This is a genomic window from Nocardia sp. NPDC005978, assembly GCF_040614455.1.
Taxonomy (GTDB): domain Bacteria; phylum Actinomycetota; class Actinomycetes; order Mycobacteriales; family Mycobacteriaceae; genus Nocardia.
The window spans coordinates 1-55,770 of sequence record NZ_JBEXUS010000044.1 but is presented as its reverse complement, the minus strand read 5'-3'; the positions used below and the strand labels follow the sequence as shown (position 1 = coordinate 55,770).

At 68.8% G+C, this 55,770-nt stretch carries 55 protein-coding genes and 1 riboswitch (1 of these 56 only partly in view); of the genes, 28 read left to right on the top strand and 27 right to left on the bottom strand.

From position 1 onward, the window contains the following. The 3 genes in view from ABZ319_RS21080 to ABZ319_RS21070 are tightly spaced (at most 54 nt apart) and all read right to left on the bottom strand, a layout consistent with a single transcriptional unit that may run on beyond the window. On the bottom strand, positions 1-477 hold the start of the coding sequence (locus ABZ319_RS21080; RefSeq protein WP_354988143.1) for an ATP-binding protein. Its footprint begins 990 nt before the window's first position; only the first 477 of its 1,467 coding nucleotides appear in the window; it begins with the start codon at positions 475-477; its stop codon lies beyond the left edge, outside the window. A gap of 7 nt (positions 478-484) precedes the next feature. After that, positions 485-2,158 (bottom strand): FAD-dependent oxidoreductase, encoded by a 1,674-nt coding sequence (locus ABZ319_RS21075; protein ID WP_354988142.1) that lies wholly within the window; start codon positions 2,156-2,158, stop codon positions 485-487. A gap of 54 nt (positions 2,159-2,212) precedes the next feature. Next, a complete protein-coding gene (locus ABZ319_RS21070) occupies positions 2,213-2,401 on the bottom strand; it encodes a hypothetical protein (RefSeq protein ID WP_354988141.1) in 189 nt (62 codons plus the stop codon). Between the two features lie 243 nt (positions 2,402-2,644). Between ABZ319_RS21070 and ABZ319_RS21065 the strand changes: the two genes are divergently transcribed. Further along, positions 2,645-3,094, top strand: a complete 450-nt coding sequence (locus ABZ319_RS21065; RefSeq protein WP_354988140.1) for an SRPBCC family protein — start codon at positions 2,645-2,647, stop codon at positions 3,092-3,094. 67 nt (positions 3,095-3,161) lie between these two features. Further along, positions 3,162-3,857 (top strand): SIMPL domain-containing protein, encoded by a 696-nt coding sequence (locus ABZ319_RS21060; RefSeq protein WP_354988139.1) that lies wholly within the window; start codon positions 3,162-3,164, stop codon positions 3,855-3,857. Positions 3,858-3,876: 19 nt separating this feature from the next. Here the strand turns inward: ABZ319_RS21060 and ABZ319_RS21055 are convergent, their stop codons facing one another. Beyond that, a complete protein-coding gene (locus tag ABZ319_RS21055) occupies positions 3,877-4,905 on the bottom strand; it encodes a beta-ketoacyl-ACP synthase III (RefSeq protein ID WP_354988138.1) in 1,029 nt (342 codons plus the stop codon). A gap of 280 nt (positions 4,906-5,185) precedes the next feature. On the opposite strand from ABZ319_RS21055, the gene ABZ319_RS21050 reads away from it, so the two are divergent. The 4 genes from ABZ319_RS21050 (at position 5,186) to ABZ319_RS21035 (ending at position 10,619) form a co-directional block, all read left to right on the top strand. Beyond that, positions 5,186-5,902: a phosphatidylserine decarboxylase gene (locus ABZ319_RS21050; RefSeq protein WP_354988155.1), complete on the top strand. Its 717-nt coding sequence runs from the start codon at positions 5,186-5,188 to the stop codon at positions 5,900-5,902. Next, positions 5,902-6,774, top strand: a complete 873-nt coding sequence (gene pssA, locus ABZ319_RS21045) for a CDP-diacylglycerol--serine O-phosphatidyltransferase (protein ID WP_354988137.1) — start codon at positions 5,902-5,904, stop codon at positions 6,772-6,774. The genes ABZ319_RS21050 and pssA overlap by 1 nt, the downstream gene beginning before the upstream one ends. 111 nt (positions 6,775-6,885) lie before the next feature. After that, the gene (locus ABZ319_RS21040; RefSeq protein ID WP_354988136.1) at positions 6,886-9,129 is read left to right on the top strand and encodes an AAA family ATPase; all 2,244 of its coding nucleotides are present in this window, start codon (positions 6,886-6,888) and stop codon (positions 9,127-9,129) included. A 158-nt stretch (positions 9,130-9,287) separates the two neighbouring features. Then, a complete protein-coding gene (locus ABZ319_RS21035; protein WP_354988135.1) occupies positions 9,288-10,619 on the top strand; it encodes a hypothetical protein in 1,332 nt (443 codons plus the stop codon). 13 nt (positions 10,620-10,632) lie between these two features. Here ABZ319_RS21035 and ABZ319_RS21030 read toward each other — a convergent pair whose 3' ends face one another. From ABZ319_RS21030 to ABZ319_RS21010, 5 genes are all read right to left on the bottom strand, one after another. Next, positions 10,633-11,934 carry a DUF5933 domain-containing protein gene (locus tag ABZ319_RS21030; protein WP_354988154.1) on the bottom strand — a complete coding sequence of 434 codons (1,302 nt, stop codon included), beginning with the start codon at positions 11,932-11,934 and terminating at the stop codon, positions 10,633-10,635. Between the two features lie 182 nt (positions 11,935-12,116). Further along, positions 12,117-13,262 carry a glutamate--cysteine ligase gene (locus ABZ319_RS21025; RefSeq protein ID WP_354988134.1) on the bottom strand — a complete coding sequence of 382 codons (1,146 nt, stop codon included), beginning with the start codon at positions 13,260-13,262 and terminating at the stop codon, positions 12,117-12,119. Positions 13,263-13,275: 13 nt separating this feature from the next. Continuing rightward, positions 13,276-13,974 carry a superoxide dismutase family protein gene (locus ABZ319_RS21020; RefSeq protein ID WP_354988133.1) on the bottom strand — a complete coding sequence of 233 codons (699 nt, stop codon included), beginning with the start codon at positions 13,972-13,974 and terminating at the stop codon, positions 13,276-13,278. Positions 13,975-14,133: 159 nt separating this feature from the next. After that, complete coding sequence (locus ABZ319_RS21015; protein ID WP_354988132.1) at positions 14,134-14,718, bottom strand: LytR C-terminal domain-containing protein; 585 nt, start codon at positions 14,716-14,718, stop codon at positions 14,134-14,136. A 112-nt stretch (positions 14,719-14,830) separates the two neighbouring features. After that, positions 14,831-15,184: a DUF3263 domain-containing protein gene (locus ABZ319_RS21010; RefSeq protein ID WP_354988131.1), complete on the bottom strand. Its 354-nt coding sequence runs from the start codon at positions 15,182-15,184 to the stop codon at positions 14,831-14,833. 229 nt (positions 15,185-15,413) lie between these two features. Between ABZ319_RS21010 and ABZ319_RS21005 the strand changes: the two genes are divergently transcribed. The 3 genes from ABZ319_RS21005 to ABZ319_RS20995 all read left to right on the top strand — a co-directional run bounded on the left by ABZ319_RS21005 (position 15,414) and on the right by ABZ319_RS20995 (position 17,878). After that, on the top strand, positions 15,414-16,004 hold the full coding sequence (locus ABZ319_RS21005) for a peptide deformylase (protein WP_354988130.1): 591 nt from the start codon (positions 15,414-15,416) through the stop codon (positions 16,002-16,004). Then, positions 15,994-16,980, top strand: coding sequence for a GNAT family N-acetyltransferase (locus tag ABZ319_RS21000; protein ID WP_354988129.1), 987 nt, complete (start codon positions 15,994-15,996; stop codon positions 16,978-16,980). The genes ABZ319_RS21005 and ABZ319_RS21000 overlap by 11 nt, the downstream gene beginning before the upstream one ends. A gap of 82 nt (positions 16,981-17,062) precedes the next feature. Beyond that, positions 17,063-17,878 carry an exodeoxyribonuclease III gene (locus tag ABZ319_RS20995; RefSeq protein ID WP_354988128.1) on the top strand — a complete coding sequence of 272 codons (816 nt, stop codon included), beginning with the start codon at positions 17,063-17,065 and terminating at the stop codon, positions 17,876-17,878. Between the two features lie 12 nt (positions 17,879-17,890). Here the strand turns inward: ABZ319_RS20995 and ABZ319_RS20990 are convergent, their stop codons facing one another. The 4 genes from ABZ319_RS20990 to ABZ319_RS20975 all read right to left on the bottom strand — a co-directional run bounded on the left by ABZ319_RS20990 (position 17,891) and on the right by ABZ319_RS20975 (position 23,833). Next, complete coding sequence (locus tag ABZ319_RS20990; RefSeq protein WP_354988127.1) at positions 17,891-18,529, bottom strand: hypothetical protein; 639 nt, start codon at positions 18,527-18,529, stop codon at positions 17,891-17,893. 255 nt (positions 18,530-18,784) lie between these two features. After that, complete coding sequence (locus tag ABZ319_RS20985; RefSeq protein ID WP_354988126.1) at positions 18,785-20,617, bottom strand: acyl-CoA dehydrogenase; 1,833 nt, start codon at positions 20,615-20,617, stop codon at positions 18,785-18,787. Between the two features lie 201 nt (positions 20,618-20,818). Continuing rightward, positions 20,819-21,772, bottom strand: a complete 954-nt coding sequence (locus ABZ319_RS20980) for an oxygenase MpaB family protein (RefSeq protein WP_354988125.1) — start codon at positions 21,770-21,772, stop codon at positions 20,819-20,821. 141 nt (positions 21,773-21,913) lie between these two features. Continuing rightward, positions 21,914-23,833 carry an acyl-CoA dehydrogenase family protein gene (locus ABZ319_RS20975; RefSeq protein WP_354988124.1) on the bottom strand — a complete coding sequence of 640 codons (1,920 nt, stop codon included), beginning with the start codon at positions 23,831-23,833 and terminating at the stop codon, positions 21,914-21,916. Positions 23,834-24,027: 194 nt separating this feature from the next. Here ABZ319_RS20975 and ABZ319_RS20970 point away from each other — a divergent pair, with 194 nt between their 5' ends. The 5 genes from ABZ319_RS20970 (at position 24,028) to ABZ319_RS20950 (ending at position 29,938) form a co-directional block, all read left to right on the top strand. Next, on the top strand, positions 24,028-24,654 hold the full coding sequence (locus ABZ319_RS20970; protein WP_354988123.1) for a TetR family transcriptional regulator: 627 nt from the start codon (positions 24,028-24,030) through the stop codon (positions 24,652-24,654). A 66-nt stretch (positions 24,655-24,720) separates the two neighbouring features. Continuing rightward, positions 24,721-25,929 carry a homogentisate 1,2-dioxygenase domain-containing protein gene (locus ABZ319_RS20965; RefSeq protein ID WP_354988122.1) on the top strand — a complete coding sequence of 403 codons (1,209 nt, stop codon included), beginning with the start codon at positions 24,721-24,723 and terminating at the stop codon, positions 25,927-25,929. Positions 25,930-25,999: 70 nt separating this feature from the next. Then, entirely contained in the window at positions 26,000-27,175 is a 1,176-nt protein-coding gene (gene fahA, locus ABZ319_RS20960) for a fumarylacetoacetase (RefSeq protein ID WP_354988121.1), read from the top strand. A gap of 102 nt (positions 27,176-27,277) precedes the next feature. Continuing rightward, complete coding sequence (locus ABZ319_RS20955) at positions 27,278-29,542, top strand: MMPL family transporter (RefSeq protein WP_354988120.1); 2,265 nt, start codon at positions 27,278-27,280, stop codon at positions 29,540-29,542. Between the two features lie 159 nt (positions 29,543-29,701). Further along, a complete protein-coding gene (locus ABZ319_RS20950; protein WP_354988119.1) occupies positions 29,702-29,938 on the top strand; it encodes a hypothetical protein in 237 nt (78 codons plus the stop codon). A 93-nt stretch (positions 29,939-30,031) separates the two neighbouring features. Here the strand turns inward: ABZ319_RS20950 and ABZ319_RS20945 are convergent, their stop codons facing one another. Further along, positions 30,032-30,706: a TetR/AcrR family transcriptional regulator gene (locus ABZ319_RS20945; protein WP_354988118.1), complete on the bottom strand. Its 675-nt coding sequence runs from the start codon at positions 30,704-30,706 to the stop codon at positions 30,032-30,034. Between the two features lie 218 nt (positions 30,707-30,924). Next, positions 30,925-31,047: riboswitch (TPP riboswitch) on the top strand. Between ABZ319_RS20945 and thiC the strand changes: the two genes are divergently transcribed. Continuing rightward, positions 31,043-32,701: a phosphomethylpyrimidine synthase ThiC gene (thiC, locus tag ABZ319_RS20940; protein ID WP_354988117.1), complete on the top strand. Its 1,659-nt coding sequence runs from the start codon at positions 31,043-31,045 to the stop codon at positions 32,699-32,701. (Overlaps the previous riboswitch by 5 nt.) A 92-nt stretch (positions 32,702-32,793) precedes the next feature. Here the strand turns inward: thiC and ABZ319_RS20935 are convergent, their stop codons facing one another. Continuing rightward, entirely contained in the window at positions 32,794-33,438 is a 645-nt protein-coding gene (locus ABZ319_RS20935) for a TetR/AcrR family transcriptional regulator (protein WP_354988116.1), read from the bottom strand. A gap of 88 nt (positions 33,439-33,526) precedes the next feature. Here ABZ319_RS20935 and ABZ319_RS20930 point away from each other — a divergent pair, with 88 nt between their 5' ends. Beyond that, on the top strand, positions 33,527-34,675 hold the full coding sequence (locus tag ABZ319_RS20930; protein ID WP_354988115.1) for an epoxide hydrolase family protein: 1,149 nt from the start codon (positions 33,527-33,529) through the stop codon (positions 34,673-34,675). 187 nt (positions 34,676-34,862) lie between these two features. Continuing rightward, a complete protein-coding gene (locus ABZ319_RS20925) occupies positions 34,863-35,486 on the top strand; it encodes an SDR family oxidoreductase (RefSeq protein ID WP_354988114.1) in 624 nt (207 codons plus the stop codon). Positions 35,487-35,592: 106 nt separating this feature from the next. Here the strand turns inward: ABZ319_RS20925 and ABZ319_RS20920 are convergent, their stop codons facing one another. Both ABZ319_RS20920 and ABZ319_RS20915 read right to left on the bottom strand, forming a co-directional pair. Continuing rightward, the gene (locus ABZ319_RS20920) at positions 35,593-36,741 is read right to left on the bottom strand and encodes a GTP-binding protein (protein WP_354988113.1); all 1,149 of its coding nucleotides are present in this window, start codon (positions 36,739-36,741) and stop codon (positions 35,593-35,595) included. 65 nt (positions 36,742-36,806) lie between these two features. After that, a complete protein-coding gene (locus ABZ319_RS20915; RefSeq protein ID WP_354988112.1) occupies positions 36,807-37,058 on the bottom strand; it encodes a hypothetical protein in 252 nt (83 codons plus the stop codon). Positions 37,059-37,420: 362 nt separating this feature from the next. Between ABZ319_RS20915 and ABZ319_RS20910 the strand changes: the two genes are divergently transcribed. Next, positions 37,421-38,419, top strand: coding sequence for a helix-turn-helix transcriptional regulator (locus ABZ319_RS20910; RefSeq protein ID WP_354988111.1), 999 nt, complete (start codon positions 37,421-37,423; stop codon positions 38,417-38,419). After that, positions 38,416-38,616 (top strand): DUF397 domain-containing protein, encoded by a 201-nt coding sequence (locus ABZ319_RS20905; RefSeq protein ID WP_354988110.1) that lies wholly within the window; start codon positions 38,416-38,418, stop codon positions 38,614-38,616. The genes ABZ319_RS20910 and ABZ319_RS20905 overlap by 4 nt, the downstream gene beginning before the upstream one ends. 52 nt (positions 38,617-38,668) lie before the next feature. On the opposite strand, the gene ABZ319_RS20900 is transcribed toward ABZ319_RS20905, so the two are convergent. Together ABZ319_RS20900 and ABZ319_RS20895 are read right to left on the bottom strand one after the other, a co-directional pair. Continuing rightward, complete coding sequence (locus ABZ319_RS20900; protein WP_354988109.1) at positions 38,669-39,445, bottom strand: MerR family transcriptional regulator; 777 nt, start codon at positions 39,443-39,445, stop codon at positions 38,669-38,671. 38 nt (positions 39,446-39,483) lie between these two features. Then, positions 39,484-40,320, bottom strand: a complete 837-nt coding sequence (locus ABZ319_RS20895; protein WP_354988108.1) for an alpha/beta hydrolase — start codon at positions 40,318-40,320, stop codon at positions 39,484-39,486. 196 nt (positions 40,321-40,516) lie between these two features. Here ABZ319_RS20895 and ABZ319_RS20890 point away from each other — a divergent pair, with 196 nt between their 5' ends. Next, positions 40,517-40,909, top strand: a complete 393-nt coding sequence (locus tag ABZ319_RS20890) for a nitroreductase/quinone reductase family protein (RefSeq protein WP_354988107.1) — start codon at positions 40,517-40,519, stop codon at positions 40,907-40,909. A 26-nt stretch (positions 40,910-40,935) separates the two neighbouring features. Here ABZ319_RS20890 and ABZ319_RS20885 read toward each other — a convergent pair whose 3' ends face one another. The 3 genes from ABZ319_RS20885 to ABZ319_RS20875 all read right to left on the bottom strand — a co-directional run bounded on the left by ABZ319_RS20885 (position 40,936) and on the right by ABZ319_RS20875 (position 42,758). Next, the gene (locus tag ABZ319_RS20885; RefSeq protein ID WP_354988106.1) at positions 40,936-41,697 is read right to left on the bottom strand and encodes a 1-acyl-sn-glycerol-3-phosphate acyltransferase; all 762 of its coding nucleotides are present in this window, start codon (positions 41,695-41,697) and stop codon (positions 40,936-40,938) included. Positions 41,698-41,782: 85 nt separating this feature from the next. Then, positions 41,783-42,082 (bottom strand): hypothetical protein, encoded by a 300-nt coding sequence (locus ABZ319_RS20880; protein WP_354988105.1) that lies wholly within the window; start codon positions 42,080-42,082, stop codon positions 41,783-41,785. 124 nt (positions 42,083-42,206) lie between these two features. Next, positions 42,207-42,758 carry a hypothetical protein gene (locus tag ABZ319_RS20875; protein ID WP_354988104.1) on the bottom strand — a complete coding sequence of 184 codons (552 nt, stop codon included), beginning with the start codon at positions 42,756-42,758 and terminating at the stop codon, positions 42,207-42,209. A 179-nt stretch (positions 42,759-42,937) separates the two neighbouring features. Between ABZ319_RS20875 and ABZ319_RS20870 the strand changes: the two genes are divergently transcribed. Together ABZ319_RS20870 and ABZ319_RS20865 are read left to right on the top strand one after the other, a co-directional pair. After that, positions 42,938-43,342, top strand: coding sequence for a DUF732 domain-containing protein (locus ABZ319_RS20870; RefSeq protein ID WP_354988103.1), 405 nt, complete (start codon positions 42,938-42,940; stop codon positions 43,340-43,342). Positions 43,343-43,508: 166 nt separating this feature from the next. Further along, positions 43,509-44,021 carry an Ltp family lipoprotein gene (locus ABZ319_RS20865; RefSeq protein ID WP_354988102.1) on the top strand — a complete coding sequence of 171 codons (513 nt, stop codon included), beginning with the start codon at positions 43,509-43,511 and terminating at the stop codon, positions 44,019-44,021. Between the two features lie 93 nt (positions 44,022-44,114). Here the strand turns inward: ABZ319_RS20865 and ABZ319_RS20860 are convergent, their stop codons facing one another. Further along, complete coding sequence (locus tag ABZ319_RS20860) at positions 44,115-45,302, bottom strand: epoxide hydrolase (protein WP_354988101.1); 1,188 nt, start codon at positions 45,300-45,302, stop codon at positions 44,115-44,117. A 214-nt stretch (positions 45,303-45,516) separates the two neighbouring features. On the opposite strand from ABZ319_RS20860, the gene ABZ319_RS20855 reads away from it, so the two are divergent. Further along, positions 45,517-46,011, top strand: coding sequence for a hypothetical protein (locus ABZ319_RS20855; protein WP_354988100.1), 495 nt, complete (start codon positions 45,517-45,519; stop codon positions 46,009-46,011). A 56-nt stretch (positions 46,012-46,067) separates the two neighbouring features. Here ABZ319_RS20855 and ABZ319_RS20850 read toward each other — a convergent pair whose 3' ends face one another. Beyond that, positions 46,068-47,339, bottom strand: coding sequence for a hypothetical protein (locus ABZ319_RS20850; RefSeq protein ID WP_354988099.1), 1,272 nt, complete (start codon positions 47,337-47,339; stop codon positions 46,068-46,070). Positions 47,340-47,482: 143 nt separating this feature from the next. Continuing rightward, positions 47,483-48,157, bottom strand: coding sequence for a helix-turn-helix domain-containing protein (locus tag ABZ319_RS20845; protein WP_354988098.1), 675 nt, complete (start codon positions 48,155-48,157; stop codon positions 47,483-47,485). Between the two features lie 133 nt (positions 48,158-48,290). Between ABZ319_RS20845 and ABZ319_RS20840 the strand changes: the two genes are divergently transcribed. Beyond that, positions 48,291-48,737, top strand: coding sequence for a hypothetical protein (locus tag ABZ319_RS20840; protein ID WP_354988097.1), 447 nt, complete (start codon positions 48,291-48,293; stop codon positions 48,735-48,737). Positions 48,738-48,837: 100 nt separating this feature from the next. Then, on the top strand, positions 48,838-49,395 hold the full coding sequence (locus ABZ319_RS20835; protein ID WP_354988096.1) for a hypothetical protein: 558 nt from the start codon (positions 48,838-48,840) through the stop codon (positions 49,393-49,395). Positions 49,396-49,577: 182 nt separating this feature from the next. Here the strand turns inward: ABZ319_RS20835 and ABZ319_RS20830 are convergent, their stop codons facing one another. After that, positions 49,578-50,030 (bottom strand): hypothetical protein, encoded by a 453-nt coding sequence (locus tag ABZ319_RS20830; RefSeq protein ID WP_354988095.1) that lies wholly within the window; start codon positions 50,028-50,030, stop codon positions 49,578-49,580. Positions 50,031-50,260: 230 nt separating this feature from the next. Between ABZ319_RS20830 and thiD the strand changes: the two genes are divergently transcribed. The 3 genes from thiD (at position 50,261) to ABZ319_RS20815 (ending at position 54,883) form a co-directional block, all read left to right on the top strand. Next, entirely contained in the window at positions 50,261-51,124 is an 864-nt protein-coding gene (gene thiD / locus ABZ319_RS20825; protein WP_354988094.1) for a bifunctional hydroxymethylpyrimidine kinase/phosphomethylpyrimidine kinase, read from the top strand. Positions 51,125-51,235: 111 nt separating this feature from the next. Then, entirely contained in the window at positions 51,236-52,477 is a 1,242-nt protein-coding gene (locus tag ABZ319_RS20820) for a bifunctional glycosyltransferase family 2/GtrA family protein (RefSeq protein ID WP_354988093.1), read from the top strand. Positions 52,478-52,795: 318 nt separating this feature from the next. Continuing rightward, positions 52,796-54,883, top strand: a complete 2,088-nt coding sequence (locus tag ABZ319_RS20815; protein ID WP_354988092.1) for a glycosyltransferase family 39 protein — start codon at positions 52,796-52,798, stop codon at positions 54,881-54,883. A gap of 57 nt (positions 54,884-54,940) precedes the next feature. Here ABZ319_RS20815 and ABZ319_RS20810 read toward each other — a convergent pair whose 3' ends face one another. Further along, positions 54,941-55,468 carry a hypothetical protein gene (locus ABZ319_RS20810; RefSeq protein ID WP_354988091.1) on the bottom strand — a complete coding sequence of 176 codons (528 nt, stop codon included), beginning with the start codon at positions 55,466-55,468 and terminating at the stop codon, positions 54,941-54,943. Positions 55,469-55,770: the final 302 nt, after the last annotated feature.

The window sequence follows — 55,770 nt, the reverse complement described above, 5'->3', positions numbered from 1 at the left end:
CGAGCCCAGGGCGAGCAGCCGTTCCCGTTGCCCGATGCGCTCATTGGCGTTGCGGTTGCCGAAGAACACTCCTTCGAGCAGGTGGACCGCCATCGGGAACCAGTCCTGCATCATGGCGGAGAAGATCCCGGCGTCGAGCACGAAGAACCGCGACGGCCGGGTGACGTAGAACGAGCCCGAGTAGTGCTGATCGACCTTGTCGCCCATGTACGCCATCCACGCGCCCGAGTAGACGCCGCGGTGGTCGGTGCGAACGAGTTCGATCTCCTCTCCGCCCGACATCTTGGTCAGCCGGACCTCACCGTCCATTAGCACGTAGAAACAGGTGCCCGGATCACCCTCGCGGAAGACCAGACCCGGTTCGAAGCGCTCGACCCGGCCGTCCCGGCACAGCCATGCCAGCTGTTCGTCGTTCAGCTTCTCGAACAGGAACAGTTCGCGTAGTTCGTTCGGATCGCAGATCAGATTCGTTCCCACGGCACTCCTACTGTTTCGCCAGGTAGCGGTGGACCAGCATGACGGCCATCGCGCCTTCGCCCACGGCCGAGGCCACCCGCTTGGCCGATTCCGAGCGGACGTCGCCCGCCACGAAGACCCCGGGCACGCTGGATTCCAGATGGTGCGGCGGGCGCGGCAGCTCCCAGCCCGCCGGGCGCGCGCCGTCGACCATGAGGTCGGGGCCGGCGAGCACGTAGCCCTTGTCGTCGCGGAAGACCACGCCGTCGAGCCAGTCCGTTTCCGGGGCCGCGCCGATGAACAGGAACAGCCGTTCCGCGTCCACCTTCTCCTCGGCCCCGGACGCGTTGTCCCGCACCACCAGGTGCTCGAGGTGATCGTCGCCGTGCGCGGAGACCACCTCGGTCCGGGCGCGCAGTTTGATGTTGGGGATCTGCTCGATCTGCTGGATCAGGTAGTGCGACATCGAATCCACCAGCGATTCCGCCCGCACCAGAATGTGCACCGTGCGCGCGTGCCGGGACAGGTACACCGCCGCCTGTCCCGCGGAGTTCGCGCCGCCGACGATGTAGACGTCCTTGTCCGCGCAGTCCGACGCCGCGGTCATGGCCGAGCCGTAATAGACGCCGCGACCGGTGAATTCGTCCACGCCGGGCGCCGGATGATGCCGGTAGTTCACGCCGGTGGCGATGAGCACGCTGTGCGCGGCGATGCTGCCGCCGTCGGCGAACTTCACCACGCGCGCCGAACCGCACGCCTCCAGCGAGACGACTTCGCGTGCGGTGATGAGCTCGGCGCCGAATTTCACCGCCTGCCGCCTGGCACGGTCGGCCAGCTGCGCGCCGGAGACGCCGTCCGGGAAGCCGAGGTAGTTCTCGATGCGCGAGCTCTGACCGGCTTGACCGCCGGTCGCGGTGCGCTCCACCAGCACCGTGCGCAGGCCCTCGGAGGCGCCGTACAGCGCGGCGCCCAGCCCGGCCGGTCCGCCGCCGACCACGATGAGGTCGTAGAAGTCGCCGGAAGGATCGATGTTCAGCCCGACCGCGGCGGCCAGTTCCGAGTCCGACGGCATCGCCAGGACCTTGCCGTCGGAGTTGATGATGAGCGGGCACTGATCCTCGGTGGCGTCCGCGGCGGCGAGCAGGCGCGCGCCCTCGGGCTCGTCGACCTGGTACCAGCGATACGGCAATTGGTTGCGGGCCAGGAACTCCCGGACCTGCGAGCAGCGGGCGGACCAGCGATGGCCCACGACCTTGGTTTCGGTGACCGGCCGGTGCTCGTCCCCGCGCCACGCCTCGAGCAGGGCGTCGATGACCGGGTAGAGCTTCTCCTCCGGCGGATCCCACGGCTTGAGCAGGTAGTGATCGAGGTCGACGACATTGATGGCCTCGATGGCCGCGTCGGTGTCCGCGTAGGCGGTCAGCAGCACGCGCCGGGCGTAGGGGTGCAGGTCCATGGCCTGCTCGAGGAATTCGACGCCGTTCATGTTCGGCATCCGGTAGTCGGCGATCAATACCGCGACCGGCTGGCCGCGCAGTTTCAGTTCCCGCAGTACCTCGAGGGCATCGGCGCCGGATTCCGCGCGCAGGATGCGATAGTCGGCGCCGTAGCGGCGGCGCAGATCGCGAACCACGGCCCGGGAAACGCCCGGATCGTCGTCCACGCTGAGGATGGCCGGTTTGGCGGCAGCTGGTGAGGTCACCTAACGATTATGCGGCGGGGTGGCAAATTGGCAGGTCGCGACGCCGCCACCGGCTCAGATGCGATGGTGTTGAACAATATCGAGCTCGCTCGGGGTGAGTAGACGTTCCAGCTGCTCCTCGAGGGCCCCGTTGGTCTTGGAGCGGCCCAGGCGGCCGTGGCGCTGCGGTGCGCCGGCGCGGGCTTCGGCGGGGAGGATCGGGACCGTCTTGGTCTTGCGGTGCAGGAGCGAGCGCAGTTTCACGGCCGATCACCTCACGTTTCCGTCGGAAGCAGGTGGCTGTGGTCTGTATTCAGGTCTATCCGACATTCTGCTCCGGCCATTACATTCGGCAGATCGGCAGCACCGGAATGTAATGCACTTGATCTTCAGTGTTCGGATCGCTGTTCGAATCCGCGATCTTGTTCGAAACCTGTTCGATTGCCGCGGGCCACATCGGCCGAACTAGGATGAGCGGTACTGATCGTCACACTCTCGGAGGCAGCGTTGCCGAACAAGTTGGAAGCCACCATCGATATCGCGGCAACGCCCGAGCAGGTGTGGAGCGTCATCTCGGATCTGAAGCGGATGCCCGAGTTCAGCCCGCAGTGCATTCGGATGCAGCCGCTGGGCAAGGTCAAGACCGGCACCTGGACCGTCAATCTGAACAAGGACGGCGCCAAGGTGTGGCCGACCACCTCGCGCATCGTGCGCTTCGAGCCGAATCGGGCGCTGGCGTTCCGCATGACCGAGAACCGCACGATCTGGAGCTACACCCTCGAGCCCACCGCCGAGGGCACCCGCGTGACCCAGCGCCGCGACGTGCCCAATGGCGTCACCTGGATCGTCCGCAAGGTCATCGACACCACCCTCGGCGGTGAAGCGTCGTTCGAGGCGGCCCTGGTCTCGGGCATGAACGAAACCCTCGGCAAGATCAAGAAGTCGGTCGAGAAGTAGTTCTCGATGCGCCCGGCCGCGTGTGTTTTCCCGACCGGCCGGGCCCGGGTGCCCTAGGTTCGGCCTCATGCGACGACGACTTCTGGGTATCTGCGGCGCGGCCACCGGTCTGGCGCTGGTGCTGACCGGCTGTGGCAGTTCGGGTTCCGACGGTGACCGCACGGTCACCGTGGTCGGGAACGGCAAGGTGCAGGGCGTGCCCGATGTGCTCAACGCCGATCTCGGGGCCGAGGTGTCCGCGGCCGATGTGTCCAGCGCCGTGGACGGGGTGAACGCCAAGGCCGCCGCCATGAGCGCGGCCATGGTCACCGCCGGGGCCAAGAAAGAGGACATTCAGACCAGCGAGCTGTCGGTGCAACCCACCTACGGCCCGGAGGGCCGGACCATCACCGGCTACAAGGCCACCAACAACGTGCACATCGCGGTCCGGGATCTGCCCAAGGCGTCGGCGATCCTGGACGCGGCGGTCAAGGCCGGCGGCAACGACACCCGCATCAGCTCGGTGGCCTTCGGCCTGGAGGACAACACCAAACTGCTGTCCGATGCCCGCGCCCGCGCCTTCGACGACGCCAAATCCCGCGCCCAGCAGTACGCGGACCTGGCCGGCGCGAAGCTGAAGGACGTCCGGACCATCAACGAGGGCGGCTCGGGCGGCGACTTCCCGGTCATGCGCGATGCCGCGCCCTCCGCCTCGGGTTTCAGTCTGGAACCGGGCCAGCAGACGGTGACGTTCACCGTCACCGTCGTCTGGGACCTCGGCTGACCCCGCGAAAGGGCAAGCGCTACTTCCAGTTCGGCATCGTCACGACCTGCGCCGCGTAGGACAGGCCCGCGCCGAAGGCGATGAGCAGGGCGGTGCCGCCGGGTTTGGCGTCGCCGTTGCGCAGCAGCGCTTCCATGGCCAGCGGAACCGAGGCGGCCGAGGTGTTGCCGGTCTCCTCGATGTCGTTGGCCAGCGCGCAGTGCTCGGGCAGTTTCAGCACCCGGGCCATGATCTCGATGATCCGGCCGTTGGCCTGGTGCGGGACCATCGCGTCCAGATCGTCCGGCGTCAGGCCCGCCCGCTCGATGGCGTCGCGGCACACCTTCTCCAAAGAGTGCGCGGCCCAGCGGAATACGGCCGTGCCCTCCATGGCGAGATACGGGCGCACGGCGTCGAGGCCCTGCTCGTCGATCTCGCGGAAGAATTCCATCCAGTCCTTGGTCTGGCGGATGGCGTGATGCTGGGTGCCGTCCGAACCCCAGACGGTCGGGCCGATGCCCGGTTCGTCGGAGGCGCCGACCACGACCGCGCCCGCGCCGTCGGCGAACAGGAACGCGGTGCTGCGATCGGCCGGATTGACGGCGTCGGTCAGCCTTTCGACGCCGATGACCAGCACGTTGCGCGCCGTGCCGCCCTTGACCAGATCCGAGGCCACCGCCAGCGCGTGGCAGAAGCCGGCGCAGCCCGCGGAGATGTCGAAGGCCGCGGCGGCCTCGAGTCCCAGCTCGGTGGCGATCTGCGGGGCGGCGGCCGGGGTGAGCAGCAGCCAGGTCGAGGTGGCGACGATGACGGCGTCGATCTCCCCGGCCGCTATCTCGGCGGCTTCGATGGCATCGCGGGCCGCCGCGCTGCTCATGCTGATGATCGTCTCGTCCTCGGACGCGAAGCGGCGGGTGCGGATGCCGGAGCGCGTCCGGATCCATTCGTCGCTGGAGTCGATCGGTCCGGCGACCTCTTCGTTGGTCACCACCCGGGCCGGGCGGTAGACGCCGAGGCCGAGTATCGCGGTGTGCTCTACCCCGCTGATCGAGGCAATTCGAGCAGCCATGGTGCTTCTCCTATGTACTGCGGGTCGATCATGACCTTCATCGGGCCCCCACCCGTGCGGAACGCCGTACACAGCCGGCGCGTAACTGAAACCGCAGACATGAGGCTCCCTCATATTAATCGTGAAAGACTCTCATGGGTGTGGGTTCGATCACAATTCGGACTAGGAGCTGCCCCGGTCACCCCCCGATCGCCCACGGAGGACACGAGTGGTGGACCACCTTCACGTAGTGTGTGAGCGCGGTGCTTTCCGCACCTACCCGCGCATGAAAGAGGAGCTTGTGGCCCGCCGTCCCACCCCGCCCGGCACTCCCGAAACCACCGGACTCGGCCATGTCGCCGATCTCGTCCGCCACGCCATCCCGCCGCTGCACCCGGCCGGTCTGCCCTTCGTGGCGGCCCCGCTGGCGGTAGCCGTGCTGGGTTTCCGGCGTAAGTGGGTGCGCCGCACGGGTCTGTTCGCCGCCGCCGCGACCGCCTCGTTCTTCCGGCACCCGCATCGCGTTCCGCCGAACCGGCCCGGTGTCGTGGTCGCGCCCGCCGACGGCGAGGTCGCACTGGTCGACACGGCCGTTCCCCCCGCGGAATTGAACCTCGGTGATCAGCCGCTGCCCCGGGTGAGCATCTTCCTGTCCGTGCTCGATGTGCACGTGCAGCGCGCGCCCATCGCCGGCAGCGTGGAGAACATCGTCTACAAGAAGGGCCAGTTCCTCTCGGCGGACCTGCCCGAGGCCAGCGATGCCAACGAGCGCAACAGCCTGGTGCTGGTGACCGAGGGCGGTCAGCGCCTGGCGGTCATCCAGATCGCCGGCCTGCTGGCGCGGCGCATCATCTGCGAGCCCAAGGTCGGCGACAAGCTCACCATCGGCGACACCTACGGTCTCATCCGGTTCGGTTCGCGCGTGGACACCTACTTCCCGGCCGGTACGAAACTGCTGGTGGTGCCGGGACAGCGGACCATCGGCGCGGAAACGGTGCTGGCCGAACTGGTTTCGTGATGGAACAACTCGCGCCTGCGCCGATCGAGCGCCGCCGCAATCGCACCGTGCGCCTGCTCCCGAGCATGGTGACCATTCTCGGGCTCTGCTCGGGACTGTCCGCGGTCAAGTTCGCCATGGAGAACAACCTCGCGTTCGCGCTGGCGCTGATCGGCGCGGCCGCGATCTTCGACATGCTGGACGGCCGCATCGCCCGCATGCTCGACGCGACCACCAAGATGGGCGCGGAGCTGGACTCGCTGTCCGACGCGATCGCCTTCGGCGTCGCGCCCGCGCTGGTGCTGTACGTGGCCTTCCTCGAGGCCGACAGCGTCGGCTGGATCGTCGCGCTCATGTTCGCGGTCTGCATGGTGCTGCGCCTGGCCCGGTTCAACACCCTGATGGACGACGACTCCCGGCCCGATTGGCAGCGGGAGTATTTCGTCGGTGTGCCCGCCCCCGCGGGCGCGCTGATCGCGCTGCTGCCCATCGCGCTGTCGGTGCAGTTCGGCGACGGCTGGTGGGACAGCTTCCCGGTGGTCGCGGTCTGGGTCGTGCTGACCGGCCTGCTGTGCGTGAGCACGCTCCCGACGCTGGCCATCAAGTCGGTGTCGGTGGCCCCGCGCACCGCGCCGCTGCTGCTGGTGCTGGTGGCCCTGGCCGCCGCGCTGCTGGTGACCTACCCGCTGATCCTGATGATGGCGCTGGTGGTGCTGTACCTCGGGCACATCCCGTTCGCCGTGCACTCCGCCCGCTGGGTGGCCGCGCGCCCGGAGACCTGGGATCACAAGCCCGCCGAACGCCGCGCGCAGCGCCGGGCACAGCGCCGCCGCCCGATCGCGAGCATGTCCTCGGCGCGCCTGCGCCTGCGCCGCCCCGGCGGAAAGTTGTAGTCCCGAACCCGTTCGGACGCCCACGGTTTCGTGCCCTGTGCAGGGCTCGAACCGTGGGCGTTCGGTTTTCCGGGGCCGACACCCGGCGGTGGCGCGCATATTTCCAGCACAATGGGTGCCGTGCCCGAACTCGCGCTGACCGCCCGGCTCAATTCCGCGCCCACCGACTCCCGGCGAGGCCTGGTCCGACTGCATCCGGAGGCGCTGGCCGCGCTGGGCCTGCGGGAGTGGGACGGCATCGCGCTGGTCGGGGCGCGGCGCACCGCGGCCGTGGTGGCGGTCGCGCCGGCCGGGACCGCGCCCGGCACCGCCCTGCTCGATGACGTGACACTGTCCAACGCGGGGGTGCGCGAGGACGCCACGGTGGTCGTCTCGCCCGTGACCGTCTACGGCGCCCGCCAGATCTCGGTGACGGGTTCGACGCTGGCGACCGCGAGCATCCCGGAGCCGACCCTGCGCCAGGCCCTGCTCGGCAAGGTGGTCACCGTCGGCGACACGGTCTCGCTGGCCCCGCGCGATCTGGGCCCGGGTACCAGCAATTCCGCTGCCACCCAAGCACTCTCGAAGCTGTTCGGTTATGCCTGGACCTCGGAGCTGCTGACCGTGACCGCCACCGATCCCGCCACCGGGCCGGTGAGCGTGCAGCCCAACAGCGCGGTGGTGTGGGGACCGGGTGTGGCGGCCACCGATTCCCCGCGCGCGCTCATGGGCGACGACCAGTCCCAGGCGCCCGACCGCCTCGATCGGCCCGCCGCCGGTCCGCGCGCGGCCTCCCCCGCGCCGGTGTCGGCGGTCGCGGTGGCGGATCTGGCGGGGGTGCAGGCCCAGGCCGCCAAGCTGACCGAATGGCTGAATCTGGCCCTGGACGAGCCGGAGCTGCTCCGGACGCTGGGCGCGTCCTCGCAGCTGGGTGTGCTGGTGACCGGCCCGGCCGGGGTCGGCAAAACCACGCTCGCGCGCGCGGTGACGGGTGCGCGGCGCCTGGTGGAACTGGACGGCCCCTCGGTCGGGGCGACCGAGAGCGGCACCCGGCTGCGCGAGGTCGGCATGGCGGTGAGCGAGATCTGTTCGGGCGCGGGCGGGGTGCTGCTCATCACCGACATCGACGCGCTGCTGCCGGCCGAGCCCGAACCGGTGGCCACCCTCATTCTCGATCAGCTGCGCGCGGCGGTGGCCGCGCCCGCGGTCGCGCTGCTGGCCACGACGGCGCATCCGGCCCGGGTCGACGCCCGGCTGCGGGCCCCGGATCTGTGCGATCGCGAGGTGTCGCTGCCGCTGCCGAACGCGGCGGTGCGCGCCGCGCTGCTGGAGCAGTTGCTGCGCCCGATTCCGGCGGGGGAGCTGAAGCCCGCGGAGATCGCCGCGCGCACACCCGGTTTCGTCGCCTCGGATCTGGCCGCGCTGGTGCGCGAGGCGGCGCTGCGGGCGGCCGCGCGGGCCAGCCGGGAGCAGTCCGAGCCGATGCTGCGGCAGGAGGATCTGACCGGGGCGCTGGAGGTCATCCGCCCGCTGTCGCGGTCCGGGACCGAGGAATTGGCCATCGGCAGTCTGGGTTTGGACGACGTCGGCGACATGGTGGAGACCAAGCAGGCGCTCACCGAGGCGGTGCTGTGGCCGCTGCGGCATCCCGATTCCTTCGCCCGGCTCGGCATCGAGCCGCCGCGCGGGGTGCTGCTGTACGGCCCGCCCGGCTGCGGCAAGACGTTCCTGGTGCGCGCGCTGGCCAGTACCGGTCAGTTGAGCGTGCACGTGGTCAAGGGCGCGGAGCTGATGGACAAGTGGGTCGGCTCCTCCGAGCGCGCGGTGCGGGAATTGTTCCAGCGCGCACGCGATTCCGCGCCTTCGCTGGTGTTCCTGGACGAGGTGGACGCGCTCGCCCCGCGGCGCGGGCAGAGCAGTGATTCGGGGGTGACCGACCGGGTGGTGGCGGCGCTGCTGACCGAGCTCGACGGGGTGGAGCCGCTGCGCGACGTGGTCGTGGTCGCCGCGACGAACCGCCCGGATCTCATCGATCCCGCGCTGACCCGGCCGGGCCGGCTGGAACGGCTGGTGTTCGTGCCGCCGCCCGATGCCGCGGCGCGGGCCGAAATCCTGCGCACGGCGGCCAAATCCGTGCCGCTGGCCGGGGAGGTCGATCTCAAGAAGCTGGCGGTGGAGCTGGAGGGCTACTCGGCGGCCGATTGCGCGGCGCTGTTGCGCGAGGCGGCGCTGTCGGCGATGCGCCGCGATGTGGACGCCTGCGATGTGACGGCTGCGGACATGGCCGCGGCGCGGGCGGCGGTGCGGCCGTCGCTCGATCCGGTTCAGGTGGAATCGCTGCGCGCGTTCGCGGCGCAGCGGGCGGCCTCCGGTTAAATTCGCGAGGTGCCCGGAATAGCGGCCGAATTGTCTGCCGGTCGTGCGGGAATTCGGCCCTCGGGGTTATTCGCGGGGCCGGAGAATCCGATCGGCAAACTAAATAGTTGGGGCGAGTCGGACCGATCGGTACGCCGTGTCACGGTATTTTCTCCCAGGTGAGACCGTATCAGGTAGCCACCGAGACGATCACGGTATTGGTCGCCACCACGGTCGCCGGCCTTTCACTCGCATTGCCGATCGACTTCGGCTGGACGTCGGAGTCTTCGGCGTTGCAACTGGATTTGATGGCCTACAGCCTGCCCAGAGCGGTAGGCGCCGGGGTGTTGGTCGGCATGATCGCCGCGGTGCTCATCACCACGCTCGGCAGCATCGTCACCGCGTGGGGTACCGCCCTCGCGGGGCTGGTGGTGCTGACCGCGAATCACCTCTACGGGCAGGCCGGGGAAGTCACCGCCTCCCTGTCCACGATGAACTTCATCGATTCGCTCGCGGGTGGTCTGGTCCTGGGCGCGCTCGGTTCGGCGGTGCTGCATCATCGTCTGCCCGCGTACGGCTGGACCTTGGGCGTATTGATCAGCGTGCTGCTCGGTTCGGTGAATCCGATGCCGTTCGCGGGCGAGGTGCTGGGCCGGAACTTCCCCAGCGCCTGGGAATCGCTGGATATGCCGCCGCTGTGGATGATCGAGGTGGCGCTGGTGCTGGTCGCCATCGGCACCCTGGCCAATCGCAATCGCGAACCCGCCGAACGGCCTTCGATCGAATTGCCGCTGGCGCCGGTGCTGGCGGCCGTGGTGCTGGTGCTGGTCACCGTGGCGAGCGCGGAATGGCTGTCGCGGCACGGGGACTCCCTCGCCTCGGTCGGGCTGGCGGTGGTCACCACCATGACCACCGCCGTCATCGCGGCCATGCTGCTGCCCGGCCGGGACGGCGAGATCGTGCTGGCGGCGGTGGCATTGAGCGCGGTGGGCTCGGCGGCGCTGGCCGCCGAACTGCCCGGGTGGGCCATCCCGACCGCGGTCGCGGTCGCGGTGCTGGGCATGTGGTACGGCAGCCGCAAGGGTTCGCTCATGATCCTGCTGCTGCTCCTGGTGGTGCTGGGGATGTTCACCGCGATCACCGCGGGCAGCCATCGCGCGTTCTTCACCGTCGGCGGCACCCTGGCGCTGTCCTGGCTGGTCGGGTACGGGCTGACCGCGGCGACACCGCGTTACGTGCCGAGCCGGGTGCTGGGCACGCTCGTGCTGTTCATCCCCTCGGCGGTGCTGGGCCTGCGCGACTATTCCGCGCGCGGTCACTACGCCATGCAGGATTCGAGTCAGGCGGTGGTGTGCACGGTGACCCCGCAGGACGCCTCGGTTCCCGCCTGGACCGGCGTGCTGGTCGCGATCGGCTGCATCGTCGGATTACAGGTGCTGCGCCGCGGCCGCCCGCTCACCGAGAAGCCGGAGTCCGCCGAGGGCGCAGCGGTTTCCACCGACGAGGAGTGAGCCCGCGCGCCGATCAGGCGCGCACTGCCGCCGGCGCGGCGGCGGGGACGGGTGTCTCGGCGAACCAGGCGCGGTAGAACGCCCAGACGTACGCGCCGAACACCCCGAGGATCACGATGCCCGCGGACACCGGGTTCTCGGCGATCGGCACCGACAGGTAGCGATAGGCGATCAGCAGGGCCGCGAACAGCGCCGCGCCGCCGCCGACCAGATTGATCCGGGTCCGGTCCCAGCCGCGTTCGGGCGCGCGCAGCGCCGATTCCACCGCGAGCAGCAGCACCGCACCCGCCACCAGATCGGCGCCGTAGTGGTAGCCGAAGCCGAGGGTCGCGCCGAGGGTGGCCAGCAGCCAGAAGGTGCCGCCCCAGCGCAGCCAGTTCGGGGCGCGCGAACCGTCGGCGTCGCGGCGGGAGTGGATGAAGATCGACAGCGCCCAGGCGGTGTGCAGCGAGGGCATGCAGTTGCGCGGGGTGATGGTGTCGAAGGGCAGCGCGCCCGGCGTGAAGTCGATGGGCGGCACCACATTCGGCCAGTAGTCGCCGAGGGAGAAGGCCTTGCCGTCGACGCCGTACACGAACATGGGCCCGACGACGGGGAAGATCACGTACACGATCGGGCCGACGAGCCCGATCACCAGGAACGTGCGCACCAGGTAGTGCGAGGGCCAGACGCCGGTGCGCTGTACCCGGCGCAGCTGCCAGATGGTCACGATCATGGCGGCGACCGGAAGTTCGATGTAGACCCAGTGCAGTACCGCGTAGAGCACGGGCCCGGCCCATTCCACGAACTGCCCGACCACCCAGGAGGGGTTGCCCAGCGCGTGGTCGACGAGCACCACGTGCTCGTCCAGCACGTCGGGTCCGGCGATCATGGTGAAGTACAGCCAGACCTCGGCGACCTTGCTGGACAACGTGAGCAGGATGCCCAGCGCCGCGGCGTGCAGGGCGTTGGCGCGCTCGACGCCGTGCCAGCGCCAGAACGCCAGCGCCACGATGGCGGTGAGCACGATCACGGGACCGTTGCCCAGGGCCAGCGGTCCGCCGGTGAGGGTGCGCACGGCCTGGTAGGCCAGATCGATGCCGAGGGCCGCGCCGAGCGCGATGCCGCGGCGCCGCCACGAGAGCCCGACCAGGGCCAGGCCGAGTCCGGCCCAGGGCACGGTCACCGAGCGCGGGGTGCCGACGTAGTCGTAGAGCAGGCTCTGCAGGGGGCCGACGAAATCGTTGCGGGATGCGACGACCTGAAGTGCGATGAGCAGCAACAGGATCGCGGTCAGGCCGACGACGATCCGGACACGCCTCGACGGCACCCACATCCGGCCCCCGCCCACCCCACCGCCCGATTCGGGGCGCGGATCGTCGAGCAACACCAAGCCATAGTAAACGTCGCATGAACGGTGCGTTCCATCTGCCCGGGTGCCCGGCGAACGTTCGCGACCGGCCGGGCCGCGAACGCCGGGTGGCGGATCCGGGCCGGGCCGCCGGGGTGGAGCGGCCGCTAGGTGTTCAGTTCCTTGACCAAGGAGTCGACGACCGCGACCAGATCGCCCTGGGCGGCCGCGGCCACCCGGCGCTGGCGCTGGTAGGAGGCCCCGCGCTTGGGAATGTCCGCGACCATGGCGAGTTCGTTCTCACAGCCGAGGCTCTTGGCGGTGGGTTCGAGCCGGTTGAGCAGTTCCATCAGGTCGTCGGTGACCAGGCGCTCGTTGCTCGCGGCGTCGGTGATGATGATCGCGTCCAGACCGTATCGGGCGGCGCGCCACTTGTTCTCCTGCACGTGCCACGGCGGAATGGTCGGCATGGTCTCGCCGGCTTCGACGCGGCGGTCGAGATCGACCACCAGGCAGTGGATCAGCGCGACCAGGGCCGCGAGTTCGGTGCGGCTCGGGGTGCCGTCGCAGACCCGGACCTCGATGGTGCCCCACTTGGGCGCGGGGCGGATGTCCCAGTGCATGCCGCCGATCTGTTCGAACACACCCGTTTTCATCTGGTCGTGTGCGAAACCCTCGAACTGGGACCAGTTTTCGAACTGGAACGGCAGTCCGGCGGTGGGCAACTGCTGGAACATGAGCGCGCGATTGCTGGCGTAGCCGGTGTCCACCCCCGCCCACATGGGCGAGGAGGCCGAGAGCGCGAGCAGATGCGGGTAGGACAGCAGCAGGCTGTTGAGGATCGGGAAGACCTTCTCCGGATGCGAGATCCCGACGTGCACGTGCACGCCCCAGATCAGCATCTGCCGGCCCCACCACTGGGTGCGCTCGATGAGTTCGTCGTAATGCGCACTGCGCGTGAGCTGTTGGGTCGACCACTGGGCGAACGGGTGGGTGCCCGCGCAGAACAGGTCCACGCCGAGTTCGTCCGCGGCCCGGCGCACCACGTCCATGGTGCCGGACAGCTCGTCGACGATCTCGCCCACGGTGTCGTGCTTGCCGGTGACGAGTTCGACGGTGTTCTTCAGCAGCTCCTTGGTGATCTGCGGATGACCGTCCCAGGCCCGCAGGTCACCGCAGGCCTCGAAAACCGCTGCGGCGGTGTTGGACAGATCACGCGTCTGCTTGTCGACGAGTGCGACTTCCCACTCCACGCCGAGCGTGGGCCGGGGCGAACTATTGAAGTGGACCTTCGAACTGCCTGCCCCGGCCATATCTCACCTTGCGTTATGCGATGACGCCGCAAGCGGCCCGTGCACCCGCGTCCCCGGTCGCCTGAGTCTCGGCGTCGGGTCCGGTGGCACCGCCGGGCTGCGTGTAGCGGCTCGGAATATTGCCGAAGTTGTCCGCGCTCGCGTGGATGATCAGGGCCTTGCCCTTGAGCTCCTCCAGCGTGACGGAATCGGTGGTGGTGGTCAGTTTCGCCGTGCCGTCCGACCGCACCGAGAGAGAGGTGAGGTCGCCGCTGGCGGGCTTGGCGTTCTGGTCACCGACCTGCAGGTGGCCGCCCGCGGAGAGGAAATCGCCCGCGGGGCCGCCGGTGGGCGCGACGGAGTTCGCCTCGCACTTGCCGATCTGGTGGAAGTGCACGCCGTGGAAACCGGGCTTGAGGCCGCGGGCCTCGACGGTGATCTCCAGGTGTCCGCCGACCTTGCCGATGGTGACGGTGCCGACGGCCTGGCCGTTGGAGTCCTTCAGCGTGGAGCTGACGGATTCGGTGGCAGGCGCGCCGCCGTGGTCACCGCCGCCGCCGTGTCCGCCGGTGTCGCCGGCGGGCGCGGGGGAACTGGTGAAGACCGGCGGGGTCGTCCCCTTGACGTCACTCGATTCCTGGCTGGCGGTGCAGCCTGCGAGAGCGAACGCCGCGACCGCGAGCACGGGGGTCACAGTCCGCCAGGACGGGCGACGAGTTGTGGACGGGGCCATCGGGGGAACTCCTTTACGAGTCCGAGTTTACGGAAAGCTGGGTGAACATGATTGCCACTCGGTCAAGATGATGCCAGAGGCGTGACCTCTGCCCGCGCAGGGGCTGGCCGGGTGTTCACTCGGTCGCCGTGCGCGCGTGCCGTCTCCCGCGAGAGCTGCTCAGTTGCCCGTGACGATGATGATGATTCCCGTGGGCGACGCCGACAAACCCGGAATGCGCGGTTCGGCGGTCGCGCCGATCTCGCTCGCGATGGCCAGCGCGGTGGCCTTCTCGGCGGGCGAACTCCCGTAGTACACCGTGGTATTGGGGATGGAACCGGCGCCGTAGTTGCCGGTCTCGGCGACATTCCAGCCGCCCGCGGTGAGCTGGTTCGCGGTCTTGGCGGCCAGTCCGGCGACCATGCTGTTGTTGTAAACCCGTACGGGGATCGACTTGTCGACCGCGCCGCCCGCGGGCGCGGTGGTGGTGACCGGCGGCGGGGTGGTCACCGGCGCGGTGGTCTCCGGGGTGGTCGCCGGCGCCGGCGGCGTGATCGTGACCGGCGGCACCGCGGACGAAAGATTAGGCGCCACAGTGGCACTCGGCACGACCGTGGTGGTCTCGGGTGCGGCGTCGGTGGTCTCGGAGTCCGAACTCGACAACGACATCGCGCCCAGTCCGGCGAACACAATGGCCAGCGCGATCAGCACCATGGCCAGAGCCCGCAGCGGCGGACCGCCGGCCGGCGTATTCGGATTGCTCACGATGTGGAGCCTAATCGTTGGGGGCGCTCATCGCCGGTATCGGGCAAGCCTGTATCGGGACCGACCGTAGCGGCACCGCCTGCGCCGGCGGCGGTGAAATCCGAATCCCGGTTCACACCTGGAATCCGAGACGGCGTGCGGCTCTGGTCTTCTGGCGACTCGCGCGCAACCGCCGCAGTCGCTTCACCAGCATGGGGTCCGCGGCGATGGCCTCGGGCTTGTCGACGACCGCGTTCAGCACCTGGTAGTAGCGGGTGGGCGAGAGATCGAAGAGTTCGCGGATCGCTTCCTCTTTGGCCCCCGCGTACTTCCACCATTTGCGCTCGAAATCCAGGATGTCGAGCTCGCGTCGCGAGAGGCCGTGCGCGCCATCCGCTTCGGGGGCGATACCGCTGGCCGCGATGTCCGCGCTGACGGAAGGGCCTTCCCCGCTAGCGGAAATGTCCCGTGCCGCTGCGCTGTCCATAGTGCTCCCTCGCCGAGTGGTCACCAGACGAATATGGTGCTTGTACGTCGCCGCCCATTCAACCACGCGGCCGGGGGTTCCCAGCGCGTACTGCTCGGCGTGTTTCTGTGATTCAACCCCGGCGTGTCGCTCCCGGAATCGATCCGTCTGGTTTGCCGGAAAGCATCCCTCGAGCCACCGACAACAGGTCCCGAACGCGGCGCGGCAACCACCCAGTACTGTGTGTGACATGGCTATTCTCCCGATCGTCATCGTCGGCGACCCGGTTCTGCACAACCCGACCGAGAAGGTCACGCAGACCCCCGAGGAACTGGCCGAGCTGATCGCGGACATGTTCGACACCCTCGATGCCGCGCACGGCGTCGGCCTGGCCGCGAATCAGGTCGGGGTGCCGCTGCGACTGTTCGTCTACGACTGCCCCGACGAGGGCCCGGACGGCGCCATGGTGCGCCGCCGCGGCGTGGTCGTGAATCCGGTGCTGGAGACCTCCGAGATTCCCGAGACCATGCCCGATCCCGATGACGACGAGGAGGGCTGTCTCTCGGTACCGGGCAAGCAGTTCCCCACCGGTCGCGCCACCTGGGCCAAGGTCACCGGCACCGACGAGCGCGGCGAGCCGGTCGAGATCGAGGGCTCGGGTTTCTTCGCCCGCATGCTGCAGCACGAGGTCGGTCACCTCGACGGCTTCCTGTACGTCGACGTGCTCATCGGCCGTCATGCCCGCGCCGCCAAGAAAGTGATCAAGCGCGCGGGCTGGGGCAAGCCCGGCGACAGCTGGGTGCCGGGCACCGTGCCGGACCCCTTCGGGCATGACGACTGATTCCGGGCCGTCCGCCGGGGAGCATCCCGCCGACGCACCGCTGCCACCACTCGGACGCCGGGTGGTGGTGCGCTATCGGCTGCCCGAGGGGTACCCCCAGCCGCTCACCGATGTGATCGGCGAGCTGACCGCGACCGATCCGCTGACCGTGCGCACCGCCGACGGCCAGGTGGTCTCGGTCGCCCGGGACCGGGTCGTGGCCTGGAAGGAACTGGGCCCCAGGCCCATTCGGACGAGTGAGATCCGCGCACTGGAGGCCGCCGCCGCCGACGGCTGGCCCGGATCGCAGCGCGCCTGGATCGACGGCTGGCTGCTGCGCGGCGGGCAGGGCTACACCGCCCGCGCCAATTCCGCTGTGCCGCTGGGCAGTTCCGGCAATCCGGCGCTGGCTTCGGCGGAGACGCTGCACCGCATCGGCGAGTGGTACACCGCGCACGGGCTGCCGCTGCAACTGGTGCTGCCCGATCGGCTGGCCCCGGTGCCCCTGGACTGGCGGAGCTGGGGCGAGACGGTGGTGCTGGCCCTGGACATCGAGACGTTCGTGCTGCCGCCGGGCGTGCCCATGGTGCGCATCGCCGCCGAACCCGACGGCGGCTGGCTCTCGGTGCACCGGCATCGCGGCGGGGACGCCGGCATCGGCAGGCCCCCGGTGGTGGAGGTGCTGACCGCGGTGCGCGACGGTGAATTGGGTTTCGCCACCCTGGGTCTGCCCACGCCCCTGGCCATCGGCCGGGCGGCGGTGACCACCGCCCCGGACGGGCGGCGCTGGGTCGGGCTGAGCTGCGTGGCGGTCGCGGACGGGCATCGCAGGCACGGGCTCGGTTCGCTGGTGTGCGCCGAGCTCATCCGGTGGGGTCATGCGCGGGGGGCGACCCACGCCTATGTTCAGGTGGCGGCGGAGAACACGGCCGGGCTGGCGCTGTACCGCGAGATGGGGTTCCTGGACCACCATCGCTACCGGTACGCCGCGCCCTGATCCCGGGCGCACTCCCCCGCCGGGCCGCGGCCCGGTGTGAACCGGCGTTTTCCGAAAGACACCCGTATCGAAAGGCTTTGCTGTGCGGCTCGCGACCTGGAACGTGAATTCGATTCGCTCCCGGCAGGATCGGGTGCTGGCCTGGCTCGATCGCAACGACATCGACGTGCTCGCCATGCAGGAGACCAAGTGCAAGGACGAGCAGTTCCCGTTCGAGGCGTTCGAGGCGGCCGGGTACGAGGTCGCGCACGTGGGGCACAGCCAGTGGAACGGGGTGGCGATCGCCTCGCGGATCGGGCTGGACGACGTGGAGATCAATTTCCCGGAGCAGCCCGGCTTCGACAAGGACGCGGGTGAGTCGCTGCTGAGCACGCCGGTCGTCGAGGCGCGGGCGCTTGGCGCGACCTGCGGCGGGGTGCGGGTGTGGAGCCTGTACGTGCCGAACGGGCGCGCCCTGGCCGATCCGCACTACGAGTACAAGCTGGAATGGCTGGCGGCGCTGCGTGCTTCGGGCGCGCGCTGGCTGGCGGAGCGGCCGGACGCGCAGATCGCGCTGGTCGGTGACTGGAACATCGCCCCGACCGATGCCGACGTGTGGTCGCCGGAGTTCTTCGAGGGCAAGACCCACACCTCCGCGCCGGAGCGGGCGGCGTTCGAGGCCATGGTCGAGACCGGCTACCGCGATGTCATGCGGCCGCTGCACCCGGGTCCCGGCATCTACACCTACTGGGATTACACCCAGCTGCGCTTCCCCCGCAAGGAGGGGATGCGCATCGATTTCATCCTCGGCTCCCCCGCCTTCGCCGCCCGCGTCACCGACGCGAACGTGGACCGCGAGGAGCGAAAGGGCAAGGGCGCCAGCGATCACGCGCCGGTCTTCGCCGACCTCGCGGACTGACACCACTCCGCGTCAGACCGGACGCGCCTTGATCGCGTCGCGCGAGATGAACACGTCGTACGTCCCGTGCACCGCGATCACCGCATTGCCGTTGGCGGACTTGACGAACGGCCTGGTGTACCAGGTCTCGTCCTTCATGTCCTCGAAGAAGTCGCGGTCGCCGCCGTTGAGGAAGATGTGGTTCTGCTTGGTGGCGATGCCGTCCAGGCGCTGCCCGTACAGCCGGGTGACCTTGTAGCCGGCGTTGAAGCCCAGCGCGTTCACCCACGGCTCGAGTTCGACGATGTTGGCCTGCAGCACCCACATGTCGCCCTCGACTTGATATTTCAGCCGCTGCTCGTCGTGCTCCTTGTCCCCGAACAGGGTCAGATCGACGTCGAGCAGATGCTCCTGCCCGGCCACCGGTGTCACCACGATGTGCGCGGCCTTCACCTCCCCCGTGAGTCCGAGGAACATCTGCAGCAGCGTGGTGACCCAAAGGATCACCGCGGCAACGAGAAGCAGCGAGACCGCGCCCATGCCGCGCCCGAGCAGAACTCGGAACCCGACCTGGCGAGCCTTGACGAGCGCGGTACCGATGAGGGCGATCGCCGCGACGACGAGCACCAGCAGCAGGATCTGAATCCAGCCGAATGTCACGGGAAAGACCATGCGGTAGTTGTACCCCGTCAGCGGGGCCCAACACAGCTGGTCACCAACAGAAACAGCGTGTCCCCCGGCAAGCCCCCGGACACGCCGAACTGACACGCACCCGGTAATGAGAAACCCGGATAAGTCACCCCCGAATCCCCCCTCCCCCTACACAATCCGCCCCGTCCCCGGACGACTTCCACTCCACGGGCGTCATTCCCCCACTACGCAATCCGGCCCCGCACCAAAGGTGCGGGGCCGGGAGACCACAGAGAGCTAGAACGCAGCCTCGTCGAGCTTCATGATGTCGTTGTCGACGTTCTCGACGATCGTGCGAACGCCGGCGAGCAGCGGGAGCTTGTTCTTCGCGAACCAGGACGCCACCGCGACCTTGCCGGTGTAGAAGTTCCGATCCTTCTCCGCCGCACCGGCGTCCAGCGCCGCCGCGGCGATGGCGGCCTGCTCCAGCAGCCGCCAGCCGATGACGAGATCGCCCACCGCGTACAGGAACCGGACCGAGCCCAGGCCGACCTTGTACAGCTCCTCCGGGTTCTGCTGCGAAGCCATGAGGAAGCCGGTCAGCGCCGCCGCCATGGCCTGCACGTCGGCCAGGGCGGCGCCGAGCAACCCGCGCTCGACCTTGAAGCGGTCCGGGCCGCTCTCGGCGAAGGTGTTGATCAGGCCCGCGACGTGCCCGAGGGCGACGCCGTTGTCGCGAATGATCTTGCGGAAGAAGAAGTCCTGCGCCTGGATGGCGGTGGTGCCCTCGTACAGCGAGTCGATCTTGCAGTCGCGGATGTACTGCTCGATCGGGTAGTCCTGCAGGTAGCCCGAGCCGCCCAGGGTCTGCAGCGATTCGGTCAGCATCTCGTAGGCGCGGTCGGAGCCGCAGCCCTTGACCAGCGGCAGCAGCAGATCGTTGACCCGCTCGGCGGTTTCGGCGTCGACGCCGTAATTCGCCTGTGCCACATCGGCGTTCTGGTACGAGGCGCAGTACATGTAGAGCGCGCGCAGGCCCTCCGCGTACGCCTTCTGGGTGGCCAGCGACCGGCGCACGTCCGGGTGGTGGGTGATGGTCACGCGCGGCGCGGCCTTGTCGGTCATCTGGGTCAGATCCGCGCCCTGCACGCGCTGCTTGGCGTACTCGAGGGCGTTCAGGTATCCGGTGGACAGCGCGCCGGTGGCCTTGGTGCCCACCATCATCCGCGCGTTCTCGATGACCTTGAACATCTGCGCGATGCCGTTGTGGATGTCGCCGACCAGGTAGCCCACGGCGGGCAGATCCTTGCTGCCGCCGAAGGTGATCTCACAGGTGGGCGAGGACTTGATGCCCATCTTGTGCTCGACGCCGGTGACCAGCGCGCCGTTGCGCGCGCCCAGGGCCATGGTCTGGGGGTCGAACAGGAACTTGGGCACGATGAACAGCGACAGGCCCTTGGTGCCGGGCCCGGCGCCCTCGGGGCGGGCCAGCACCAGGTGCAGGATGTTGTCGGCGGTGTCGCCGACGTCGCCGCCGGAGATGAAGCGCTTGACGCCCTCGATGTGCCAGGTGCCGTCGGGCTGCTGCACGGCCTTGGTGCGGCCCATGCCGACGTCGGAGCCGGCGTCGGGTTCGGTGAGCACCATGGTGCCGCCCCAGCGGTTCTCCCAGGCGTGCGCGCCCCAGCGCTTCTGCTCGTCGGTGCCCTCGTCGAAGATCACCTTGTGCATGAGCGGGCCCATGTTGAAGAAGGAGGCCGAGTTGTTGGCGGCCACGATCATTTCCTGGATGCCCCAGATGAGGGCGTTGGGCGCGGGCACGCCACCCATCTCCTCGGACATGCCGAGCCCGGAGTACCCGGCGTCGTTGACCGCGGCGACGGTCTTGCGCAGCAGGTCGGGAACGGTGATCTCGTACTTGGCCGGGTCGAATTCGACGGGGGTGCGGTCGCCCTCCACGAAGGATTCGGCGACCGGGCCCTCGGCGAGGCGCAGCGCCTCGGTGAGCATGTCGCGGGCGGTCTCGCTGTCGAGATCGCCGTAGGCGCCCTGATCCAGCAGCGCACCGATTCCCAGTACCTCGAACAGATTGAACTCAATGTCTCTCAAGTTCGCCTTGTAATGGGACACGGACTGGCCTCCTAGCCGAAGTTCGAGTTGTCGAAAGAAGGCTGCCGTACGTTCGTTCCGCTACGCAACCGTAGGTAGCAGTACCCCAGGTCACACCGGGTGGCTACCGCACAGCGAACGAACCCCGGTTAACCGGGAACCGACCCGAGCAGCCTCGATAGCCGATCGGCCCGACGATTCACGGTTACCGGGCACGGCGGCTCAGGCGGTCGGTTGCGCGGCCCTGCCGTAGCGCTGTTTGGCCTCGGCGGGGGTGACCGTGACCGGATTCACGGGCACGCCCGCGCTCAGGTGCTGACCCAGCAGCCTGCCCGTCATCGGCCCGATGAAATTCTTGGCGACCTTGAGTTCGAGCTTGTCGTTCGCAAGCGCCCGCATGGCCGTGCGCACCGCGGGCGGATATGCCTTGTCCACCACGCCGGGCTGATCGAAACCGCCGGTGCGGCGCATCCACTCGGGCAGCGTGGCGATGGCCGCGGGCGCGACCAGGCGGCTGCCCGACCACAGCTTGAAGCCCTTGTCGCGCGGGGTGAAGAGCAGGTAGTGCATGCCCTCCCAGGCCCGCTCGGAGCAGGACAGCTTAGGGCGCACGCGCGCGAAGTATTCGCGCACCTCGGCGCGCGAGGTGGGCACGTCGGCGGGTCTGCAGGTCTGCAACTCGGCCGCGACGACGCATTCGGCCCAGTACCGCCGCTCCTCGTCCTCGCTCAGCGGCCCCGGCCCGTACATCTCGTAGCACTTGAGCACCGAATGCCAGCCGGTGACGTGGATCCACAGCTGCGAGTCGGGATTGTTTGCGCTGTAGCGCTTTCCGCCGATCGGCTCGATGCCGGTGGCCTTGGCGTGCACCCGCATGAGGTGATCGGAGGCCTCGACCGCCATGCGGCTGTCGCCGACGGCGGCGATGAGGAAGTAGGCGAAGGTGTGGTCCAGGCGCCCGCGCGGATCGCTGTAGATGCCGCCCACGTCGGCCACCGCCGCGGTCAGATCCGGATCGAAGTGCTCGAGCACCACCGAGCGCTGGAAGCCGATGAGCGCGGTGGGCGCGGTCCAGACCTTCCAGGTCGGCGAATCCGGGCCGAAGAACCCGTAGTCCACCTCGCGGACGGTGCGCGCGGGGGCGTCGAACTGCGGACGAGAGATCGCTGCCTTCATTGTCGGCCTGCTCCTTTGCAGTATTCCCCGGTGCATTGGGCGAACAGCGCACCGGGAAGCCGTGTTTCATTCATCAACGTAGAATTTGCTGTGTCGGATTTGTCGGGTTAGCGAGTTTGCTTGCGAGTCTCGCAGGGCCGATCAGGGATTCATGGCGTACACGCCCGAAAGACCCCTGACCAGCTTCACGACCGCCTCGAAACGGGCCGGTGACGGCGCCGGACGCCGCACGAGATCCAGGGCGCGGGTCTGCTGCGCCTTGGTCGCGGAGGGTTTGCCGTGCAGGGTCACCGCGTGCCCGGAGACATCGCGCACGAACAGATCGAAGAGCTGATCCAGCACCGCCGGATCGGTGCCCTCGATCTCGGCCTGCTCGAGGATCAGCTGGGCGTAGGGAATCACGGTGAAGAGCTCGCCGAGCCCGAACAGGAAGTCCACGTCGGCCTGTTGCGCGGCGGTCGGGGTGGCCACCGCGAGCAGGGTCTGCAGCGCCTGCGCCTGCTCCAGGAACACCGCCACGTTCGGGACGTGGGCGAAGCGGCGGAAGATCGGCCGCCAGTCCTGGAAGCGGATCCGGCCCAGACCGCTGCTCGGGCCCTGCCGGAACAGGAACTCGTCATCGGCGGAGTCGCGGCGGGTCGGCACGGGAGCGTATGCGGCGCTGTCGAATTCGGACTTCAGCCGCGGCACTGCCTTGCTCGCGGGCCCGGTCGCGCGGCGGCTGGTCCAGCTCAGCGCGTCGGATACGCCGCGCACCAGTCCCTTCGGCGCGGCGCCGGCGCCGGGCAGGTAGCGCAGCGCGGCCAATCCGGCGTCGGCGGGGTGGAACATGTAGTTGGGCATGAACTTCAGCGACAGGGCCATGTTCACGTGCACCGTGCCCTCCAGGCGCGGCAACCCGAACATGGGCGGCAGCGCCATGGAGAAGTAGGTGTCGTTCTCGAAGCCGCGCGCGGCGATGACATCGGCGAGATCCTCGAACAGCTGCTGGCCGTTGCGGGTGACCGACATCTTCTCGATGGCGTTGAACAGCAGGTAGCGGCGGTCGCCGGGACCCGCGGAGCGCATGTAGTCGATGGCGCGCTCGCTGTAGAGCTTCATGCCGATCAGCCGGGCGTAGTTGTCCGCCAGCAGCGCCTTCACCTGGGGGAACTCGGTCACGTTGTGGCCGAACAGCATTCGGTTCTCGGCGTGCGTGACGCCCTCGTACATCGCGTGCTCGCAGGCGCCGACCGCGCCGAAGCCGAGGTTGAACTTGCCGACGTTGACGGTGTTCATGGCGGCGTCGAAGGCGGCGCGGCCGGTGTGCAGGATGTCGGACTCGGCGACCGGGTATTTGTCGAGATCGAAAGCGGCCACGTACATCTGGGAGTCGACGACGTTCTTGCGGAGCTTGTAGTTCTTGTGCCGGGAGTCCGCGGCGAAGAACAGGTAGCCCGAGTACTCCTCGTCGGTCATCTTCCGCAGGAAGTCCGAGCTGTCGATGATGGGTTTGTCCGCGCGCCGGCCGAAGACCGACACCATGCTCGCCTGGTTGCCGTTGCCGATGTAGTACTTGCCGCCGCTGGCGGTGTAGCCCCCGCGCGCCTTGGGCTCGAGCACCATGTCGGTGGAGTAGACGTCCGCGCCGTGGTCCTGCTCGGACAGCCCGAACGCGAAGATCTCCCCGGAGTCCAGATCGGCGGCGGCGCGCGCCTTGGCCTGCGCGTTCGCGCTCTGCCAGATCGGCCCGAGGCCCAGGATGGTGACCTGCCAGACGTACCAGTACTGCATTCCGTAGAAGCCCAGGATCTTGCTCATCATGGCGATGCGCGCGGTGTCCCAGCGCTTGTTCGGGTCGCCGTTCGCCTCGGCCGCCGGGGTCAGGAAGGTGGCGAAGACCCGCTCCCGCTTGATGAAGTCGAGGAACTCCGAGTACCAGACGCGATCGCGCGCGTCCGCCAGCAGACGCGCCTTGCCCCGGGCCTCGAACCACTCGACCGTGGCGCGCAGCAGCCGGCGGGTCTCGGCGTCGAATTCCGCGAACTCGTGGGTCTTGGGATTGAACAAGGTCTGCGTCATCTCTCGTCTTTCCTCCGGCCGGGGCGTCCGGTGCGCCGCCCCTTTCCTTCGTGAATGTAGCATTTTTATTCGCACGTGTAGGAAATGATCTCGCAACACGACGGGCATCCGAAGGCCACATACCGGACGGCCTGCTCGGGACCGCTCCCGACCTGCTGATCCGTCCCCCGGATTCGCTGCTATGGTCGGTGCTCATGGGCACCGAATCGGCTGTACGACCCCGCCAGCGTGCACGGCATCTGGGGCCCGAACGCCGCCGTCCGCAGGTGCTCGACACCGCGCTCGAGATAGCGGCCGGGGACGGCATCGCCGCGGTCACCATCGCCGCGGTGGCCGATCGGATGAAGGTCACCCGCCCCGTGGTCTACGCCTGCTTCGCCGATCGCGTCGAGCTCATCGAGGCGCTCATCCAGCGCGAGGAATCGCTCATGCTGGCCGGGGTGCTGCAAGCCCTGCCGCGCCGGCGGGTCGAGGCCGACGAGGCGGTGTTCGTCGAGGGCTTCCGCGCGCTGCTGCACGTGGCCACCGCACGCCCCGACGGCTGGCGGCTGCTCTACGGCAATCCCGATCCGGCCGTGGTCAAGTCGTTCGGCCGCGGCCGCGATCTGGCGGTGGAACGCTGCACCCGGCGCCTGCGCCCGACGCTGCGGGCCTGGGGCACCAGCGACGCCGAGCAGAAGCTGCCGGCCCTGGTGGAGCTGTGGGTGTCGGCCGGTGAGGGCGCGGTGCGCACCATGCTCGGCGATCCCGGCGACTGGACCCCGGACACCCTGGGCGAGTTCGTGGGCGCCGCGGTGTTCCGGGCGCTGCGGCACGCCTGAAACGCGGCCCGGCCGGCAATCCGGTGGCTACGATGGGGATCGACCATCAGTCAGCGGGAGACGGCGATGACGTTCTATCGGCAGGTGGGGGTGGTGCCGCCCAAGCGGCATACCCAGCATCGTGATGAGCAGGGCAGGCTCTTCTACGAGGAGCTGATGGGTGAAGAGGGCTTCTCCGGCGACTCCTCGCTGCTCTACCACCGCGGATTGCCGCCCGCCATCGTCGATTCCACCGTCTGGGCGCTGCCCGATCAGCGCACGTTCCCCAATCATCCACTGCGACACCGGCATTTGAAGCTGCACGAGCTGTTTCCCGCCGCCGCGATGGCCGAGACCGACGTGGTGACCGGCCGCCGCCTGATTCTCGGCAATGCCGACGTCCGCATCTCCTACGTGGCCGCCCTGCGCGAATCGCCGCTGTACCGAAACGCCATCGGCGACGAACTGGTCTACATCGAAGCCGGGACCGGCGTGGTGGAGACGGTCTTCGGGGCGCTGCGCGTGCATCCCGGGCACCACGTGCTGCTCCCGCGCGCCACCACCCACCGATGGCTGCCCGACGGACCGGAACCCTTGCGCGCCTACCTGATCGAGGGCGCGGGCCACATCACCCCGCCCCAGCGCTACCTGTCCAGATACGGTCAGCTGCTGGAGCACGCCCCCTACTGCGAACGCGACCTGCACGGCCCCGCCGCACCGCTGCTGGCGACCGGGGCCGACGTCGAGGTGTTCGTCAAGCACCGCCCGGCCGGCGAAGTCGTCGGGACCCGAATGGTCTACGCGCAGCATCCTTTCGACGTCACCGGCTGGGACGGCTGCCTGTACCCGTTCACCTTCGACATCGCCGATTTCGAGCCCATCACCGGCCGCGTGCACCAGCCGCCGCCCGCGCATCAGGCGTTCGCCGGGCAGAACTTCGTGGTCTGCGACTTCGTCCCGCGCAAGGTGGATTACCACCCGCTCTCGATCCCGGTGCCCTACTACCACTCGAACGTGGACTCCGACGAGATCATGTTCTACTGCGGCGGAAATTACGAGGCGCGCAAGGGTTCCGGGATCGGCCAGGGTTCGGTGTCGGTACATCCCGGCGGCTACGCGCACGGCCCGCAGCCCGGGGCCTACGAGCGCAGCATCGGCCTGGAGTTCTTCGACGAACTGGCGGTCATGGTGGACACGTTCCATCCGCTGCAATTGGGTGCGGCGGCCCTGGCCTGCGAGGACCCGGGCTACGCGTGGACCTGGTCGGGGCGCGGCCCCGACTCGGCGTGGATCTGACAGCTCGGATTTCGACGGCAACACAATCGGTGGATCGACAGCGGCGAGTGGGTGGGAAGGTGCAGGGGTCATGAGCAGTCGCGTACGTATCGAGGTGCCCGAGGACTCGGGTTTCGGCCTCGCCCATCTGCCCTACTGCGTCTTCCGCCCGCTCGGCGGCGAGCCGCGGGTGGGCGCGCGGCTGGGTGATTCGGTCATCGATCTCGCGGTGGCGCTGGACGATCCCATGTTCGCCCGCTCCAGCCTGAACGCCTTCATGACGCAGGGACCGCAGTGCTGGCGCGAGGTTCGCGAACGGGTGCGCACGGCGGCCGAGGCCGAATTGCCCGCGGCGGCCGTGCATTCGGTGTCCGCGGTGCGCCTGGAACTACCCGTGGAGATCGGCGACTACGTCGATTTCTACGCCAGTCTCGACCACGCCACCACCATGGGTGAACTGCTGCGCCCGAATGGCGAAGCGCTGCTGCCGAATTGGCGGCATCTGCCGGTCGGCTACCACGGCCGCGCCGGCACCGTGGTGGTGTCCGGCACCGAGATCACGCGCCCCAGCGGGCAATACCGGACCGATTCCGGCGCACCGGATTTCGGCCCGAGCCGGCGGCTGGACATCGAGGCCGAACTGGGATTCCTGGTCGGCGCGGGCTCGCCGCTGGGCAGCCCGGTGCGCACCGCCGATTTCGACGCGCACGTCTTCGGGGTCGCGCTGGTCAACGACTGGTCCGCGCGCGACATCCAGGGCTGGGAGGGGCAGCCGCTGGGCCCCTTCCTGGGCAAGTCGTTCGCGACCACGCTCTCGGCCTGGGTGACCCCGCTGGACGCGTTGAGCGCGGCGCGGATTCCGCTGCCCACGCAGGAGCCGCGCCCGCTGCCCTATCTCGGCGGCGGCGGTGACCTCTGGGGCCTGGACATCGAGGTCCGGATCGACTGGAACGGGCAGCGCGTGTCCGCTCCACCGTTCGACCGCATGTACTGGTCCCCCGCGCAGTTGCTGGCCCATATGACGGTGAACGGGGCCTCGACCCGCACCGGCGATCTGTTCGCCTCGGGCACCATCTCCGGTCCCGCGCGCGAGCAGCGCGGCTCGCTCATGGAGATGAGCCGGGGCGGCAGCGAACCCATCGATCTGAACGGGGTGCGGCGCACGTTCCTCGAGGACGGCGACGAGGTGAGCATCTCCGCCGTCGCCCCGGCGGCGGGCGGCGGCACGCTGAGCCTCGGTGAGGTGCGCGGCCGAATCGCCGGGTGATAGCGGCCCGGCATGGGCATGACCATGGTCACTGGGGATCGCTAGAGCCAGAAGTTGAACGCTACCGTTCCGAAGTCAGAAGACCTCGGAGGGTGCGCGTCAATGTTGACCAGTCTTGCCCGGATCGCCATGGCACGGCCGCGGGCCGTCCTGGTGGCCGCACTGTTGCTGATGATTCTTTGCGGCGGCTTCGGCGCCACCGCGAAGTCGCATATGGTCGGCGGCGGCTACCTCACCGGTGAGCTGGAAGCGGTGCAGGCCAATCAGTTCATGGCCGACAGCTTCCCGGACGGCAACCCGAACATCATCGTGATGATCACCTCCGAGGGCGGGGTGAACAGCCCCGAGTCGCGCGCCGAGGCGCAGCGCATCACCGATCTGCTCACCGCGGACCCCGAAGTGACAGGCGTGCAGTCCTATTGGACCAGCACCGCCGCGCGGCCCGATCTGGCCGCGGGACTGCGCAGCAAGGACAGCAAGCGCGGCCTGATCATGGCGACCCTCGAGGGCACCGACAACGAGGTGCAGATCGCCGCGAACGCCCTGAGCGCCGAGCTCAACGGCGACCGGGACGGCGTGCAGGTCCGCACCGGCGGCATGGCCGGCACCTTCGCCGACATCAACCGCCAGGTGGAGAAGGATCTGCTGGTCTCCGAGGCCATCGCCATCCCGATCACGGCGGTGCTGCTGGTGCTGGTGTTCGGCAGCGTCGTCGCGGCCATGCTGCCGCTGGCGGTGGGACTGTTCGCGATCGCGGCCACGCTCGGCATCCTGCGCCTGCTCACCATGGTCATGGACGTGTCGCTGTTCGCGCTGAACATGACCAGCGCGCTGGGTTTCGCCCTGGCCATCGACTACAGCCTGTTCATCGTGAGCCGGTATCGCGAGGAGATCGCCGCGGGCCGGGATCCCAAGGCCGCCATCGCGCGGGCGGTGCAGACGGCCGGGCGCACCGTGGTGTTCTCCGGTCTGACCGTGGCGCTGGCGCTGGCCGCGCTGGCGGTCTTCCCGCAGCCGTTCTTCAAGTCCTTCGCCTACGCCGGGGTCGCGGTGGTGCTGGCGGCGGTCGCGGCGTCGGTGGTGCTGCTGCCCGCCGCGCTCATGCTGCTCGGCGATCGGATCAACGCGTGGGATCTGCGAAAGCCGGTGCGCCGCCTGCTCGGTCGCGGTGAGAGCGCGCCGAAGGCTCCGCAGGACAGCTTCTGGTACCGCCTGGTGAGCGGGGTCATGCGCCGGGCACTGCCGGTCTCGCTCGTCACCGGCGCGCTGCTGCTGTTCGTCGGATCCCCGTTCCTGTCGGTGCATTTCGGCACCCCCGACGATCGGATGATCGGCACCTTCGCCTCCAGCCGGCAGGTCGGAGACGCGCTGCGCTCGGACTTCAACGCCGACATGGCCTCCAGCGCGGTCGTGGTGCTGCCCGAGTTCCACGGCTCGGCCGAACAGATCGGCGCGTACGCCAAGGCGCTGTCCGCGGTGCCGGGCGTACCCGCGGTGCTCTCCAGCGACGGCGTGTACATGAATTCGGCCAAGATGGCCCCCGGCATCGCCGCGATGGCCGGGCCGCACGGGGCCTACCTGTCGGTGGGCACCACCGTCGCGCCGTATTCGCAGGAGGGCGAGGATCAGCTCGCGGCGCTGCGCGCGGTGCAGGCGCCGGGCCCGGTGCTCTTCGGCGGCGCGGCCGCGCTGAACGAGGACACCATGGACTCGGTGATCGATCGGCTGCCGCTGGCGGGCGCGATCATCGCGATCATCACCCTGATCCTGCTGTTCCTGTTCACCGGCAGCGTGGTGCTGCCGTTCAAGGCGCTCATCCTCAACGCGCTGTCGCTGACCGCCACCTTCGGCGCGATGATCTGGATCTTCGAGGACGGGCACCTGTCCGGGGTGCTCGGGTTCACCCCCACGGGCAGCACCGATCTGTTCATGCCGGTGCTGATGTTCTGCATCGCCTTCGGGATGTCCATGGACTACGAGGTCTTCCTGCTCTCGCGCATTCGCGAGGAGTGGCTGGCCTCGGACCGCACCAGCGCCGCCAACACCCATTCGGTGGCGATGGGCGTGGCCCGCACCGGCCGGATCTTCACCGCGGCAGCGGGTTTGATGGCCGTGGTGCTGCTCGCGGTGGCCACCTCCGAGGTGACCGCGATGAAGCTGTTCGGCATCGGCCTCGCCCTGGCGGTCATCGCCGACGCCACGGTGATCCGCGGTCTGCTGGTCCCGGCCCTGATGCGCCTGATGAGCACCGGCAACTGGTGGGCCCCCAAACCCCTGGCCGCGCTGCACAAGCGGATCGGCCTGGAGGAGGAAGTCCCGGAAGCTGCTGCCGCGCAGCCGGTTCCGGAGCCGGCTCTCGCAAAATAGGCCCCCGGGCAGCCCGCGCACCGGCCCGCGCCGGATCGCGGGCCGCGGCAGTGCACCCGGTGACCCGATAATCCGGGGCAGCGCGGCGAGGGTTCGAAACGATACCTTTCAACTTCATCTCGGCTCCGCCCGGCCGAACCGAAGACACCGAGGTCTCGAATGAACAAGCGCATTGCCGGCATCGCCCTCGCGGGCGCCCTGCTCGTTCCCGCCCAGCTGGCCGCGTCCGCGGCGGCGACCGCCGCCGCACCGCAGGCCGCGAGCCCGATCGGCTCGTCGGACTACGGCTGCACCTCGTCCCAGCCGCCCTCGTGCAACCCGGCGTTCCTGTCGCTGCTGTACTCGCTGCTGTCCGGATCGGGCAGCCTGTCGTCCCAGGGTGTCCCCGCCAAGTAGCAGTGCCCGGCGCGAAGGACGCGGCCCGGCGCATCACGCCCCCGAATACGCGGGCCGACCCGAAAGGATCGGCCCGCGTTGCGTTTTCCGGTACTAGCGCGCGCCCTGCCGGCCGACGTCCACCACGATGACGAAGCGGGTCAGATCCTCCGTGAGGGTGTCCACGCTGTCCGGATCGCCGCCGTCGTCGTGATGGTTCAGCCAGTCGGTGACGAGTTCGAACATGCCGCCGATGGTGGCCAGGCTCAGCGCCAGATCCTGCCGTTCGGTGAGCGCCGCCTGCCGCGGCCACTGGCTCGCCAGGAAGGCCGCCGACCAGCGCCGGTTGCTGCGGCGCTGCGCCTCCACCGCGGGCGAGATGCCGCCCGCCTCCCCGAAAGTCACCTTGGCCAGCCGCGAATCGTCGGCGATGGCGTGCACGAAAGCCTCGACCACCAGCGGTAACCGGTCGCGCCACGCCAGTTCCGCGGTCTCGGCGGCGGCCCGCGCGACGCGCTCCTGGATGTCGTGCGTGATCTGCAACAGCAGCGCGGTGTAGCAGGATTCCTTGCTGTCGAAGTGGTCGTAGAAGCCTTTGGTCCCGACGTACGCCGCCTGACAGATCTGCTCGATCGAGGTGCCCGAATAGCTTTGCCTGGCAAAGAGTTCGGTGGCGGCGGTGAGCAATTGGCGGCGGCGCTGGGCGCTGCGCTCCTCGGCGTCGAGGCCGCGAATACGGCGCCGCACGGGGGTCCGATCCGGTGCCGCGGCTGGGTTGCTGCGGGTCATGCCCACAGATTAGCGGTGAGCGTTTCAGAAAAACATCTTGTTGACAACCGGTCACCGCACCGCGCGGGAAGGCGCGTTCCGCGGACTCCGCGAAACCGCACTTCGGCGGCCGTGCCCGGGGGATTCCCGGGCACGGCCGTCCGGTTTGCGCGGGTATCGGCCGGTCCTCGCGGGTAGGTCTCGCGGGTTCCGGACGCCCGGTAAGGTCGGCTGCGGTAATCACTGCCAACGGGGGCTCGCACCAGCGGGCTGAGAGGACGGCTAGCCGCAAGGCGTCAGGGCCGTCGACCGTATGAACCTGACCGGGTAATGCCGGCGTAGGGAGGATTCTTTTTCATGTCGAATCGTGCCACCGGGACGTCCGCGCCCGTAGACACCGTGACCACCGGCCCCATCCAGGGCAGCGTCAAGCACTACGAACTCGTCGAGTCCGACGGGGTGACGCTGCGCATTCCGGTGCGCCGGGTCAATCTGACCAATGGCGAGCATTTCGACCTGTACGACACCTCGGGCCCGTACACCGACGACAACGCGGTGATCGATCTCGAGGCCGGGCTGCCGCGCACCCGCGACGCCTGGACCAAGCCCGACGTGCCGGGCCCGCGCACGCAGCTGGCGTGGGCGCGCGAAGGGATCATCACCGCGGAGATGCGCTTCATCGCCGCCCGCGAGGGCGTCGAGCCCGAGGTGGTCCGCGAGGAGGTCGCGGCCGGTCGCGCCGTGATCCCGGCGAATCACAATCACCCCGAGTGCGAGCCGATGATCATCGGCAAGAAGTTCCTGGTGAAGATCAACGCCAATATCGGCAACTCGGCCGTGAGCTCCTCGATCTCCGAGGAGGTCGAGAAGATGGTGTGGGCGACCCGGTGGGGCGCGGACAACATCATGGATCTGTCCACCGGCAAGAACATTCACGAGACCCGCGAGTGGATCCTGCGCAACTCCCCCGTCCCGGTCGGCACCGTGCCGATCTACCAGGCACTGGAGAAGGTGAACGGCGATCCCACCAAGCTGACCTGGGAGATCTACCGCGACACCGTGATCGAGCAGGCCGAGCAGGGCGTGGACTACATGACCGTGCACGCGGGCGTGCTGCTGCGCTACGTGCCGCTCACGGCCAAGCGCGTCACCGGCATCGTCTCGCGCGGCGGGTCGATCATGGCCGCCTGGTGTCTGGCGCATCATCAGGAATCGTTCCTGTACACGAACTTCCGTGAACTCTGCGAGATCCTGGCGAAGTACGACATCACCTTCTCCCTGGGTGACGGTCTGCGGCCGGGGTCCATCGCGGACGCCAACGATGAGGCCCAGTTCGCCGAACTGCGCACCCTCGGCGAGCTCACGAAGATCGCCAAATCCTATGGTGTGCAGGTGATGATCGAGGGTTCCGGCCACGTGCCCATGCACAAGATCGTGGAGAACGTGCGGCTCGAGGAGGAGCTGTGCGAGGAGGCCCCGTTCTACACCCTGGGCCCGCTCGCCACCGACATCGCGCCCGCCTACGACCACATCACCTCGGCCATCGGCGCGGCCATCATCGCGCAGGCCGGCACCGCCATGCTCTGCTACGTCACGCCCAAGGAGCACCTGGGCCTGCCGAACCGCGATGACGTGAAGGTCGGCGTCATCACCTACAAGATCGCCGCGCACTCCGCGGATCTGGCCAAGGGCCACCCGCACGCCCAGGACCGCGACGACGCGCTCTCCAAGGCGCGCTTCGAATTCCGCTGGCACGACCAGTTCAACCTGTCGCTGGACCCCGACACCGCCCGGGAGTACCACGACGAGACCATGCCGGCCGAGCCGGCCAAGACCGCGCACTTCTGCTCGATGTGCGGTCCGAAGTTCTGCTCGATGCGGATCTCCGCCGACGTGCGCGAATACGCCGAGAAGCAGGGGCTCACCGACGTGGCCGCCATCGAGGCGGGCATGGCGGAGAAGTCGGCCGAGTTCGCCTCGACCGGCGGCAAGGTGTACCTGCCCGTCGTCTCCTGATCGGCGACACCGATATCGACCGCGGCCCATCGGATTTCACCGGTGGGCCGTTGTCGTTGCCACCGGCCGTGCGCCCACCGGCACGATCCGGCTCAGCGGCGCTGCCAGCGGTGGGCGAACTCGTCCGGGGCGGGTGGCGGGCCGGGCAGGTTGCCGGTGGTGGCGAGTCCGTCCACGAGCAGCGCCAGCACGCGCCGGCGGAGCTGGGCGGTGCGCTCGGGATCGGGCAGGGTGATGGCGGCGCAGGATTCGAGGATCAGGCCCACGTCGGCGACCGTCGCGGCGGGACGCAGCCGGCCCGATTCGTGTGCGCGGCGCAGGATTTCGGAATTGAGCGCGCCGGCTCGCTGGATGTCAGGCAGGATCGAGTCGTCCGGGGTGAAGGTCCCCGCGAGGTGCGTGGTCAGCGAGTGCACGTCCGCGTCCACTACCCGCTCGAGGAAGCCCACGAACCCCCGCCAGCCGTCGGAGTCTTCCAGCGCCGCTTCGGCTTCGGTGTTGTAGCGGCGCAATCCGTCATAGCAGAGGGTGCGCAGTAGATCCTCCTTCCCCGGATAGCGGCGGTACAGGGCGCTGATGCCCACCCCCGCGCGTTCGGCGACCGCGGAGATGGGGGCCTTGGGATCGGCCAGGAACACCTCGCGCGCGGCGGCCAGGATGAGTTCGTCGTTGCGGGCGGCCTGCGCCTTGCGACCGGGCAGTCCGCGCTGAACTGGGGTTTCGGAAACTTTCGGCATGAATCCACAATAGCACTTGAACGGAACGATCTGTTCCGCTATCGTTGGAAACAGAACGAAACATTCCGTTCCAACCGAGGAGATCGACATGAGCAACACCGCCGCCATCAAGCCCTTCCGCATCGACGTCCCCCAGGCCCGGCTGGACGATCTGGCCGATCGGCTGCGCCGGACGGTGTGGCCGCAGGAACTCCCCGGTGTCGCCGACGCCTACGGCGTGCCGAACCAGCGGGTGCGCGAGCTCGCCGAGTACTGGCTGGAGTCCTTCGATTGGCGGGCGCTCGAGGCAAAGCTGAACTCGTACCCGCAGTTCACCACCGAGATCGAGGGCGAGGACATCCACTTCCTGCACATCCGCTCCGAGCGCGCCGACGCGACGCCGGTGATCCTGACCCACGGCTGGCCGGGCTCGATCCTCGAATACCTCGACGTGATCGAACCGCTCACCGCGCCGGCCTCGGACGCCGATCCCGCCTTCCACCTGGTCATCCCGTCGGTGCCCGGCTTCGGGTTCTCCGGCCCCACCCGCAGCACCGGCTGGAGCCGCTACCGCACCGCCCACGCCTGGGTCGAGCTCATGGACCGTCTCGGCTACGAGCAGTACGGCGCGATCGGCAACGACGGCGGCTCGATGATCTCCCCGGAGATGGGCCGCATCGCCCCGGACAAGGTGATCGGAGTCCATGTGACGCAGCTCTTCTCGTTCCCGTCCGGCGATCCGGCCGAGATGGCGGACCTGTCCGAGGAGGACATGGCCGGGCTGGCGATCCTGCAGTGGTTCCACGAGAACAAGATGGCGTTCAACATGCTGCACAGCCAGCAGCCGCAGACCCTGGCGTTCGCGCTCGCCGATTCCCCGGTCGGCCTGCTGGGCTGGAACTCCCAGCTCTTCGGCGAATCCCTGGACGCCGACTTCATCATCGGCAACGTCGCGATCTACTGGCTGACCGGCACCGCGGGTTCCTCGATCCGCTTCTACTACGAGGACGCCCACACCGCCGAGCACCCGCAGGGACCGACCACCGTGCCGACCGCGCTGGCCATGTTCAAGGGTGATTTCCAGTCGATCCGCCGCTTCGCCGAGCGGGATCACAAGAACATCGTGCGCTGGAATTCCTACGACGCGACCTCGGTGCACGGCGGCGGCTCGAACGACGCCGCCGGGCATTACGCCGCCCACGAAGCGCCGGAGGTGCTGATCGCCGACATCCGCGAGTTCTTCGCCCAGCTCGGCTGAGTTGCCCGAGCCCGCAGTTCACGAGACCCGCAACCCTCCGGGGGCGCGGGTCTCGCGCGTTCGCGCACCGCGTTCGGCGGGCGAGCGCCTCTCGCATGTCCGCGAGACGCACGACGATGGTTCCCGGAGCCGTCCGTTGATGTACTGAATTCAGCAAGTTACCAACGGAATTCACCGGGAGAACACAATGCGTATCGCACTTTTCGGAGCCACCGGCACCCTCGGCCGCGTCGTCCTGACCAAGGCTCTCGAGGCCGGTCACGAGGTCACCGCGCTCACCCGCAACGCGGACAACATCACCGTCTCCCACGAGCGGTTGCGCGTGGTGGTCGGCGACGTACTGGATCCGGCGGCGGTGGAGCGGACGGTGCTCGGCCAGGAGGCCGTGCTGGTCTGCCTCGGCGCCGGGCGCAAGGGCGTGGTTCGCGCCGAGGGTACGCGAATCATCATGGCCGCCATGGAGCGCGCGGGCGTGAAGCGGCTCGTCTGCCAGTCCACCCTGGGCGCGGGCGACAGCCACGGCAACCTGAACTTCCTGTGGAAGTACATCCTGTTCGGCCTGCTGCTGCGGCCGGCGATGGCCGACCACAACGTGCAGGAGGACTACGTGCGGGCGTCGAATCTGGACTGGACCATCGTGCGCCCCAGCGCTTTCACCGATGGACCGGCCGAGGGCACCTACCGCCGGAATTTCGGGCCGGACGAGAAGGGGCTGACGCTGAAGATCTCTCGCGCCGACATCGCGGATTTCCTCGTCGAACAGCTCACCGACACCACCTACGTGCGCCGCACGCCCGCCATCTCGAATTGAGTTCGAGATCGGCGATGTGGCCGAGCCGGGGTATCGACCCCCGGCATCGGCGATGGGCAGTGCCGGTCTCCGCTCACGCGCGGCGACCGGCGCGTCCCGCCCCGGGTCAGGCGTGGTCGTGCGCCGCGCCCCAGGACGGGAACGGGTCGGCGTATCCGGCCCAAACCATCGGCCCCGCGGCCATTTCCGCGTCGGTGAGCAGGGCGGAGTTCAGCAGATCGCGCACGTGCGGGCGATCCAGCTTCACCCCGATGAACACGATCTCCTGCCCCGGCGGCATATCCAGCGCCGACCAGTACGCGCCCGCCTCGAAGGTCAGGTTCGGCCCGGCCTGCGACCAGATGGCGGCCAGGTCGGCGCGGGTCGCGAGCCAGAAGAAGCCCTTGCTGCGCAGCAGCCGCTGCATCTGGGCGAGTGCGGTTTCCAGTCGTTCGGGATGGAAGGGCCGGTCGGCGGTGAAGGTGATGCTGCTGATGCCGTATTCCTCGGTCTCGGGCGTATGACTGCCCGCGAGCTCCTCGTCCCAGCCCTCGTACTGCGCCGCGATGTCGGGGTTGTAGCGACCGGTGCCGAGCACCTCGGACAGCTCGACGACCCCGTGCGCGGCGTGCACGATGCGCGCCTGTGGATTGAGCCTGCGCAGCATGGCTTCCACGGTGCCCACCGCGTTGCGGCTCACCAGGTCGGTCTTGTTGAGCACCAGCACATTCGCGAACTCGACCTGATCGACGAGCAGGTCCGCGATGGTCCGCGCGTCACCCTCCCCCGCCTGCATGTCACGGTCCGCGAGGGCCTGTCCCTTGACCACCTCGGCCAGAAAGGTCGAGGCGTCGACCACGGTCACCATGGTGTCCAGCCGCGCCAGCTCCCCCAGGGTGAAACCGTCCTCGAACTCCCACTCGAAGGTCGCCGCCACCGGCATGGGCTCGGAGATCCCGGTCGATTCGATGACGAGCTGGTCGAACCGCCCCTCCCGCGCGAGCTTCCCCACCGACTCGAGCAGATCCTCCCGCAGCGTGCAGCAGATGCACCCGTTGGTCAGCTCGACCAGCTTCTCCTCGGTCCGATCGAGATGCCCCTGCCCCGCGACGAGCGCGGCGTCGATGTTGACCTCGCTCATGTCGTTGACGATGACGGCGACCCGCCGCCCCTCCCGGTTGGCCAGGATGTGGTTGAGCAGGGTGGTCTTACCCGCACCGAGGAAGCCGGAAAGCACGGTCACGGGCAGCGGGGCGGGGGCGGGGGCTGAAGTCATCTTTACATGATAATGATTTTCATTAGCGTTAGAGAGTCGGGGGTGCTCATCGATCCCGCAGCGGTTCACGACACCTCACCTCCCCCGCGCCGCTCACGCAGCTCCAACAGGTAGCGCCGCAGTAGACAGCGCCCGCCCCAGCAGTCCGGCGGGTGCCGGTCCAGCAGATCGTCGATGTCGCGATCGGACATGGCCGCGTACGCACCCGGCCGTGCGTGCCAGGCCGGATGACCGTCCGGTGATTGCGCCGAATCCTGCTGCGGCAGAGCCGTTTCACGGCGTGGATACGGCGATCGAGCGAAATAGGGGTTCGTCACAGCCGATCACACCCCCCGCACGATTCCGGCCCGATGCCTTCCTCGATGCCACCGTCCCCCACCCCCGGCCGCGGGGACGTAGAGATGTCCCCCGCCGCCGATGCTGTCGAGTCGGAGGAATCTGACCTCGCCGTCGGCCCGGATCCCCAGAAACCCCCAGACAGTAACGGCAACGCACAACATAACGAGCCCTACGAGCACGCAAGTCTCCCAAGACATATCGAATCACCCCATTCGAATTCCGCTGCTGCGATATCGGGACGAAGTCGGCGGTTCAGATGCAACTCCACCGCCCGCCGCCTACTCCAGTAGACACCCGAACCAGCTTTTCTGAACCGTTCACAGCGTGATGCAGAACGAATATGATGGGCGCACAGTTTGAACATGCACGTTCTGTGCACGCACGAAATGTGCACGCACACACTGCACCTGAACAGTTCGAAGCACACGCAGATAGCGAGGCTAACGAAATGACAGGATCGACAGTCTCTCGCAGGGCCTTCGGAAACCTCATTCGCGAACTGAGAGACCGCGCCGGAAAGACGCTGCTGGCAGCGGGTTTGGAGGCCGAGGTGTCACGCATGACCATCCAGCGCATGGAGGACGGCTGGGCAACAAAGATCAGCACCATGCAGCTCGGAAGCCTGCTCGACTTCTATGGAGCCGACGCCGGTAGTCGCAGCGAGGCTCTCGCCCTCTGGGGTGAGGTCAGGGAACAGGCGAAAGTCGAAAGGCTGCAAGGAAATTCCAAGGGTTTTTGGAAGTCTTACACCGATCAGATCGCTCCGAACTTCCCGAAGTTTCTTCGTCTGGAGTCCATCGCCGAGTCTGTAATCACGTACCAGCCGACCATGATCCCCGGCTTACTGCAAACACCCGGGTACCGCCGCGCCATCATCTCCATCAACGAACCCGGTTTGTCCGCAGTCGATATGGAGCGCCGCCTCGAGCTAACCAAGAAGCGAAAGCTCGTCCTCGACACAGGATTTCAGCTGGAAGCGTTTATTTCCGAGGCGGTTCTCTGCCATCTGCCGGGCGACTTGGCCGTGATGGCTGACCAGCTCCGAAATCTGGCGGAGATAGGAGGAACGGTGCGGCTCAGGGTGGTTCCGTTCCGAGCCGGGCCTCATCGCGGGCTGACGATGCAAGGCTTCTCCCTGCTGCAGTTCCCCGACAGTACACACGGCATGCCACTGCCCCCGGTCGTATTCGCCGAAGGAGCGCTCGGCAGCACGTTCCATGAGCATGAGGAGGAGCTCTCCGAATATCGCGAGGCGATCGAGAACCTCCGGACGGTAGCGTTGTCCGAGGAGGGTTCCAGAGACCTCATGCTTCGAGTTGCGAAGGAGTACGCGGCGTGAACAAGCCGAATACAGGCGACTGGTACAAGTCCAGCAGGTCCGAAGGCGGCAAGCAGTGCGTGGAGGTCTGCCACGCCGAGGGCCGCACCGGCGTACGCGACAGCAAGGACCCCGGTGGCCCCGAGCTGTGGTTCACGCCCGGCGAGTGGACCGCATTCGTGGACGGAACCACGAACAGCGAGTTCGACTGCCGCTGAACCGGTTCGGCGGGATCCGGCCGCGTCACCCCGCTCGATGCCGTATGTCCCGCTACCGCCGGTTCGGCCGTTTGCGCTCGAGTTTGGTCCAGCCGGTCCAGCCGCGGTCGGCCAGCAGCTCGACCAGCCGGCGGGCAGGTGGGGCGGCGTCGAACGCCAGTGTGTCCAGGAGTCTCGCCAGGGACGGCTCGATCTCACCGCCGACGTAGTCCTCGCCCTGTTCGTCGGCCAGCAGCGTGAGGTAAGCGGCCATCTTGTCGACCAGGGCGACCAGCGTCCGGTCGTCGCCGGGGCGGTCGAGGGCATCGCTCAGGGTCAGGTAGAAGTCGATGAGGGGTGTCTCGGCGATCTGCTCGCGCTTGCGGGCGATCAGGACCGGGACCCGCTCGGGTGTGCGGGCGGCCAACGGGATCCAGCCGTCGCGTTCGATCCGGATGATCCGCTCGTCGACGCCCAGCGCCCGCAACCGGTCGAGGAACTCGACCACGTCCACCGGCAGCACCAGGCTGTCGCCGGCCGCCAGGCGGGCGATCCGCTCGCGATGCCGCTGCCGCTGCCGGATCTCGGCCCGCAGCCGCTCGTCGATCTCCGCGATGGCCGCGGTGAACTCCTCCGGGCCGGCCCGCAGCAGCTCTTTCACGCGCGCGAGCGGTACCCCGGCCACGGCGAGAGTCCGGATCTTGATCAGTTCGACGACGGCGCCCGCACCGTACCGGCGGTAGCCCGAGTGGTCTCGTTCCGGTTCCGGCAGCAGCCCTTTGGCGTGGTAGTGCCGCACCGCGCGCACCGTCACCCCGGCGTACGACGCGAGCTCGCCGATCGTCAGCATCGGGCCAGTCTCCCCGAGACGGGAACCGCTAGGGGCTGTCACCCGGTTGACCGAATACGCGTATTCCGGATGATCCGGGCGATGTCCGTGGCGTGGGTGACGACCAGCGCGTGCGTGGCATCGAGCCACGACGTGGAAATATCCGGCCGCTCGCGCACGAGCCGCTCGACGCCGGCCCGCCACAGCCGATTGTGCCGCGGTACCCGCCCCGCGCCGCTGTCACCGGCCATCGAGGTCGACATGATCATGTGGATCGGGCGGTCGATCCTGCAATACCGGTCGAGGATTCCGGGCCCGGCCACATCGATGTCCAGATCGATCCCGGACCGGAGCACGTCCAGCTCGAGATTGAGATCGAGGATTTCCCGCGCGGTGAGACGCACCTGACGCGATGTGCCGCAGGCGGTCTCGCGCTCCGCCGCCAGGTGTTCCCACATCGTGCGCAACTCCGGCAGGTCGGCCGCGGTGATGAACGGTGCGGGTATCGGGTTGGCCCCGTCGATGAGGACCAGCTCCCCGACGGCGTCGGGATGCTCGGCGGCATAGTGCACGATCAGGTCCGCGCCGTACGAGTGGCCCGCGAGCACGGGCGTCTCGGTCAGACCCAGACGTCCCACCTCCGCCATCACGGCGGCGAAATCGCCGAGGAAAGCCTCGAAACAAGGCCGGTCGACCGCCGGGGAAAGGCCGTGGCCCCGCAGGTCGAAGGTCATGACATCGAAGTCACGCCGCAACAGCTCGATGAGTTCGCCCAGCTCGCCCTGTGTCGAGCTCAGACCGGGACAAAAAATAAGGGGTCGCCCGTCGCCCCCGCGCGACACCGGGATCGCGACCCCGTCGCGCCGGACCATGAATTGATCGGTTTCCGTAGCCATGCCGACCATGCTGAATCGTTGACCCAGCGTCAGGGTCAACCATCGGTTCGACATCGAACCACCGCTGATTTCCACTGCCCGGTGACGATGAATGTGCCTCTGCGCCAGCGGGTCTCGCGGGCGTCACCAGATCACGACGTGCAGCTCCGCACAGACGCCCGACCCGATCGGACCAACTCTTCGGTAGATTCGGGTCGTGAGCAAGCTGCGAGAACTGCAATTCAGTGCGGTGACGACATTTCAGCGCTACATCGGCAACCCGGTCGCGGGGCGGCTACCGATTCAGACCTTGCTCGAGACAACGGGGCGCAAGAGCGGTCAGCCCAGGATCACGCCGATCGGGGGCCGCCGGGACGGCAGCTCGTTCTGGCTCGTTTCCGAGTTCGGCGAGAAATCCCAGTACATCCGAAACATTCAGGTGGACAACCGTGTTCGGCTGCGCCTGCGTGGCCGGTGGTACTCCGGCACCGCACACGTGGTGCCCGGCGACGACGCCCGGGCGCGCCTGCGCGCGCTGCCGCGCGCCAACAGCACGGTCGTCCGAGCACTCGGCACCGATCTGCTGTCCGTCCGCATCGATCTGGACTGATCCGCCCACCGCGGCCGGCCCGTCGCTCAGTAGGCCGCGATGGCCGCGTCGAGAGCGGTCTGCAACTCCTCGCGGACCAGGGCGGTGATGTCGGCGGGCTCGGCGGGCAGTTCGCCGACCGGCCTGCGGAAGTAGAAGCTGGCCGACCGGACATCCGCCGTGCTCAGGTGAACGGCGGGATCCGCCCGGGGTCCGTAGCTGAGCCCGAGATTGACCAGCACCGGGTTCGCGCCGAGTTCGCGGGCCCGGCCGACGACGTGGCCGATGCCGCCGCCCAGTTCCTGCACCCGCGTGTGGTCGACGTAGTTGCAGGTCCCCTCGGGAAACAGGGCGATGCTGTCGCCGCGTGCCAGGACCTCCGCGCAGGTGTCGATCAGCCGCCCCGACGCGGCGTTGACCGGGGAGTTGTCATGGTCCCTGCTGCGAAACACGGGCATGGCGCCCATCATGTCGAGCTTGCCCCGCATCTTGGGGTCGGCGAAGACCTCGTGTTTGGCCAGCACCCGGGTGTGCCCGATGACGGGCCGCAGCGGACTGCGCCAGGCCGCCGCGCTCACCGTGTAGGGGTCCTTCTCCGACAGGTGATTGATCGAGATGATCAGCGGCCGCCCCGCGGAGATGAAGTCCCGCAGCTCTTTCCGCGCCCCCTCCGCGTAGCTCACCCGCGGCTGGAAGCGACGCCCGAGCAACCAGTACGCGGCTTTCGCTCCCAACAGATTCTGCCGGTGATCGCGGTAGTAGTCGTACACGGCGTCGAAATTTTCCAGGGCGACCTCGGGCGGTTCCATGCCCACAGCGTATCTCCGGCATACCCCGGCCGGGGATGCCACGGCTACCGCGCCCACGGCACCCACCAGCGCAAAGGCTACCGGCCTACAGCCCCAGGGCCTCTTTGCACGCGGCGATGAACGGATCGATTCCGAGCGGCGCTTCGTTCGCCGGGCCCGGGTTGCCACCGATGAAGGCCGCGCACCCACCGGCCTGCCGCACCTCGGGCCGGAGTTCGGCCGCGTTCTCGGCCAGCCAGTCCACATACGCCCCGTAGGTCATGGTGATGGCCCCGTCCCCGGAATCCACGATCACCGTGTCCCGGTCATACCCCCGCGCCTGCGCGCCCCCGGCTCCGGCGACAACCGCGACGGCCGCGAGCACTCCGGCGACAACCAGCTTCATGAGAATCTCCCCCTTCGATGTCGATCCGGTCGAGAGCGACCGGATCGGCGGCAAACGACGAATCCGCTTGCGGTACAGAAGCTAACAGCACGCACCGACACCCGGACCCTTGGTCGTCGCCGAATTACGCGCGAGGGCCCCAGATCGCAACCACCCTGCCCTCGTAGGGCACCCACTGCACACGGGTCGGAGCTTCGCCGCCGAACGCCGAAGGGGCGACGAAGGCCTTACACCCTTCCAGACTCTGCCCCTGACTCAATGCCCTGAACTCATCCGGCCGCACCGCCGGACATTCCTTTTCCACACCGGATTGCGTGCCGAACCCGGAGTACAGCGGCGGGTTGATGGTCACTTCCCCCAGGCGATTCCGGCCCGCCTCGACAACGAAATGGGTGCCCACGTCGGCGCCGGCAGAAGTACGGGTCAGGCGGTAGCGAACGTAGTAGGGCGTGCCGCTGGTAACCGGGGAATTCGACATCGTGTAAACGAGCCCGTCGAGATCCGAGGTCGTACCCCGCTCGATGCTCAGGACCGCGATTCCCACCGTGCCGTCGATCAGTGACACCGTCACCGATTCCCCGAATTTCAGCTTCTCCGTGACTTCCTGTTCGCATCCCGACAACACGAACGCACACCCCGCGACGACAACCGCGGCGCCACAACGCAACCCACTCATGGTCGGCCATTCTGCCAGCCGAGCGCCGCCTTCCGGCCGAGGCCGGGAAACGCTCGCTATTGCCCGCGGCTCGGGCGGTTCTCGCAGCCGGCGCGACTGCCCGATGCCCCACCCGCAACCTGAAAAATGGGGGCTCGGAACTCACTCGACGGGGTTCGGTGACCTCATTTACGATCTTGATGGCGATCACCGGGTCGCGCTGTTATCCCATGATTGGAATTCCCTTGCTCGTCACGAAGATCGCCGCGGGGCTCGCCACCGCGGTCGCCGCTGTTCTGTTCGCCGCCCCCGCTTCGGCATTGCCGTCGGCAGAGCTCGCACCCATCGCGGGGCCCCACAATTACGGCCCGCTACAGGACGCGCATTTCGGGTTCCTGATCGTCCAGCACGATGGAATTCAGGTGCTTCCCGACCTCATCTCGGATTTCGCGGGCATCGCCGAGGGCGGCCATGCCGTCTGCGAACTACTCACCGACGGCGTGACGAAGCACGATCTGGCCGAGTTTCTGAGCGATGGTCCCGGCGATTTCGGCTCGGCGCTGGCCTTCGTGAACGCCGCCGAGACCGCCTATTGCCCCGGCTGATACCGGCGCGGCGGACCCGTACATGCTCGGGGGACATGAACTGCCAACCCACCGACATCCCGTGCCTAACCGGCACCCACCGCACCCAACCGGCTAACAACACTCCGACGTCAGCAGATGGCACGACTGCACGATGCTCCACCCATCACCTGACGAATGGACACCCGTGAACACACCCGCCCGCGTCGAGCCGTCCCCCAACCCACAGCCCACGGCCACGGACGTGCCGAAGAAGCAGAAGAAACGGGTGTGGCTGGCCGCGCCGGTACTGGCTCTCGCCGTGGCTGCACCCGCATGGAACGGTGCTGCGGCAACGGCCGACGTCGCTCGGCCGGATATCGCGGCCCCCGCATCGACAGTCGCGGCGGGATTCTCCCCGGCCAAGCAGGACATCACCGCCGGCCAGCGCAACGCCATCCGATCTGCCCAGCAGTACCTCGACTACTCCGCCTTCTCTCGCAGCGGTCTGATCAACCAGCTCGAGTACGAGGACTTCTCCACGGCAGACGCAACGTTCGCCGTGGACAGCCTGGATGTGGACTGGAACGAGCAGGCGGCGAAGAGCGCCAAGCAGTACCTCGAGTACACCTCGTTCTCCAGGTCCGGACTGATCGATCAGCTGGTGTACGAGGGCTTTACGCGTGCCCAGGCCGAGCACGGAGCCAATGTCGCCTACTGACACTCTCTTTCGGCGGTAGTACCTGTCCGCGAGGAGCGAGCACTACGGTGCGCGGCCGGCCGCAGTGCTCGCGTGGACGACGCACTCCCTCGCCTACCGGCCGGCGGCCAGCACCGCCGCGAGCCCCCGGCGCAGATCCTCGACGAAATAGCCGGGGACCTCCAGGGACGGGAAATGCCCGCCGGCATCGGGTGCGTTCCAGTGGACTATCCGGCGGAAGCGTTCCTGCGCCCAAGGGCGCGGGCACTTTTCGATATCGTGCGGATACACGCTGAGCGCGGACGGGACCTCGACACGGAGGCCGGGATCGAACGTGTTTATGCCGCCGTGGCTTTCGTAATAGATGCGGGCGGCGGACGCGCCGGTGCGCGTCAGCCAGTACAGGGTCACGTTGTCCAGGAAGCGGTCCAACGAGATCGTCTCGAACGGGCTGTCTTCGGTGTCGGTCCACTCGGCGAACTTGTCGAGGATGAAGGCGAGCAGGCCGACCGGCGAATCGACGAGCGAATAGCCGATCGTTTGTGGCCGATCCGCCTGCAACTTAGCGAACGCCGCACGCGGGCCGGTCCAGAACTCACGGGTCGTCTCGACCCAGGCGCGCTCGGCCGTCGTCAGCCCGTCCATTGTGAGACCGAGCGGCGCCTGCGGGGTCAGCGTATGGATGCCGAGCACGCGCTCCGGGAACCTCGCGCCGAGGACCGTGGTGATCACGCCGCCCCAATCGCCCCCGTGGGCGAGGAACTCGGGGTAGCAGAGCCTGTCCATCAGCTCCACCCAGGCCGACGCGATCTTTCCGATCCCCCACCCGGTGGCGGCCGGCCTGTCGCTGTAGCCGAAGCCCGGCAGCGACGGGATCACGACGTGGAACGCCGGTGCGCCCGCATCCACCGGATCAGCCAATTCGTCTGCCACATCTACGAATTCAGCGATGCTCCCCGGCCACCCGTGCGTCACGATCAGCGGAACGGCGTCGGCGCGCGGCGACCGCCGATGCAGGAAGTGGATACCCACACCGTCTATGACCGTGCGGAATTGGCCGATTCGGCCGAGGCGGTCTTCGAAGGATCGCCAGTCGTACTCGGTACGCCAGTAGTGCACGACATCGACGAGATCGGCGAGCGGAACGCCCTGCGCCCACCGACCGGGACCGGGCCCGGCACCGCGCACCGTCTCGGCCTCCGGCAACCGCGCCGCCGCCAATCGAATTCGCAGATCGTCGAGGTCGGCGTCGGTCGCGCGGGTGTCGAATGGTTGCACGCCGATATGGCCGAGTGCGGGCATGAGACCTCCAGATTCTCGCGGCAACACGTGCGAAGTCGAATCCGGACCGCACTACCCGGCTTTCGCGCCGCTAACGCGCCAATGACAAGCATCACTCCCCGCCGAGCGGATCTCGGGCGGGCCATCTGCCCGATCCGGTGAGGTGTCGAGACCACGAAACCGGGGGCCATCGAACAGCAATGAAACAACAGCGTTTCTTTTAGTCTCACTGCTCATGTTCACCATTGCCCGAGCGGCCGCCTCCGGGCTCGCGCCGCTCGCCGTGCTCGCCGCGCCGCTGTTTCTGTCCCCCGACGCCGCCGCCGAAGTCAGCGCCATCGACATCGAGACGCTCGTGAGCGATATGGGCCGATGCGGCCATGCGAACACGGCCTGCAGCATCTCGGTCACGACCGTCGGCGCGGATCGAGAAGCCCCGGTGACCCTGTCGATCAACGGCGTCGCCCTCGGCCAGCGGACCCCGGCCGTTCACGATCCCAAGGATGGCAGGACCTGGACGTCGTTCAACTGGGTGCCCGACCGCGCGGGCGTCTACGAGGTGACCGCCACCCAGGGCCCCTCGACCCTGACCAGAACCTTCAACGTCTGCCCCACCTACCGAGGCAGCGGCTCCGCGGCGTCCTACACCTGCGATCTGGTGAACACCGGATCCGACAGCGGCTCTTCACCTCTCGCCGTGGCCCTGATCACAGGCTCCGCGAGCCGGTGATCAGCTGACCGTCCGCCGAGATCGGCCGCGGGCCTGCCACCGCGTTCACGTCTCCCTCACGACACGTCGAGTCCCGGATTCGCGGCGATCGACTCGAGCAGCGCCCACGACACCGGCTCGTCGGCCGCGGCGACGGTGGAGGTGACCTCGATCTGCGTCCCGGACGGCCGGGTGACGGTCACGGTGCGCGACCTACGCATCGTGAGCGCCGACGACGCCGGCCCCGATACCCCGTAGCGCGACTCCCGGCTCGCGAGCACCGCACCGTCCGCGAGCCGCCGCGAAGTCGTGCCGTCGTCGGGCGAATCCTGTTGCGGGAGCGACTGTCCGGTCGTGATCTGGATGCTCAGCAGCGCGTCTTCGCCGGGTTCCCCCGTCCGGACCACCTGGCACAGCCCGCCCCAGTCGGCGGGCAGCAGCGCACCCAGCGGGCGGTCGACGCGCAAGCCGTCGAGCGGAATCGCGGCCAGCACGGCGTTCATGCGGCGCGCCCGGGCCTCGTCGATCTCCGGGGAACGATCCAGTCCGGTGATGCACCTGCCGGGCGGATCGGGTGTGCCGGGCGGAATCGGAACGGTCACGCGCAGCCCCGGGGTCGTGACGATCGTGACGAGTTCGTCGACGGTGAGCGGGACGGCCGCCGCGCGGCCGGCGGCCTCGTCGGTGGCATTCGCGCTCGCGACCGTCCCGTCCGGCAGGTAGGCGGTGGCGGTCCGGGACAGAGTGCGAACACGATTCATCTCGTACCAGGTGTCCTGGACATCGACGACCGTGCCGTCGGCCAGGGCGCGCCGCTCGTCGAGAGCGCCCGCGACGCACGGCGGCACCGGCCGGGCGGACTGCCGCACGGCCACCCGCAGCGCGCCCGCGCGGTCGCCGCGCAGCACCGTGGCGCGCGCGTCGGTTTCGCTGCCGAACTCGTCCCGCCGCGAGTCGTCGCCGAGGATCGGCTGGAACACCAGCGAAGCCCGCGGCGAGGCGAAGGCGATCTCGGCATCGGCGGGCAGTGCCGCGCGCAGAGCGTCGGTCATGGCCATCGCCCTGCGCCCGGAGAACCACGGATAGGCCGGGTTGTCGTAGCCCTCCTGGACGCCGAAGACCACGCCGGACAACCCTCCGTCGCGAGGCGGCTCGACGATGTCACACCCTGGAATCCGCACCGGAAACTGCACCGGCGGAGTGACATAGGAGTTGTCGGCTGCCTGCGGCGCACTCTCCGGCGTCGGGCCGAACAACAGCCCCGCAACCCCATAGGCGGCCGCGACGACCACCACACATGTCAGCACCACCTTCCGATGGCTGACGGTCCCGTCCGGGTCTTTTCCCACGTCACGCACTCTGCTACCCGTTCGAGATCGAAGTAAGGTCCGGCCCGCGCTCCTGCGCAGAACCGTCCAGCGCCTTGCCCGGCCACCGCTCTCGCGGACGGCAGGCAAACCACAGCAAACTGTCGAACTCGCACCCCGGCCCGTTACACCGAAGCCCTCCCACCGGAACGGCGAGCCCCGGCTGCCTGGGTGAGCGCCGGGGCCTCGGCCTGCAAGGCGTCGGGGATGGCGGCGAACGCCGCGTGGAGACGGGTGACGAGCGCGGATCGCCCCCCAGCGCCGTCGGCGGCGACCCAGCCGCGCCCGGCGATACTCCAGGCGGTGGTGGTCAGCTCGGCGAGGATGCGGGGGCGCAGATCACCGGCGGCGAGCGCGAGCTTCGCCGAAAGCTGCTCTGTCACTTCTGTTTCCACACCCGAGCGCGCGTAGTCGACATAGCCGAGCAGGCTGGGAGCGGTCAGGATCAGGCCGCGGGTGGCGATGTAGCGCTCATCCCAGTCGTCGGGGAGCGCGGTCGCCGCGTCGGTGAGGACGTCGCGTAGGGCGGTCAGGATCGGACCGGCGAGTTCCCGTGCGGCCAGGAGCTCGAGATACCCGGCCCACAGCTCGGTCTCGGCCTCGACCGCCACCGCCTCCTTGGTCGGGAACTGCCGGAAGAACGTGCTGCGCGAGACCTCCGCCGCCTCGACGAGTTCCTCCACCGTGGTTGCGGCGAAACCCTTCTCGGTGAACAGCGTCAGCGCGGCGTCCGCCAGGGCGCGGCGGGTGCGGATCCGCTTGCGCTCACGCAGCGGCAGGGCGCGGTCGTCCGAAGGCATGGCGCGATCCTAGCGCGAGAAGGATCTCAGGCCCGAAAGAAACTCGGTCCACATTGATACTTGCGCACTTTTGAGACTCAGTGTCAGAATCATTCACGACAGCGAGCACCAACTCGAAAAGCAGGAGATCGCCATGAGCACCACCACCGCCCCGACCACCCTGAACCCCGCGGTCATCGGCCAGGCCGAGAAGCACCACACCGCGGTTCTGGCCCGCGCGCTGGCCGGCACCACCCTCGACGAGAAGCGGTGGATCGTGCTGAACCAGGCCCTCGCCGCAGGTGAACCGGTCGAGCGGGACGCCCACATCGCCCGGGTCGCCGCGATGACCCGGTGGGCAGGCGCCGACGTCGAGACCGCCGTGGACGCACTGCTGGCCGACGCCCTGCTGGCCACCGCACCCGGCGGACTGCTCGAGCCCACCGACACCGGCAAGGCCGTGGTGGGCAAGGTTCGCGCCGAATCCGGCGCGATCGTCAACGCCGCCTACGGCGCGGTCGCACCCGAAGATCTGGCCACCGCGGCCCGCGTCCTGGCCACCATCACCGCCCGCATGGCCGAGGAATTGGCCCGCGCGTGAGTCGAATTCGCCACCGGCCCAGCGCTTTCACGAGCACGGGCCGACGGCGCACGACCACCGCGCCGGGGTTCGCCCGCTCGCGGAGAGAAGGTTTCACGAGATGAACAGCAGAACAACCGCCGTCGGCGCAGCGGTCTCGGTCATCGGTGCGGCATTGCTGCTCGCCGGTTGCGGTGGAACCCCTGCCGAGGACGGGTCGCCCACGAGCAGCATCGCGGCAACCCAATTCGCTTCGGCCCCCGCTACTTTGACGCCCTCGATCATCGGCCAGGCCGAGAAGCACCACACCGCGGTTCTGGCCCGCGCACTGACAGGCACCACCCTGGACGAGAAGCAGTGGATCGTGCTGAATCAGGTCGGCGAGCCGGTCGAGCGGGCCGCCCACATCAACCGGGTCGCCGGATTGACGCGATGGTCGCCCGCCGAAGTCGAAACGGCCCTGGACGCGCTGCTCGCCAAGGCTCTACTGACGAACACACCCGACGGCAGACTCGAACCCACCGCGGCCGGCACGGCCGTGGTGAGCAGGGTTCGCGCCGAATCCGGCGCGATCGTGAACGCCGCCTACAGCGCCGTCGCACCCGAAGACCTGGCCACCGCGGCCCGGGTTCTCACGGCCATCACCGCCCGCATGGGCCAGGAATTGGCTCACGGGTGAACCGAAACGCCATCGTGCACCCACGGCCGAGGTCGGCGCTCGGGCGCAGGATCGCTGGACCCCGCGCTCACATCGGCGGAGTTCCGACACTCCACCCGCGGCGTCCGGCCGGCTGCCGACGAAGCCGGAGCCGGAGCCGGAGCCGGTGGACCTTGGGGCCGTCAGCCCGCCACACGCACGGGTCAGAAGCTGCCCGTGCTGGGCTCTTCGGCATAGGGGTTGCCGGTGTCGTTGCAGCCGTTGGCATTCGGATCCCCAGGCGGGGGCGGCGGGGTGCCGGGCGCGGCGGCGACGGTATTCACCGTGAGGGTTACCGATGCCTCGTTCGCGGTTGCGACGATCGTGTGCGTACCCACGGTCGCCGGAACCCATCGGATCACCTTGTCCACAGCCGGAAACGCCCTGCTCGAGCCGGTCGAGTCCTTGTCACCCGCCCGCCAGTAGGCGGCGAAGCACTGACCGTTGTCGGTGAACACGACCCGGTTGGCGGCGTCCGCACCGCCCTGCCCCGGCATGGGGTTGATGTGATATTCGACCCCGGTCACATAGCCGCCGGGCGGGGGCGACTCCAGGTTCAGGGCGAGCTGGGTGGCGGCGGTCGCGGACGGGGCCATCGCGACCACCATCGTCGCCATGAAAGCCCCTGCGCCCCAAACAATCCGTCGCCTCGGCATACTGTTCGAACTCATCTCTCACTCCGGTTTCCCCCCTGAGATCAGGGTCGCCGAACGCTAACACCCGCAGCTAGTGAAACGTTGCGATTTCAAAAAGCCGCGAGTGTGCGGGACCGATGTCGCACCGATCCGCGACCACCGCCGGGAGATGCCCGGTAACTCCTGTTTCGCCTGCGCGTAGGGTCGCAGGCGTGAATCTCTTGCCACTCACACCCGACGGGCAGACGCCGGTGCGCGCGCTCACCATCGCCGGCACCGACTCCGGCGGCGGGGCCGGCATCCAGGCCGACTCGCGGACCATGGCGCTGTGCGGCGTGCACGCGTGCGTGGCGGTGGCAGCGGTTACCGTGCAGAACACGTTGGGGGTCAGCGGTTTTCACGAGATCCCGCCGGAGATCGTGGCCGCGCAGGTGCGGACAGTGGTGAGCGACATCGGGATCGGCGCGACCAAGACCGGGATGCTCGCCTCGACCGGGATCATCGAGGCCGTCGCCGCGGTCTGCCAGGAGGTGGGCATCGGGCAGGCCGGTGCGATTCCGCTGGTCGTGGACCCGGTCGCGGCCTCCATGCACGGGGATCCGCTGCTGCACGCCTCCGCGCTGGACGCCCTGCGCGACACCCTGATCCCGCTCGCGACCGTCATCACCCCGAACCTCGACGAGGTGCGCCTGCTCACCGGCATCGAGGTCGTCGACGACCCGACCGCGCGCAAGGCCGCCGTCGCGCTGCACGCGCTCGGCCCGCAGTGGGCCATCGTCAAGGGCGGGCACCTGCGCACCTCCGCGGTCAGCACCGATCTGCTCTTCGACGGCGACACCTTCCACGAACTCACCGCCCCGCGCATCGCCACCGGCAACGACCACGGCGGCGGCGACACCCTGGCGGCCGCCATGACCTGCGCTCTCGCCCACGGCTATTCGGTCCCCGAAGCCTTCGCCTTCGCCAAGGAGTGGACCCGCCGCAGCCTGGCCGCGTCCTACGACCTCGGCGCGGGCCACGGCCCGGTCTCCCCGCTGTGGCGCCTGCACACCGACCCGCACGGCAACGAGATCTAACCGGCGTCACCTACTCCCGGACCGCCCGCACAGCCGTGAACACCCGGGCTCCCAGGAACCTCCCAGCTGTGACGCAGGGTCGGCCCAGTGTGGTCCACCAGGTTGGTGATCATGACCGACACAGCGACCGCCGTCCGGGCGGCGGAACCAGCAGGGGCAGTGACCGCGCCCGTCGTGGACGTGGTCGTGCCCGTGTACAACGAAGAGCGCGATCTCGGGCCGTGCGTGCGCAGGCTGCGCGAATTCCTGGACCGCAGCTTCCCGTTCACGGCGCGAATCACCATCGCGGACAACGCGTCCACCGACTCCACCCTCCGGGTGGCCGCGCATCTCGCGCGGGAACTGGCCGGCGTGCGCGTGGTGCACCTGGACCGCAAGGGGCGCGGCCGGGCGCTGCGCCAGGTGTGGCTGGACTCGGACGCACAGGTCGTCGCCTACATGGACGTCGACCTCTCCACGGATCTGAACGCCCTGCTGCCGCTGGTCGCGCCGCTGGTCTCCGGACATTCGGACGTCGCGATCGGCACCCGGCTGGCGTCGTCGTCACGGGTGGTGCGCGGGCACAAGCGCGAATTCATCTCGCGCTGCTACAACCTGATCCTGCGCACCTCGCTGCAGGCCAAGTTCTCCGACGCCCAGTGCGGGTTCAAGGCCATGCGCACCCCCGTCGCCCGGGTGGTGCTGCCGCTGGTCGAGGACGGTGAGTGGTTCTTCGACACCGAACTGCTGGTCCTGGCCGAACGCATCGGGCTGCGCATTCACGAGGTGCCGGTGGACTGGATCGACGATCCGGACAGCCGCGTGGACATCGTCGACACCGCGCGCAAGGATCTGCTCGGCATCTGGCGGGTGGGTCGCGCCCTGGCCGCCGGGCGACTGCCCATCAACGAACTGCGCGCCGCCGTCGGCCGCGAACCGCTGGTCGAGGGCGTCCCCCTGGGAATGGTCGGCCAGCTGGTGCGCTTCGGCATCGTCGGCGTCGCCTCCACCCTGGCCTACCTGCTGCTCTACCTGCTGCTGCAATCGTTCACCGGCGCCCAGGCCGCCAACTTCCTGGCCCTGCTCATCACCGCCGTCGGCAACACCGCCGCCAACCGCGCCTTCACCTTCGGCGTGCGCGGCGCGACCCGCGCGGTCTCCCACCAACTCCAGGGCCTGGCCATCTTCGGCGTCGGCCTCCTGCTCACCAGCGGATCCCTGTTCGCCCTGCACCATTGGGCCCCGAACGCCTCGATCCACCTCGAACTCATGGTCCTGATCGCCGCCAACCTGCTGGCGACACTGACCCGCTTCGTCGGCCTGCGCTGGGTGTTCCGCCAGGCGGACAACCGCACGACGGCGGTCACCCGATGACGGCCCGGCGAGATGACCGCGCCGAAATCCTCGGCACCACGATCAACTCGCTGCCGGCCTCCCGCCGGCCCCGCACCTTCGCGGCCGTCGGCCACGGGATTCTGCCCGCCTGGGCGACACGCGGCACCGAGTCGCGAATCCCCACTGCCGCACCCCCGTCGCGCACGGGTTCGTCCACGTCGAGAGCCCGCCCGGCCGCACTTGCCCCTGGGGCGAAAGCACCGCAGCCGCCGGGCACGGCCGAACCCGAGCCACCCGCCGCTACCCCGCCGACCGCGATCCCCGCGAGCACCACCGGAAACGCCGAGGAGGCGAACGATGACAACACTTCTCGCTGAACGAGCGCCGACCGCGGCGGCCGACCCGGGGCGGCGGACACCGCGCTGGGAGTACCCGGTGCTGGCGGTACTGCTGATCGGAACGGCGGTCGCCTACCTGTGGAATCTTTCCGCCAACGGCTGGGCCAACTCGTTCTACGCCGCCGCGGTGCAGGCGGGGTCGGTGTCGTGGAAGGCGTTCTTCTTCGGCTCCTCCGACGCCGCCAACTCGATCACGGTGGACAAGACGCCGCTGTCGCTGTGGCCGATGGAGCTCTCGGTTCGAGTGTTCGGACTGTCGAGCTGGAGCATGCTGCTGCCGCAGGTGCTGATCGGCGTGGCGTCGGTGGCGCTGCTGTGGGCGACGGTGCGGCGGAACTTCGGCGCGAGCGCGGGACTGCTGTCCGGGCTCGCGCTGGCGCTGACTCCCGTTGCGGCGCTGATGTTCCGGTTCAACAATCCCGACGCGCTGCTGGTGCTGTTCATGGTCGCCGCGGCGTGGGCCATGACCCGCGCGGTCGCGGACGGCCGCTGGCGGTGGCTGCTGCTGACCGGCGGCTTCATCGGACTGGGCTTCCTGACCAAGCAGCTCCAGGTCCTGCTGGTGGTGCCCGCACTGGCGCTGACCTACCTGATCGCCGGCCCGCCGAAGCTGGGTAAGCGCATCGCGCAGCTGTTCGCCGCGGGCGGCGCGATGCTCGCAGGCGCGGGCTGGTGGGTACTCATCGCCGAGCTGTGGCCCGCCGAAGACCGGCCGTACTTCGGTGGCTCGCAAAACAATTCGATCATCGAACTGACCCTCGGCTACAACGGCCTGGGCCGGCTCAACGGCGAGGAGTCCGGCAGCGTCGGCCCCGGCGGGGAACTGCCCGCGGGCGGGAACGGCATGTGGGGCAGCACCGGCATCGGGCGCCTGTTCGAGCCCGCGCAGGGCGGTCAGATCGCCTGGCTCATCCCGGCGGCGCTCCTGCTGCTCGTCGCGGGACTCGTCCTGCGCGGCCGGTCCGCCCGGACCGATCCGCAGCGCGCGGCCCTGATCCTGTGGGGCGGCTGGCTGCTGGTGACCGGACTGGTCTTCAGCTTCATGAAGGGCATCTTCCACCAGTACTACACGGTGGCCCTGGCCCCGGCGACGGCCGTGCTGGCCGGCGCGGGCGCGGTCCTGCTCTGGCGTGAACGCGAACGGCTGTGGGTCCGCGCGACCCTGGCCCTGACGGTCGGCGCGACCGTCGCGACGGCGTGGATGCTGTTGTCCCGCAGCAGCTCCTTCCAGCCCTGGCTGCGCTGGACGCTGCTCGCGGCCGGGACCGTCACCGCCCTGGCGCTGCTGGTCCGCCTGCCCCGCAGGCTCGAACTGGTCGCGGCCGCGGCGGCGGTGCTGATCGGCCTGGCCGGCCCCCTGGCCTACACCGCCGACACCCTCGCCACCGGCCACGCCGGGCCGATCCCGTCGGCGGGACCGAATGCCAAGGGCGGCTTCGGCTTCGGACCCGGCGGCGGACACGGTCCGGGCGGTGGCAACCGCGGCGACGGCGGCAACGGTCCGGGCGGTGGCAACCGCGGCGACGGCGGCAACGGTCCGGGCATGCCGCCCGGCAACGCCCGCGGCACGATGCCCGGCGGCCCGATGGACGGCAACGGGAACGCCACGCCCAACGGCACGACGAGCGACGCGCCGACCAGCGCGAACCGTTCGGAGAACCGGATGGGCGGCGCGGCAGGCGGTCTCATGTCCGCCAGCACCCCGGGCGCAACCCTGACGGCCCTGCTGACCGCCGAGGGCGACGAGTACACCTGGGTCGCCGCGACCGTCGGCTCGAACAGCGCCGCCGGCTACCAGCTCGCCACCGAACTCCCGGTCATGCCGATCGGCGGGTTCAACGGCAGCGACCCCTCCCCCACCCTGGCGCAGTTCCAGCGGTACGTCGCCGACGGCGAGATCCACTACTTCCTCGGCAGCGGGGAGAACGGGATGCGCGGCGGCCAGTCGAACACCAGCTCCGAGATAACCGCCTGGGTAACGGAGCATTTCACCGCGCAGGAGGTCGACGGCGTCACCGTCTACGACCTCACCGCACCGAAGAGCTGACCCGCTCACGAACGCGCCCGCTTCCCCTCGGGAGGCGGGCGCGGCGGGCCGTGGAAATCAGTTGTAGACGCTGCCGGTGCCGGGGCTCTCCCACGCCGGGCCGATACTCCCGGAATCGAAGCTGCCGACGTTCACACTCCCGGTATCGATACCGCAGCCGTCCGATTTCGGCTGCTCGACGGGGGTGACGCCGTCGGGCGTCGGGGCGACGGTCACGGTGATCGACACCGAGTCCGACCCGCGGCGCGCCAGCAGCGTGTGGGTTCCCGCGGTGGACGGGACCCAGAAGATGCCGGCCCCGGCGGGGGCCTGGCCGCCGTACGAGTTGATGAGACCGCTTCCGACGCAACGGCCGTTGTCATAGAAGCTCACGTGCCGGCCCGCGCTGTCGCCGGGCGTGGGAGACACCCCGATGCTGTACTTGCCACCGACGTACAGGGCCTGCCCGGGGTCGGTGACGGACCGGACGGCCAGGTTGGCCAGCCCAGCCGACGCCGGGGCCGAGGTCACCGCGACGGCCACCGATGCCATGACGAATACCGCCGTCCCCCAGCCGATTCGACTCGAACCATTGCTTACTCGCATCCACCCACTCCTGCCAGAACTACGTCGGGTCGCCGTGGACGATAGTTCTCCACCCCTCCGAAATTCTCGTGTTTCAAACATGCTGGGGGACACCACTTCTCGGGGCAGTCGAATCGGGGGCGCCGGTCCGCCGGGCGCTGCCGGAACGCACGAACCCGCCCGAATCGACCACGCGAAAACGAGCGTGCCCGCCTCCGTTCGGAGGCGGGGACGCGGGCGGGGGCAACCCAGGGAGGGCACGCCCCCAGCCGGGGGTCGGGAGTGCGGCGGGGTGGGCAGGGGTGGGGGGGGGGGTGTGTGGA

What these genes read in the sequence shown, in the direction of transcription:
- ABZ319_RS21060 (WP_354988139.1), top strand. Translation starts at nt 3,162, where the DNA reads ATGCGACGACGACTTCTGGGTATCTGCGGCGCGGCCACCGGTCTGGCG.
- ABZ319_RS21055 (WP_354988138.1), bottom strand. Translation starts at nt 4,905, where the DNA reads ATGGCTGCTCGAATTGCCTCGATCAGCGGGGTAGAGCACACCGCGATA.
- pssA (WP_354988137.1), top strand. Translation starts at nt 5,902, where the DNA reads ATGGAACAACTCGCGCCTGCGCCGATCGAGCGCCGCCGCAATCGCACC.
- ABZ319_RS21040 (WP_354988136.1), top strand. Translation starts at nt 6,886, where the DNA reads ATGGGTGCCGTGCCCGAACTCGCGCTGACCGCCCGGCTCAATTCCGCG.
- ABZ319_RS21030 (WP_354988154.1), bottom strand. Translation starts at nt 11,934, where the DNA reads ATGTGGGTGCCGTCGAGGCGTGTCCGGATCGTCGTCGGCCTGACCGCG.
- ABZ319_RS21025 (WP_354988134.1), bottom strand. Translation starts at nt 13,262, where the DNA reads ATGGCCGGGGCAGGCAGTTCGAAGGTCCACTTCAATAGTTCGCCCCGG.
- ABZ319_RS21020 (WP_354988133.1), bottom strand. Translation starts at nt 13,974, where the DNA reads ATGGCCCCGTCCACAACTCGTCGCCCGTCCTGGCGGACTGTGACCCCC.
- ABZ319_RS21010 (WP_354988131.1), bottom strand. Translation starts at nt 15,184, where the DNA reads ATGGACAGCGCAGCGGCACGGGACATTTCCGCTAGCGGGGAAGGCCCT.
- ABZ319_RS21005 (WP_354988130.1), top strand. Translation starts at nt 15,414, where the DNA reads ATGGCTATTCTCCCGATCGTCATCGTCGGCGACCCGGTTCTGCACAAC.
- ABZ319_RS21000 (WP_354988129.1), top strand. Translation starts at nt 15,994, where the DNA reads ATGACGACTGATTCCGGGCCGTCCGCCGGGGAGCATCCCGCCGACGCA.
- ABZ319_RS20990 (WP_354988127.1), bottom strand. Translation starts at nt 18,529, where the DNA reads ATGGTCTTTCCCGTGACATTCGGCTGGATTCAGATCCTGCTGCTGGTG.
- ABZ319_RS20980 (WP_354988125.1), bottom strand. Translation starts at nt 21,772, where the DNA reads ATGAAGGCAGCGATCTCTCGTCCGCAGTTCGACGCCCCCGCGCGCACC.
- ABZ319_RS20975 (WP_354988124.1), bottom strand. Translation starts at nt 23,833, where the DNA reads ATGACGCAGACCTTGTTCAATCCCAAGACCCACGAGTTCGCGGAATTC.
- ABZ319_RS20970 (WP_354988123.1), top strand. Translation starts at nt 24,028, where the DNA reads ATGGGCACCGAATCGGCTGTACGACCCCGCCAGCGTGCACGGCATCTG.
- ABZ319_RS20965 (WP_354988122.1), top strand. Translation starts at nt 24,721, where the DNA reads ATGACGTTCTATCGGCAGGTGGGGGTGGTGCCGCCCAAGCGGCATACC.
- fahA (WP_354988121.1), top strand. Translation starts at nt 26,000, where the DNA reads ATGAGCAGTCGCGTACGTATCGAGGTGCCCGAGGACTCGGGTTTCGGC.
- ABZ319_RS20955 (WP_354988120.1), top strand. Translation starts at nt 27,278, where the DNA reads ATGTTGACCAGTCTTGCCCGGATCGCCATGGCACGGCCGCGGGCCGTC.
- ABZ319_RS20950 (WP_354988119.1), top strand. Translation starts at nt 29,702, where the DNA reads ATGAACAAGCGCATTGCCGGCATCGCCCTCGCGGGCGCCCTGCTCGTT.
- ABZ319_RS20945 (WP_354988118.1), bottom strand. Translation starts at nt 30,706, where the DNA reads ATGACCCGCAGCAACCCAGCCGCGGCACCGGATCGGACCCCCGTGCGG.
- thiC (WP_354988117.1), top strand. Translation starts at nt 31,043, where the DNA reads ATGTCGAATCGTGCCACCGGGACGTCCGCGCCCGTAGACACCGTGACC.
- ABZ319_RS20935 (WP_354988116.1), bottom strand. Translation starts at nt 33,438, where the DNA reads ATGCCGAAAGTTTCCGAAACCCCAGTTCAGCGCGGACTGCCCGGTCGC.
- ABZ319_RS20930 (WP_354988115.1), top strand. Translation starts at nt 33,527, where the DNA reads ATGAGCAACACCGCCGCCATCAAGCCCTTCCGCATCGACGTCCCCCAG.
- ABZ319_RS20925 (WP_354988114.1), top strand. Translation starts at nt 34,863, where the DNA reads ATGCGTATCGCACTTTTCGGAGCCACCGGCACCCTCGGCCGCGTCGTC.
- ABZ319_RS20920 (WP_354988113.1), bottom strand. Translation starts at nt 36,741, where the DNA reads ATGACTTCAGCCCCCGCCCCCGCCCCGCTGCCCGTGACCGTGCTTTCC.
- ABZ319_RS20910 (WP_354988111.1), top strand. Translation starts at nt 37,421, where the DNA reads ATGATGGGCGCACAGTTTGAACATGCACGTTCTGTGCACGCACGAAAT.
- ABZ319_RS20900 (WP_354988109.1), bottom strand. Translation starts at nt 39,445, where the DNA reads ATGCTGACGATCGGCGAGCTCGCGTCGTACGCCGGGGTGACGGTGCGC.
- ABZ319_RS20895 (WP_354988108.1), bottom strand. Translation starts at nt 40,320, where the DNA reads ATGGCTACGGAAACCGATCAATTCATGGTCCGGCGCGACGGGGTCGCG.
- ABZ319_RS20885 (WP_354988106.1), bottom strand. Translation starts at nt 41,697, where the DNA reads ATGGAACCGCCCGAGGTCGCCCTGGAAAATTTCGACGCCGTGTACGAC.
- ABZ319_RS20880 (WP_354988105.1), bottom strand. Translation starts at nt 42,082, where the DNA reads ATGAAGCTGGTTGTCGCCGGAGTGCTCGCGGCCGTCGCGGTTGTCGCC.
- ABZ319_RS20875 (WP_354988104.1), bottom strand. Translation starts at nt 42,758, where the DNA reads ATGAGTGGGTTGCGTTGTGGCGCCGCGGTTGTCGTCGCGGGGTGTGCG.
- ABZ319_RS20870 (WP_354988103.1), top strand. Translation starts at nt 42,938, where the DNA reads ATGGCGATCACCGGGTCGCGCTGTTATCCCATGATTGGAATTCCCTTG.
- ABZ319_RS20860 (WP_354988101.1), bottom strand. Translation starts at nt 45,302, where the DNA reads ATGCCCGCACTCGGCCATATCGGCGTGCAACCATTCGACACCCGCGCG.
- ABZ319_RS20855 (WP_354988100.1), top strand. Translation starts at nt 45,517, where the DNA reads ATGTTCACCATTGCCCGAGCGGCCGCCTCCGGGCTCGCGCCGCTCGCC.
- ABZ319_RS20845 (WP_354988098.1), bottom strand. Translation starts at nt 48,157, where the DNA reads ATGCCTTCGGACGACCGCGCCCTGCCGCTGCGTGAGCGCAAGCGGATC.
- ABZ319_RS20840 (WP_354988097.1), top strand. Translation starts at nt 48,291, where the DNA reads ATGAGCACCACCACCGCCCCGACCACCCTGAACCCCGCGGTCATCGGC.
- ABZ319_RS20835 (WP_354988096.1), top strand. Translation starts at nt 48,838, where the DNA reads ATGAACAGCAGAACAACCGCCGTCGGCGCAGCGGTCTCGGTCATCGGT.
- ABZ319_RS20830 (WP_354988095.1), bottom strand. Translation starts at nt 50,030, where the DNA reads ATGGCGACGATGGTGGTCGCGATGGCCCCGTCCGCGACCGCCGCCACC.
- ABZ319_RS20820 (WP_354988093.1), top strand. Translation starts at nt 51,236, where the DNA reads ATGACCGACACAGCGACCGCCGTCCGGGCGGCGGAACCAGCAGGGGCA.
- ABZ319_RS20815 (WP_354988092.1), top strand. Translation starts at nt 52,796, where the DNA reads ATGACAACACTTCTCGCTGAACGAGCGCCGACCGCGGCGGCCGACCCG.
- ABZ319_RS20810 (WP_354988091.1), bottom strand. Translation starts at nt 55,468, where the DNA reads ATGCGAGTAAGCAATGGTTCGAGTCGAATCGGCTGGGGGACGGCGGTA.